This is a genomic window from Mycobacterium numidiamassiliense, assembly GCF_900157365.1.
Lineage (GTDB): Bacteria > Actinomycetota > Actinomycetes > Mycobacteriales > Mycobacteriaceae > Mycobacterium > Mycobacterium numidiamassiliense.
This window is the reverse complement of record NZ_FUEZ01000004.1, coordinates 626,444-681,818: the sequence shown is the minus strand read 5'-3', so window position 1 is coordinate 681,818 and position 55,375 is coordinate 626,444. Positions and strand designations below refer to the sequence as shown.

The window sequence follows — 55,375 nt, the reverse complement described above, 5'->3', positions numbered from 1 at the left end:
GGCATAGACGACGGTTTCGTTGACGGCATTGCCGACGCCCTTCGGCCCACCCTTGACGGTCAGGCCGCGGTAACACCCGACCAGGCCGGCCATCACGCCGAACAGCAGCGCTTTGACTTCCGCGAGCACCAGCTCACGTAGTCCGGTCAATACGGTCAACCCGTTGATGAACGCGCCCGGGTTGACGCCCTGCAGAAAAACCGAAAAGACGTAGCCACCCGACAACCCGATGGCGCATACCAAACCGTTGAGCAGCAGCGCGACAACCGTGGATGCCAGCACGCGCGGCACCACCAGCCGATGGATCGGGTCGATGCCGAGCACGCGCATCGCGTCGATTTCTTCGCGGATGGTGCGCGCACCCAGGTCGGCGCAGATCGCGGTGGCGCCGGCACCGGCCACCACGAGCACCGTCACCACCGGGCCGAGCTGAGTGATGGTGCCGAATGCTGTTCCGGCGCCGGATAAATCGGCCGCGCCGATTTCCCGCAACAAGATGTTGAGCGTGAATGCGACCAAGACCGTGAACGGGATGGACACCAACAATGTTGGGACCAAAGAGACGCGCGCGATCATCCACGTCTGATCCAGGAACTCGCGGAATTGAAACGGCCGTCGCAAAGAGGCGCGGCCCGTGTCGATCATCATTTCGAAAAATCCGCCGACAGCGCGGGCCGGGACCGCAAGTTGTTCGATCAACGCGGCACCCCCCCTTTGCTGCTCACGGCGAAGTCTGTGCGTCGCCTTTGTTCCGTCCTCGGTCGCACTCGGCTCGCTGTGAGCCGGCTCATATTAACTCAGAAGAAGTACACGGTGTCAATGAACGGTATTTCTTGTCTAAACCGTTAATTTGTCCAGGTCAACGCCATTGCCGTATTACCAATCTGACACACGTTCTACTAGCTCATTCCCCCCGGAAAGTAACTATTTGCCGCTATTGTTCCATCAAACCAACCGCGGAAAAACCCACCTCCGGGTCGCGGCCAGCAAAGTAGTCCTGCAACGCGCTGCTGAGTTGTGCGGGCTCCCACGCGGGGCCGTCCGCGTCGAACTTGTGCTCGGCGACGGGCGCCGAAACCAGCGTCACCCGGGGCCCGTAGACGATGAATACCTGTCCGTTGACCCGTTCGGCGGCGGGGGACGACAGAAACTGGACCAGGCTCACCACATGCTCGGGCGAGAGCGGGTCGACGTCGTCTTCGGGTGCCGCACCGAACACGTCGGCCGTCATCGCGGTGCGGGCCCGCGGGCAGATCGCGTTGGCACACACGCCGTAGCGGCCCAGTGCCCGGGCGGCGGTCGAGGTGAGCGCGATGATGCCCGCTTTCGCCGCGCCGTAGTTGGCCTGGCCCACGGGCCCCACCAGGCCGGCCTCCGACGACGTGTTGACGATCCGGCCGAAGATCGGCCCTCCGGCGTCCTTGGCCTTACTGCGCCAGTAGGTGGCGGCATTGCGGGTGAGCAGGAAATGCCCGCGCAGATGCACGGCGATGACCTGGTCCCAGTCCTCATCGGACATGTTGAACAACATCCGGTCGCGGGTGATCCCGGCGTTGTTCACCACGATGCTGAGTCCGCCCAGTCCGTCCGCGCAGGCAACCAGTTCGTCGGCCGTCGCGCGCTCGCTAATGTCGCCGGACACCGCGACGGCCTTGGAGCCCAGCGTGGCGATCTCGTCGATGACGTCAGAGGCGTCCAGTGCGGCGGCGATGTCGTTGACGACGACGGTGGCGCCGAGGCGGGCCAGGCCGAGCGCTTCGGCGCGTCCCAGCCCCGCAGCCGCGCCGGTTACCACCGCGACCTTTCCGGAAAGATCGGTCGCGTTCGTGCTGCTAGTCAATTTATGAATACCTCTAGTTTCGGGTCACTCGCCGCTAGCCCTCGCGCAGTAGCGCCGCGCGCGGGCACTCCGCGATGGCCTGATCGGCCAATTCTTCTTGGTCGGACGGTATCGGATCGGTTTTCACGACGGCATAGTCCTCATCGTCCAGGTCGAAGATGTCCGGCGCGATTCCCAAGCACACGGCGTTCCCTTCACACCGGTCACGATCCACGATCACCCGCACGGCACCCTCCTTGAAGCTGGCCTATATCCGTTGATGAGGTAGCTACACCATAGGACCCCGGTACGTCTGAGGAAACGGTCGCTGGATTCCCAGACTAGAACGTGTTACAACCGGGAAGACGAATCGGGTAGCCGTTGGTCGAGTTACAGCGTGTCACGTTAACCAAAGGACAGCCGGAATGCGCATCAGTTACACCCCTGAACAAGAGGAACTGCGTCGCGAGCTGCGGTCGTACTTCACCACACTGATGACGCCTGAGCGCGCCGAAGCGCTGCACTCCACACAGGGCGAAGTCGGGACCGGCAGCGCTTATCGCGACACCGTTGCGCAGATGGGTAAGGACGGGTGGCTCACCCTGAACTGGCCCAAGGAGTACGGCGGCCAGGACCGCTCCCCGATGGACTCGCTGATCTTCACCGACGAGGCGGCGATTGCGGGCGTACCGGTGCCATTCCTGACGATCAACAGCGTGGCACCGACCATCATGGCCTTCGGCACCGACGAGCAGAAGAAGTTCTTCCTGCCCAAGATCGCGGCCGGCGAGCTGCACTTCTCCATCGGCTACTCCGAGCCGGGCGCCGGCACCGACCTGGCCAACCTGCGCACCACCGCGGTGCACGATGGCGACGACTACGTGATCAACGGCCAGAAGATGTGGACCAGCCTGATCGCCTACGCCGACTGGGTCTGGCTGGCGGTGCGCACGAACCCCGAAGCAAAGAAACACCGCGGCATCTCCATGCTGGTCGTGCCGACCACCGCCGAGGGGTTCTCGTGGACCCCGGTGCACACCATGGCCGGCGTAGACACCAGCGCGACCTATTACTCCGACGTGCGCGTCCCGGTGACGAACCTGGTCGGTGAGGAGAACGGCGGCTGGAAACTGGTGACCAACCAGCTCAACCACGAGCGGGTCGCCCTGGTGTCAGCGCAACCGATCTTTCTGGCCCTCCGCGAGGTCCGCGAATGGGCGCAACACACCAAGGACGCCAGCGGGGCCCGGCTCATCGATTCGGAGTGGGTGCAGATCAACCTGGCCCGGGTGCACGCCAAGGTCGAGGTGCTCAAGCTCATCAACTGGGAACTGGCGTCGGCCGAAGACCACACCCTGGGGCCGGCGGACGCGTCGGCGGCCAAGGTCTATGGGACCGAGCTGGCCACCGAGGCCTACCGGCTGCTGATGGAGGTGCTGGGTACCGCGGCGACGGTGCGGCAGGATTCGCCGGGCGCGTTGCTGCGTGGCCGGGTCGAGCGGATGCACCGGGCGTGCCTGATCCTGACCTTCGGCGGCGGCACCAACGAAGTGCAGCGCGACATCATCGGCATGGTCGCGCTCGGACTGCCCCGAAGCCGCTAAGCAACAAAGGACATACATTCATGGACTTCACGACAACCGAAGCCGCAGTTGACCTCGGCGGCCTGGTCGACACCATCGTCGACTCGGTGTGCACGCCGGAGCATCAGCGGGAACTGGATGCGCTCGAGCAACGCTTCGACCGCAAGCTGTGGGGCAAGCTGGTCGGCGCCGATATCCTGACCAGCGCGTCGGCCTCGGTGCTGGGCGGTGACAATTTCGGCGCGCTCGAGCAGGTGGCCATTTTGGTCGCGCTGGGTCGCCAGCTGGCCGCCGTGCCGTACCTGGAATCGGTGATGCTGGGTGCCGGTGCACTGGCGCGGTTCGGCTCCGAGGAACTGCAGCAGGCCTGGGGTGTACCCGCGGTGAAGGGCGACAAGATCCTGGCCGTCGCGCTCGACGGCGAGATGGGCGAGGGGCCGGTGCGGGCGACCCGGGATGGTGAGGGATACCGGCTGACCGGCACCCGCACCCAGGTTGGCTTCGGCCCGGTGGCCGACGCATTCCTGGTGCCCGCCGAAACAGATTCCGGCACAGCCGTTTTCCTCGTCGCCACCGACGACCCCGGTGTCACGGTGACCCCGCTGCAAACAACCGGCTTGAGAAGCGTCGCACAGCTGGCTCTGGACGGCACCCAGCTGGACGCTGGTCGGCAGGTCGGCGGAGGCGACGTCGTCGCGTGGCTGGGCACGCTGTCGACCCTGGGCCGCAGCGCGTATCAGCTCGGGGTGCTGGACCGTGGATTGCAAATGACCGCCGAATATGCCCGTGAGCGTGAGCAATTCGATCGTCCGATCGGCAGCTTCCAGGCGGTTGCACAGCGGCTGGCGGATGGCTACATCGACGTCAAGGGTTTGCGGCTGACGCTCACCCAGGCGGCGTGGCGCGTCTCTGAGGACATCCCCGCCGAGATCGACGTGGCCAGTGCGGCGTTCTGGGCCGCCGATGCCGGCCACCGGGTCGCGCACACCATCGTGCATGTGCACGGCGGGGTCGGCGTCGACACAGATCACCCGGTGCATCGCTACTTCCTGGCCGCCAAGGAAACCGAGTTCGCACTCGGCGGCGCCACCGGACAGCTGCGCCGGATCGGCCGCGAGCTGGCGGACACCCCAGCCTGACGGCCCGACGACGATGCGGTTCGTATGGGCGACCGAGGTGGGGGCACCCCCAGCCGCGAGGCGGTGAGGGCGAGTGGGCGAATTGCACGCGTCGACCGACCCGACCGTCACCGACCTGCTGGTACCACTGGCCGAGATCGACGACCAGGGCGTCTATTTCGAAGACTCATTCGTCAGCTGGCGTGATCATGTCCAGCACGCCGCGGCCATCGCGGCGACACTGCGTGCCCGTCTGGACCCGAACAGGCCACCGCACGTCGGCGTGCTGCTGGAAAACACGCCGTTTTTCTCGGCCATGCTGGTGGCCGCCGGGATGTCCGGGATTGTGCCGGCGGGCCTGAACCCGGTGCGGCGCGGCGAGGCACTCGCCCGCGATATCCGCCGGGCCGACTGCCAGGTGGTGTTGACGGACTCGAATTCGGCTGCGGCGCTGGACGGTACCGAGTATGTGAACGTCGACTCCGCCGAGTGGGCCGAGGAGGTGGCCGCGCATCGCGACGTCGAGCTGGTCTTCCAGTCCGCCTCGCCCGCGGACCTGTTCATGCTGCTTTTCACCTCGGGCACCAGCGGCGATCCCAAGGCGGTGATGGTCAGCCACGGCAAGGTCGGGAGGGCCGGCCAGGGCATGACCCAGCGGTTCGGCCTGGGCCGCGACGATGTCTGCTACGTGTCGATGCCCCTGTTTCATTCCAACGCCGTACTGGTCGGGTGGGCGGTCGCCGCGGCGTGCCGCGGGTCATTGGCGTTGCGACGCAAGTTCTCCGCGTCGGGATTTTTGCCGGACGTGCGCCGCTACGGCGCCACCTACGCCAACTACGTGGGCAAGCCGTTGTCCTACGTGCTCGCCACCCCCGAGCAGCCCGACGACACGGACAACCCGCTGCGAGCGGTCTACGGAAATGAGGGCGTACCGCGCGACGTCGAGCGCTTCGGCCGCAGGTTCGGCTGTGCCGTTCAAGATGGGTTTGGTTCTACCGAACTCGGCGTGGCCATCGCCCGCACCCCGGACACTCCTGCCGGCGCACTGGGGCCGCTACCCGACGGGGTCGCCATCGTCGACCCCGATACCGGCGCGCCTTGCCCGCCGGGGGTTGTCGGCGAACTGGTGAACACGACCGGCGCCGGTAGCTTTGAGGGCTACTACAACGACGAGGCCGCCATGGCCGAGCGGATGGCCGGCGGCATCTATCACAGCGGCGACCTTGCTTATCTCGACGAAGCTGGATACGCGTATTTCGCAGGGCGGCTTGGTGATTGGATGCGGGTGGACGGTGAAAACCTCGGCGCGGCCCCAATCGAGCGGGTGTTGCTACGCTATTCGGATATGACCGAAGTTGCGGTGTATCCGGTGCCGGACCCAGCCGTCGGGGACCAGGTGATGGCCGCGGTGGTGCTGGCGCCGGGTGCCGAATTCGACGCCGAGAAATTCCGGGCGTTCCTGGCCGAGCAGCCCGACCTGGGGCCCAAACAGTGGCCGTCGTACGTCCGGGTCAGCACCGAGTTGCCGCGCACCGTGACGTTCAAGGTGTTGAAACGTCAGTTGTCGGCCGAGGGCGTCGACTGCGGCGAACCGGTGTGGCCGATTCAGCGTTAGTCACATGACATCTCGGCCTCTCGAGCTCGCGCTCGAAGCGAGCTTTGAACGGCTTTCCGCGTCGGTGCCGGCCGACGTCGGTATCGCGATCGCCCGACCGGACCGTACCTATGCGCTGGGCACTTGGTCCTCAGGTGTGGCCTGGTCGACGATCAAAGTGCCCTTGGCGATCGCGGCACTGCGCTGCAACTGGTTACGCGCACGCGACCTGGCCGTCAAAGCCATCACCGAATCCGACAATCGCGCGTCCGAGGAGTTGTGGTCGGGGCTGGGCGATCCGGCGGACGCGGCCCGCCAGGTGCAGGGCATCATCGCCGAGGGCGGTGATACCAAAACCGAGGTCGAATCACGGCGCCTGCGAAGGGGTTACACTGCGTTCGGCCAGACACAGTGGACCCTGCAGCGACAAGCACGGTTCGCGGCGCAGCTGCCGTCCATCGAGGGGGCGGCCGACGTCATCGATTTGATGGGCAACCTGACCGCTGGCCACCGCTGGGGACTCGCCGCCAAAGGCATTGCGGCAAAGGGTGGTTGGGGGCCGGGGGCCGAAGGCGAATACCTGGTCCGGCAATTCGGCGTCATGCCGACTCCATCCGGGCAATGGGGTGTCGCGCTGGCCGCCGAGGCTGCAGTGTTCGAAGCAGGAGTCGAGGTGCTCAATACCTTGGCCAACTGGCTTGTCAGCCGTCTGCCCGTGCTAGCCCGCTATTGACGGGACGACCGCGTCGATCAGGTGCGGCCCGGGTTCGGCAAAGGCGTCGCGCAAGGCTGCGACGAACTCCTCGGCCGTGCTTACCCGGCGGGCCGGAACTCCCATGCCTTCGCTGATTTTTACGAAGTCCATTGTCGGGCTTGACAGATCGAGCAAGGCCAGAGCCTTGGGGCCGGGAGCGGACCCGGCGCCTACCCGCGCCAATTCGATGCGCAGGATGTCATAGGCGCTGTTGTCGTACACGACCGTAGTCACGTTGAGGTTCTCGCGCGCCTGAGTCCAGAGTCCAGAAATCGTGTACATCGCCGACCCGTCGGATTCCAGGCACAGCACCGGACGATCGGGGGCGGCGATCGCAGCGCCGACGGCGGTTGGGATGCCGTAGCCGATCGCCCCGCCGGTTAGTGTCAGCCAATCATGGGCGGGTGCGCCGGCGGTGGCCTGCGGCAGCAGCAGACCGGAGGTGTTCGACTCGTCGACGACGATCGCCCGGTCGGGCAGCAGTGCCCCGATCACGTCGGCCGCCGACGCCGACGTCAGGGCGCCGATGGGCAGCTGCGGGCGCGACGGGGCGGCCACCGCGGCAACGGTGCCCGGCGCCAGCTCGTCGGCCGCCGCCGCGAGGGCGTCGGCGGCACCGCTGTGCCCGGCGAGCACGTGCACCTCACAGCCGGCGGGAACCAGGTCGCTCGGCATGTTCGGGTAGGCGAAGAAGGAGACCGGCGATTTGGCCCCGGCCAGCACCAGGTGCTTGGCACCGTCCAATTGACCCGCGGCGGCCTCGGCGAAGTACGCCAGCCGCTCGACGGCGGGGATGCCGGCACCACGCTCCAGCCGCGTCGGGAATGTCTCGCACAGCAGCCTTGCGCCCGTCGCCGCGGCGATCCGCGCGGCCGCGGAAAGCCCGGCGCCCCGGGTGGCGTCGCCACCCACCATGAGCACCGTCGGCTCTCCGGATCGCAGCACCGCCAGCACCTCGGGGGCCAGCAGCGGGTCGGCCGCCGCCGGTTGGGCGGGTATTGGTGTGGCGGGCTGGGCACCCTCCGACCAGGAGGCGTCGGCGGGCAGGATAAGCGTCGAGATGTACGAGCCCGCCCGGCAGGCGGAGATCGCCTCGGCCGCGTCGGTCGCGACGGCGGCGGCCTCCGTCGTGCGGCGCACCCAGCCGGAGACGGTGCCGGCAAGCGCGTCGATATCGGATTCCAGTGGGGCGTCGTACTTCTTGTGGTATGTGGCGTGGTCGCCGACCACGACCACCATGGGCACCTGGGCCCGACGTGCGTTGTGCAGGTTGGCCAGGCCGTTGCCCAGCCCGGGGCCAAGGTGCAACAGCACCGCCGCGGGCCGGTCGGCCATGCGGGCATATCCGTCGGCCGCACCGGTGGCGACGCCCTCGAAAAGCGCTAGGACGCCGCGCATTTGCGCCACGTCGTCCAGTGCGGCCACAAAATGCATCTCCGAGGTGCCCGGGTTGGCGAAGCACACGTCGACGCCGCCGTCGACCAGGGTGTTGATCAAGGCCTGAGCGCCGTTCACTTCGTTGCCTCCAGTCTGAACACGCGAGTGGCATTGTCGTGCAGAAAGTCTCGGCGGGCCTCATCCGTCAGCCCGAGATCGTCGAGTCCCGCCAGGGCATGTCCGTGGGCGATCATCGGATAGTTGGTGCCGTACAGGACTTTGCGTTGTCCGGTACCGGTTTTCATGAACCGGACGAGTTCCTCGGGCAGCCGTCTGATCGTGTAGGCCGAGGTGTCGATGTAGACGTTCTCGTGTTTGCGCGCCACGGCGACCATCTCTTCGGTCCACGGGTAGCCAACGTGTCCGCACACGATCACCAACTCGGGAAAGTCGAGAGCGATCTGGTCGATGTAGGGAATCGGGCGTCCAGTCTCCGATGGCCGCAGCGGACCGGTGTGGCCGACCTGGGTGCAGAACGGAACCGCGGCCTCGACGCATTCGGCGAAAAGCGGATAGTAGCGGCGATCGGTGGGCGGCGCGTTCCACAACCACGGCACGACCCGCAGGCCCACGAACCCTGCACTGACCCGGCGCCTCAGCTCGCGGACGGCGTCCATGGGTCGGTCCAAGTCGACGGTCGCCAACCCGGCAAACCTATTGGGATGCAGACGAATCCATTCCGCGACCTCGTCGTTGGAGATCAGGTCCTGGCCACCCGGGCCGCGCCACGCGCTGAGCAGGCCGAGGTCGACGTCGGCGGCGTCCATCGCCGCGATGGTCGCCGAAATCGGGATGTCGTCGTCCGGGATGGCTTCGCCGGTCCAGCGCCGCAGCGATGCCAACATGTCGCTGCGCAGGAACCGCGCAGTCGGATGCTGCATCCACACATCGATCGTCATCGCGTTTCGACTCTAGACCTCGGCCCTCAGGCGGCCAGCGCGGCGCGGGCCGCGGCGTGCGTCTGCCCCGCATACCCGCCGCCGAACAGCACCACGTGTGCCAGCAGTGGAAACAGCTGATGCAGCCCGACGCGGTTGCGCCAGCCCGGTTTCAGCGGCCGCACGCGTTGATAACCATCGATGACGGCTTCGTAGTGCGGGCAGCCGAACAGCGCGAGCATCGCCAGGTCGGTTTCGCGGTGACCGGCGTGCGCGGCCGGATCGATCAGCACCACGCCGTCGGGCGTCCACATCACGTTGCCGCTCCACAAATCACCGTGCAGCCGGGACGGTCCGTCGTCGTCGTCGAAGTCCCCCGCGCGGCACCGTGCCGCGACGGCGACGATCGCTGCCCGGGTCGACGCGTCGAGCCGCGGCGCCGCGAGCTCGGTCATCGGAACCAGTCGTTCGTCGGCATAGAAGTCGCCCCAGCGCGGGTGTGCACGAAGCGACATCGGCAACGGCTGGGACAGCGGCCCGAAGAACCCTGGTCCATCCCAGCCGTCGGGTCCGGCACCGTATGCCGCGGCGCCCGCGCCGTGCGTGACCGCCAGCCGGCCGCCGAACACGTCGGCCGCTTCGCGGCTCGGAGCCACCGAATCGAGTCGTTGCAGCGTCAGGCTGGAGGCGTCGAAGGAACGAACCTGCGCGCACGGCACGCCCTCGCCGACGCTCGAAAGCCATCCCAGCCCCGCGGCTTCCCAGGCAAAGAAGCCATCCGGGGCGCCTTGGCGGCGTTTGACGAAGTCGGTCACACAGCCTGAAGGATCAGGCGGTGACGTGCGCGGAGTGAACGTCGTCGGCGGGCCGCGCCTCGGTCTGTTCCTTGGCCCAGCGGTAGTCGGGCTTGCCCGCTGGCGACCGCTTGATCTCGTTGACCAGCCAAAGGCTGCGCGGCACTTTGTATCCCGCGATCTCGCTACGTACGAAGGCATCGAGTTCGGCCAGCGCCGGCCGGGTCCCCTCGCGTGCGTGCACCACCGCAGCGACGTGCTGCCCGAAGCGCGGGTCGGGTACTCCGACGACCAAGGCGTCGAACACGTCGGGGTGCCCCTTGAGCGCGGCCTCCACCTCTTCGGGGTAGATCTTCTCGCCACCGCTGTTGATGGACACCGAACCGCGGCCCAGCATGGTGACGCTGCCGTCCTCCTCCACCGTTGCGAAGTCGCCGGGGATGGCGTAGCGCACGCCGTGGAACGTCCTAAAGGTCTCGGCAGTCTTCTTCTCGTCCTTGAAATACCCGACGGGGATGTTGCCGCGTTTGGCGATGAAGCCCCGCACACCCGATCCCGGCTCGACCTCGTTGCCCTCCTCGTCGAGCACTACCGTGGTCTTGTCGATCTGCACCCGCGGTCCGCCCGTGTGCGACTGACCCTTCGTGACGACGCTGATGCCGCCAAAACCGGTCTCCGAAGATCCGATCGAATCGGTGATCACGCGGTTGGGCAGCAGCTCGAGGAACTTCTCCTTGATGCTGGTGGAGAACAGTGCCGCGGTGCTGGTGAGCACGAACAGCGACGACAGGTCGTACTCGTTGCCCTTGTCTTGCTGGGCCAGCAGGGCATCCAGCAGCGGGCGGGCCATCGCGTCGCCGGTGAAGAAGAGCATGTTGACCTTGTGCTCGTGAATTGTGCGCCAGACCGTGTCGGCGTCGAATTCCGGTGCAAGCAAAGTAGTTTGACCCGCGAACAGCGCCATCCAGGTAGCCGACTGGGTGGCCCCGTGAATCATCGGCGGGATCGGGTAGCGGATCATCGGCGGGTTGGCGACGGCCGACTTCGCCAGGTCGTACTCGTCCTTGACGAACTCGCCCGTGGTGAAGTCCGTGCCCCCGAACAACACTCGGTAGATGTCCTCGTGGCGCCACATCACGCCCTTAGGGAAGCCCGTCGTGCCACCCGTATACAGCAGGTAGATGTCGTCGGCGCTGCGTGGGCCGAAGTCCCGCTCGGGCGAGCCCTGCGCGATCGCCGAGTAGAACTCGACGCCGCCGTAGCGCTGGAAATCGTTGTCGCTGCCGTCCTCGACGACGAGGATCGTCTTGATGTTCGGAGTCTCGGGCAGCACGTTGGCGACCCGGTCGGAGTACTGGCGCTCGTGCACCAGCGCGACCATGTCCGAGTTGTCGAACAGGTAGCGCAGCTCACCCTCGACGTAGCGGAAGTTGACGTTCACCAGGATGGCGCCGGCCTTGATGATGCCGAGCATCGCGATAACGATCTCGATGCGGTTGCGGCAGTACAGCCCGACCTTGTCGTCCTTTTTGACGCCCCGATCGATGAGGTAGTGCGCCAGGCGGTTGGCCTTCTCCTCCAGTTGTGCGTAGGTCAGCTTCTCATCACCGCAGATGAGGGCGACACGGTCAGGCACAGCGTCAATGGCGTGCTCGGCGAGATCGGCAATATTCAGGGCCACGGCCACCAAATTAGAACGTGTTACATTTCTTGACAAGCTGATGCTCACAGACGAGGGAAAGGCGATAGTGATGGCCGAGGCTCCAGCAAACGAACAATCGGGTCCCGACGCGATCGTTGAACAGCGCGGCCACACCCTGATCGTCACGTTGAACCGGCCGCACGCCCGCAACGCGCTGAGCACCGAAATGATGGAAATCATGGTGCAGGCCTGGGACCGCGTCGACAACGACGACGACATCCGATGCTGCATCCTGACCGGGGCCGGTGGCTACTTCTGCGCGGGGATGGACCTCAAGGCAGCAACCAAGAAGCCGCCGGGCGAGTCTTTCAAAGACGGCAGCTACGACCCGTCACGCATCGACGCCCTGCTGAAGGGTCGCCGGCTGACCAAGCCGCTGATCGCCGCCGTCGAAGGGCCCGCGATCGCCGGGGGCACCGAGATCCTGCAGGGCACCGACATCCGGGTTGCCGGCGAAAGCGCCAAGTTCGGCATTTCCGAGGCCAAGTGGAGCCTGTACCCGATGGGCGGCTCGGCCGTGCGCCTGGTGCGGCAGATCCCCTACACGGTCGCCTGCGACCTGCTGCTGACCGGGCGGCACATCACCGCCGCCGAGGCCAAGGAGATCGGCCTGATCGGGCACCTGGTCCCCGACGGCCAGGCCCTGACCAAGGCGCTCGAGATCGCCGAGCTCATCGAGAACAACGGGCCTCTGGCGGTCCAGGCGATTTTGCGGGCGATCCGCGAGACCGAGGGCCTGCACGAGAACGACGCGTTCAAGATCGACACCCAGATCGGCATCAAGGTGTTTCTATCCGACGACGCCAAGGAAGGGCCGCGGGCCTTCGCCGAGAAGCGCAAGCCCAATTTCCAGAACCGCTAGCGCTTCGTCACATCTGCGCGCGGAGGGCTCCACGCGAGACGCCTGATGTTTTGCCCGCCTCCGAGCGACAATCGCGCGTAGCTGGGCTGCGCGTCGTCGTCACCGCTGCGTTGTCGCTCGGAGGCGGGCAAAACGTGGGTGAAGACGACAGCGCCCAATGTTGCTGACGTGACCGCCCGTTCGCGAGCAGCAGTGCCTTACCCCAGCGGGGCGCTCGGGGTGAATGCCACCGGCATCTTCTCCAGGCCGGACACGAAGTTCGCCGGCCGCAACGGCAGTGCAGCGTCTGGAGAGGCCAGTCGCAGATCCGGAAGGCGCTGCAGCAGGCGCGTCTGCATGATCGACAACTCCAGCCGGGCGAGCTGGTTGCCCAGGCAGAAGTGCGTCCCGAAGCCGAACGCGAGGTGGTTGTTCGGGTAGCGCTCGATATCGAAGCTCTCCGGGTCCTCGAAGACCTTCTCGTCGAAGTTCGCCGACTCGAACAGCAGGATGATCTTCTCGCCCTGGTGCAGCTGCGTGCCGTGGAACTCGGTGTCGGCGGTGATCGTGCGCGCCATGTTCTTCACCGGTGCCGTCCAGCGCAGCATCTCTTCGATCGCGTTGGGCAGCAACGACAGGTCGCCCACCAACCGCCGGTGCTGCTCGGGGTGCAGCAGTAGCTGCCTGGTCCCGCCGGACAGCGTGTGGCGGGTGGTCTCGTCGCCGCCGATCAGCAGCAGCAGGACCTCGGTGACAATCTGATGGTCCTCCAGCTGCGCCCCTTCGACCTCCGCATGCACCAGGACGCTGACCAGATCATCGGTCGGTTCTGCCTTGCGGGCCTCGATCATCCCCATCATGTATCCGCTGTAGGCGGCGAAGGCATCCATGGTGACCTGGATGTCCGCTTCGGCCGCAGTACTACTCAAGGAGCTGACCAGATCGTCGGACCACTTGAGGAACATCTCGCGTTCCTCCGGACGGACCCCGAGCATGTCGCCGATGACCGCCATCGGCAGGGGCGCGGCGATGTCCCAGACGAAGTCGCACTCGCCCCGTTCACACACCGCGTCGATCAGCGTGTCGCACAGCGAAGTGATCTTGGATTCCAGATCTTTCACGCGCTTGCGGGTGAAGCCGTAGTTGACGAGCTTGCGCCGCAACAGGTGTTGCGGGTCGTCCATCTCGATCATCATCTCGACGCCGGGTTGGTCGGGCCGGATGCCGCCGGCGTTGGAAAACAGCTCCGGCTTGCGCTCGGCCTCGATGACGGCCTGATAGGTCGCCGCGGCGGCCAAACCGTTGCGGTCCCGGAAGACCGGCTCGTTCTCCCGCATCCAGCGATAGATCGACCGCGAGTCGCCCGCGTAGAACGCGCCGTCGGTCAGATCCACAGAGGGTCTGGTCGCTGAAGTCACTGTCATGAGATCTCCTGGGCATCGCCGAATGTCATCTGTACCTGGTCAGCAGAGCTTGAGACTATCGCGCGCTTCGGAAGGCCCAGCGACGCCAGCTCTTTCGCGTAGGGGTGATCGCCGAGCCGGACGCGCACGCCCCCGATCCGCGTGCGGACACCGTCGAGCGTGTGCTCGAAGCCGGTCTCGCGGGTGACCCCGTCGCGGTGCGAGTAGCTGCGCTGCGCCTGCTGCCGCGGGGTCAGCCGAATCGGCAGGCCGCGGCGGAAGTCCATGCCGATCACCAGTTGCCCGTCGACGACGCAGTCGAAGCCGAACTGAGCGCCTTCACGAATCGTGAAGTCCGCCATGACTTTTGGGTAGCCCCAGATCGTTGTTCCCGCTTCTAGCGTGAACGCCTGGTCGACGGGCAGGTGGTGGATGAAGGCGCCGGCGGACCCTAGGGCACGCGGCCCACTCGCATCGGATCCAGGCGGGTTCACCATGATGCTGGTGCCGAATTCGTAGTACTGCCCCAGGTCGCCGTCGATGTAATGCATCAGCATCAGGACCGCGATCGCGCGCCCCGGCAGGTAACGGCAGACCTGAAGACCGCTGTAGTCGATCAGCCGCTGGGCGGCGTCGGCGTCGATAGAGAACATGGCCATGTGCTGATTCGCCTTGCGGATCTGCACCGGCATCGTCAGAACGGTGCCCGCGATGGTGTGCTGGGACGCAGTCATCCGGTAAATCTAGAACGCGTTCTAATCCCTGGCAAGAACCGGCTAAACCAGCGCGGCCAAGTCCCGGACCTGCTCCGGTGTGCGACCGGACACGACCATCATGGTCACGCCCGCGGCTTCCCAGGCCGCGATCTGCTTACGGACGTAGTCGATGTCGCCGACGATCATGGCGTCGTCGACGAGCTCATCCGGGATGATCTCGGCCGCCTTGTCCTTCTGGTTGGTGCGGAACAGCTTGGTGACCTCCTCGACCACCTCCGCATAGCCCATCCGTCGGTACACGTCGGCGTGGAAGTTGGTGTCCTCGGCGCCCATTCCGCCCATGTACAGCGCGAGATGCGGCTTGATCGCGGCGTGCGCCGCCGCCCGGTCCTCGGTGACGACGACCTGAGCCGTCGCGCAGATCTCGAAGTCCTCGCGGCTGCGCCGGGCACCGGGCCGGGCGAAGCCCTCGTCGAGCCATTCGTTGTACATGTCCGCCATGCGCGGCGTGTAGAAGATCGGCAGCCAGCCGTCGCAGATCTCGGCGGCCAGCGCCACGTTCTTCGGCCCCTCGGCGCCCAGCATGATCGGGATATCGGCGCGCAGCGGGTGGGTGATGGGCTTGAGCGGCTTGCCCAGGCCGGTGGTGCCCTCCCCAATCCGCGGCAGCGGATAGTGCGGACCGGCGCTGGTCACCGGCGCTTTACGGGCCCACACCTGCCGGATGATGTCGATGTATTCACGGGTGCGGGCCAGGGGCTTGGGAAACGTCTGGCCGTACCAGCCCTCCACGACCTGCGGGCCGGACACTCCGAGCCCGAGGATGTGGCGGCCGCCGCTGAGGTGGTCGAGCGTCAAGGCGGCCATCGCACACGCCGTCGGGGTGCGCGCGGACAGCTGCACGACAGACGTGCCCAGCCGCACCCGCTCGGTTGACGATCCCCACCAGGCCAGCGGTGTGTAGGCGTCGGATCCCCATGCCTCAGCGGTGAACACGGCGTCGAACCCGGCGGCCTCGGCCTCGGCGACGAGTTCGCCGGCGTTGTCCGGCGGGTGAGCGCCCCAATAACCCAGCTGCAACCCCAGCTTCATCTCTCCGCCTTTCCCTGCCAGAACGGACCCGACCACAACCCAATGTTGAAACGGTTCTTAGAACCTGTTCTACTCGATGGCGTGACAGCCACTTCGAGCGGCCCGACCACTATCGATCACTCCGAGCCGCCTCTCTCCGCGCCGTTAACCCTCTCCTTCGACTACACCCGTTCAGTCGGTCCCACGCTGGGAAAGTTCTTCACCGCGCTGCGTGAGCGCCGCGTCCTAGGGGTGCGCGGATCAGACGGCCGGGTGCATGTACCACCTGCCGAATACGACCCGGTTACCTACGAACCGCTGGGCGAGATGGTACCGGTGTCGGCCGTCGGCACCGTGGTGTCGTGGACGTGGCAGCCCGAACCCCTGGGCGGCGAGCCGCTCGACCGGCCGTTCGCCTGGGCCCTGATCAAGCTGGACGGCGCCGACACACCGCTGATCCATGCGGTCGACGCCGGCACGCCCGACGCGATCCACAGCGGTGCGCGCGTGCATGTGCACTGGGCGGACGAGACGGTGGGCGCCATCACCGACATCGCGTACTTCGCACTCGGCGAGGACGCTGAACCCGAAGGGCCTGCCACCGAGCAGGACCCGGTCACGATGATCGTCACGCCGGTCTCGCTGACCATTCAGCACACCGCCTCGCACGAGGAAAGCGCGTACTTGCGTGCCATCGCCGAGGGCAAGCTGCTGGGTGCGCGCACCGGCGAGAACGGCAAGGTCTACTTCCCACCGCACGGCGCGGACCCGGCAACCGGCCAGCCCACCACCGAATTCGTCGAACTGCCGGACAAGGGCACCGTGACGACGTTCGCGATCATCAACATCCCGTTCCAGGGTCAGCGCATCAAGCCGCCCTACGTGGCGGCCTACGTGCTGCTCGACGGGGCAGACATCGCCTTCTTGCACCTCGTCGCCGACATCGACGCGGACGACGTTCGGATGGGCATGCGGGTCGAGGCGGTGTGGAGGCCTCGCGAGGAGTGGGGTTTCGGCATCGACAACATCGAATACTTCCGGCCGACCGGCGAGCCGGACGCCGAATACGACACCTACAAGCACCACCTGTAAAGGGCCTACCCACACATGAGTGATCGCAACGTTGCGGTGGTCGGCTTTGCCCACGCCCCGCATGTCCGCCGCACCGACGGCACCACCAACGGCGTCGAAATGTTGATACCGTGCTTCGCCCAGCTCTACGAGGAGCTCGGCATTGCCAGGACCGACATCGGCTTCTGGTGCTCGGGATCCTCGGATTACCTTGCCGGACGGGCGTTCTCGTTCATCTCGGCGATCGACTCGATCGGGGCCGTGCCGCCGATCAACGAGTCACACGTCGAGATGGACGCGGCCTGGGCCCTCTACGAGGCTTACATCAAGATCCTGACCGGCGAGGTCGACACGGCGCTGGTGTACGGGTTCGGAAAGTCCTCGGCCGGCATCCTGCGCCAGATCCTGTCTCGACAGACCGACCCCTACACCGTCGCGCCGCTGTGGCCGGACTCGGTGTCGCTGGCGGGATTACAGGCCCGCCTGGGTCTCGACTCCGGCAAGTGGACGCACGAGCAGATGGCCCAGGTTGCCCTCGACTCGTTCGCTCATGCCGAGCGCAACGACCGCGAAAAGTCCGCCAAGAGCATCGACGAACTGCTGGCCCGGCCGTTCTTCAATGACCCGCTGCGACGCCACGACATCGCACCGATCACCGACGGGGCCGCAGCGATTGTGCTCGCGGCCGGCGACCGTGCCCGTGAGTTGCGGGAAAACCCTGCCTGGATAACGGGAATCGAGCATCGCATCGAAACCCCGGTCCTGGGTGCGCGCGACCTCACCGAGTCGCCGTCGACCGCGGCCTCGGCCTCGGCGGCCACCGGTGGCGACGCCGGTGTTGACGTCGCCGAGCTGCATGCGCCGTTCACCCACCAGCATCTGATCCTGGCCGAGGCCATCGGAATCAACGGCAAGACCAAAGTCAACTTGTCCGGCGGCGCGCTGTCGGCCAACCCCATGTTCGTCGCCGGTCTCGAGCGTATCGGCTTTGCCGCACAACATATCTGGAACGGATCGGCCGAACGAGTGCTCGCGCACGCTACCAGCGGGCCCGCGTTACAACAGAACCTGGTTGCGGTCATGGAAGGAAAGAACTGATGGCCGGCGCAGGCGCGCATCTCGCAGCGGTACTGGGTACCGGGCAGACCAAGTATGTGGCCAAGCGCAAAGACGTCTCGATGAACGGCCTGGTGCGCGAGGCGATCGATCGGGCACTCGCCGACTCTGGCAGTACCTTTGCCGACATCGACGCGGTCGTGGTCGGCAAGGCGCCCGACTTCTTCGAGGGCGTCATGATGCCGGAGCTGTTCATGGCCGATGCCGTTGGCGCCACCGGCAAGCCGCTGATCCGGGTACACACCGCCGGCTCGGTTGGCGGGTCGACCGCGATAGTCGCGGCCAGCCTGGTGCAGTCCGGGAAGTACAAGCGCGTGCTCGCGATGGCCTGGGAAAAGCAGTCGGAGTCGAATGCCATGTGGGCGTTGTCGATTCCCATCCCGTTCATCAAACCGGTGGGCGCGGGCGCAGGCGGGTATTTTGCCCCGCACGTTCGCTCGTACATCCGCCGCTCCGGCGCACCGCTCAACATCGGCGCCATCGTCGCGACCAAGGACCGGCTCAACGGGGCCCGCAACCCGCTGGCCCATCTGCACCAGCCCGACATCACCGTCGAGAAGGTGATGGAGTCCCCGATGCTGTGGGACCCCATCCGCTACGACGAGACCTGCCCATCCTCCGACGGTGCCGCCGCCGTGGTGATCGGCGATGAGGAGAGCGCCGAAGCTCATCTGGCGCAGGGAAATCCGGTGGCCTGGATTCACGCCACTGCGCTGCGCACCGAGCCGCTGCAGTTCTCCGGGCGCGACCAGGTCAGCCCGCAGGCCAGCCGCGACGCGGCCGCCGCGCTATGGCAGGGCGCCGGCATCACCAGCCCGATCGACGAGATCGACGTCGCAGAAATCTATGTACCGTTCTCCTGGTTCGAGCCGATGTGGTTGGAGAGCCTGGGTTTTGCCGCCGAGGGCGAGGGCTGGAAGCTCACCGAGTCCGGCGAGACCGCCATAGGCGGAAAGCTCCCGGTGAACCCCTCCGGCGGCGTGTTGTCGTCAAACCCGATCGGCGCTTCGGGCCTGATCCGGTTCGCCGAGTCGGCAATCCAGGTGATGGGCAAGGGCGGCGATCACCAGGTTCCGGGTGCCCGGAAAGCACTGGGACACGCCTACGGCGGCGGCTCGCAGTACTACTCCATGTGGGTGGTCGGTGCCAACAAACCCGCAAAGGTAGACGCGTGACGGAGCACCCGGCCCACGAGGCCGGCCGGCGCTCGCGCGAGGCGGTCATCGCCAGAAACAAGGACGCATGGCTCGCGGTGTTCACCGACGACGCCATCGTCGAGGATCCCATCGGCCCTTCGGCTTTCGACCCGGAAGGCAAAGGGCACCGCGGCCGCGACGCGATCTCGGCCTTCTGGGACAAGGCCATTGCGCCCACCACCAAAATCGAGTTCGTCTTCCGCGACACCTACCAGTGCGGCAACGAGGAAGCCAACGTCGGGCACATCCTCATCACCACGGGCGACTACCTCACCACGGCCGAGGGCGTGTTCACCTACAAGGCCAACGACGAGGGCAAGCTGGTCGCGCTCCGCGCGTACTGGGAGATGGAAGCCGCCGCGGCAGGCACCCGAAAGGTTTAGCGGCTCTACTCAACTCGTGGTGCGCGGGTACTGCCTGCGCGGTAGTGTCCAGGTGTCGCGTTCACCACGACGGTGAGGGAGTCGGCTCATGGACACAGGGAAGTTCGAGGCCCGCGCACAGCCCAAGTCGTCACGGAACCGGCTCATCCTGGCCATCGCGGGTGCTGTGCTCGTCATCGTCGCGATCATCGCAGTCACCGGCTACCTGGTATTCGGACGAACATCCTCTGGGCAGACCGCGTCCAAGCAGGCCGCGTCGCCAAGCGCTGCGGCCGCTCGCAGCGAGGCCGTACTGCCGTTCTCCCTCAAAGATCCCGAAGGGGTGGGGGTGGACAGAGCGGGCAATGTTTACGTTGTCGACTCGGGCGACCAGCGGGTGCTCCAGCTGCCCGCCGGCTCCAGCACGCCGACCGAGATGCCGTTTACCGGCCTGAACAATCCAGCCGGTTTGGCGGTGGACAACAATGGCAGCCTCTACGTCGCCGACCAGGACAACAAGCGGGTCTTGAAACTCCCCGCCGGGGCCAAGACTCAGATAGAACTCCCGTTCACCGGTCTGACTGAGCCGCATGGCGTGACGGTGGACAGCACCGGCAATGTCTACGTCTCCGATCTCAAAAACAACCAGGTGCTTGAGCTGCCCGCCGCCTCGAATACCCAGGTCGTAGTGCCGTTCACCCCACTGAACCAGCCGTATGGTCTAGCAGCGGACAGCGCCGATGGTGTCTACGTCGCCGACGCCGGCAACAACCGGGTGCAGAAACTGCCTGCAGGAACAACCACTCCGGTGATCCTGCCGTTCACCGGCCTCAACTTTCCGAACACCGTGGCAGTCGATCGCGGCAATAACGTCTATGTCACCGACTTGAACAACGATCGGGTTCTCAAATTGACGGCGGGCTCGAACACCGTGTCCCAGCTGCCGTTCACCGGCCTCTTCGCTCCGTACGGAATAGCGGTGACCGATCAGGGCGACGTCTATGTGGTCGACTTTCGCAACCAGGTGTTGAAAATGCCGGCGGGATATCAGGCGACACCACTTGGGAGATGACGCGGCAACGAGGAAGCGGATCCTTAGGCTGGCGTCGCCGGGTACTCGGGGATCCAGCGCACCTGCGTGATGCGTTGCGCGAGTTCGTCATTGGTGCGTTTGGGAGCGACCCCGTCCGCTACGGCCTGGGCAGCTACGGCATGGGCGATGCGCACCGCGACGTCTGGCACGTCCGTCCACGCAGGCAGCAGCGGCTGGTCGGGGTCGGCGAGCGCGGGCGATGCGTCACCCAAGGTCGCCGCCGCGACCCGCATCATTTCGTCGGTCACCCGGGTCGCCTGCGCGGCGGTCACGGCCAGGCCCATGGCTGGGAAGATGTAGACGTTGTTGCATTGTGCGACAGGCTGTTCCACGCCTTTGCGCAGCAGCGGCCCAAAAGGTGATCCCGTGGCGATCAGCGCGCGTCCCTGCGTCCACTGGTCCAATTCGGCCGGACGCGCCTCGGCGCGGCTAGTCGGATTGGACAGCGGGAAAATGATCGGCCGCGCGGTTTTGCCGGCCATCTCGCGCACGATGTCCTCAGTGAAAGCCCCCGCAGCAGTGGACAGTCCGAGCAGCACACCGACGTCGACCTGGTGCACGACGTCGGCAAGTTGGGCCGCGCCGGACAGGCCCCAGCCGGCAACGCGCCCAGCAGGCTGGGCGAATGCGCGTTGTGCCGCAGACAAATCCGTACGATCGTCGGTGAGCAGGCCTACCACGTCGACAACCCAGATCCGTTCCAGCGCCGCCTTTTCGGACAGCCCCTCGGTCACCATCTGCTGGCGAATCATGTCCAACACACCGATGCCCGCCGAGCCCGCGCCCAGCATCACCACCTGCTGCTGCGACAGCGGACGACCGGCCGCTGTCGCAGCACCGTGCAGCGCCCCCAGGGCGACCGCGGCGGTGCCCTGGATGTCGTCGTTGAAAGTCAGCAGTTTGTCACGGTAGCGAGCCAGAATCGGCAGCGCGTGCGCGGTGGCGAAGTCCTCCCACTGCAGCAGCACGTTGGGCAATTGCTCGTGCACCGCCGCGACGAACTTGTCAATGAACGCGTAGTAATCCTCGTCATCGATGCGTCGGTGGCGCCAGCCCAAATAATGTGGATCGTCCAGCAATTCGACGTTGTCGGTACCCACATCCAGAACAATCGGAAGAGTGCGAGCGGGGTCGATGCCGCCGATGAGACTGTAGAGCGACAGCTTGCCGATCGGAATGCCCATACCCCCGATGCCCTGGTCGCCCAAGCCCAGGATGCGCTGGCCGTCAGTCACCACGATCACGTCGACATCGCGCTGCGGACGGTTGCCAATCACCTCGCCAAGGCAGTCGCGGTCGGCATAGGAAACGAACAACCCCCGCGGCCGCCGATAGATTTCGCCGAAGCGCTGGCAGGCCTCACCGACGGTCGGCGTGTAGATGATCGGCAACGTTTCGGGGATGTGCTCGCGCAGCACCCGGTAGAACAGCGTCTCGTTGCGGTCTTGCAATGCGCGCAGATAGATGTGCTTGTCCAGATCATCATGGCGAGAAGAGAATTCGTGCCAAATATGTTCGGCTTGCTCGCCGAGAGTCTTCACCACGGTAGGCAACAGACCCAGCAGGCCCAACTTGCGCCGCTCCTCAATCGTGAAAGCGGTGCCCTTGGTCGTCAAAGCGTCGAACAGCCTGGCCTGTCCTCGCAATTCATCAGACATCGACAAACTCCTCAGTCGACGAACGGAGTCCCGGGCTTCATCTCATAGGAGCGCGGACGCCGCCGCAACCGTGATCCGAGCCGAATTGATGTTTTCACAAGAATCGCGCGGTGTCGTTCCCTGCGGAAAACCGATGATCCAGCGGCTAGATTGGCTCGAGCCCGGCCAGATGGCGCTGCGCCAGGTCGCGGTACGCCTGTGGGTTCAGGTTGACCCACATTTCCGCGCCGGTGCCGGCAATCGGACCCTTGATCTGCGCCGGTGCCCCGACGACGAGCACCCCGGCCGGAATCTGGCTTCCGGCGGTCACCAAAGAGTGCGCCGCGACCAGGCTGCGTGCGCCGATCACCGCGCCGTCGAGCACCGTGGCGTGGTTGGCGATCAGCGCCTCGGACCCGACATGCACTCCGTGAATGACGCACATGTGGGCCACCGTCGCGCCCGGACCGATGTCGACCGGGATGCCCGGCGGTGCGTGCAGCACCGAGCCATCCTGCACATTGGCGCCTTCTCGCACGACGATCGGCCCATAATCGCCGCGCAGCACGGCGTTGAACCACACCGACGCGCCAGCCTCGACGGTAACGTCGCCGATCAGGGTCGCGGTCGGCGCCACAAAGGCGGTCGGATCGATGCGCGGCGCCCGACCCTCGAAAGCGAACAGCGGCATCGTCTAGATATACCCCAGCATGAATATCCCGTGGCCAGGGCCGCTGTCATTGCGCTTGCGGGGCGAAAAACTGTAACGTGTTCTAGTTAGAGGGCTAGCACGTTGGAGGTAACAGGTGACTACCGACACCAAAGCGGTCGGCATCCGGGAAATCGATCCCGGCGCCTTGCCGACCAGGTACGCCCGGGGCTGGCACTGCCTGGGTGTCGCACAAGACTTCCTGGACGGCAAACCGCATTCGATTCAGGCGTTCGGCACCAAGTTGGTGGTCTTCGCCGATTCGGCGGGTGACATCAAGGTCCTGGACGGCTACTGCCGGCACATGGGCGGCGATTTGTCCGAGGGCACCATCAAGGGCGACGAGGTCGCCTGCCCGTTCCACGACTGGCGCTGGGGCGGCGACGGACGCTGCAAGCTGGTGCCCTACGCCAAGCGCACGCCCAAGACGGCACGCACGCGTGCGTGGACCACGGACGTCCGCAGCGGCCTGCTGTTCGTCTGGCACGACCACGAGGGCAATCCGCCGGACCCGGCCGTCCAGATCCCCGAGATCCCCGAATACACCAGCGGCGAGTGGACCGAGTGGCGGTGGAACAGCATCCTCATCGAGGGATCCAACTGCCGCGACATCATCGACAACGTCACCGATATGGCGCACTTCTTCTACATCCATTTCGGTTTGCCGACGTACTTCAAGAACGTCTTCGAGGGCCACATCGCCTCGCAGTACCTGCACAACGTCGGCCGTCCTGACGTCAACGACCTCGGGACGTCCTACGGCGAAGCGCAACTGGACTCCGAGGCGTCCTACTTCGGGCCGTCGTTCATGATCAACTGGCTGCACAACAGCTACGGCGGCTTTAAGGCCGAGTCGATCCTGATCAACTGCCACTACCCGGTGACGCAGAACTCGTTTGTGCTGCAATGGGGTGTCATCGTCGAAAAGCCCAAGGGCATGGACGAAAAGATGACCAACAAGCTGTCGAGGGTGTTCACCGAGGGCGTCAGCAAGGGCTTCCTGCAGGACGTCGAAATCTGGAAGCACAAGACCCGCATCGACAACCCGCTGCTGGTCGAGGAGGACGGCGCTGTCTATCAGCTGCGTCGTTGGTACCAGCAGTTCTACGTCGACGTGGCCGACATCGAACCGGAGATGGTGGAACGCTTCGAGATCGAGGTGGACACCACCCGGGCCAACGAGTACTGGAACACCGAGGTCGAAGAGAACCTCAAGGCTTCGGATGCCGAAGCCCCTGCGGCCGAAGAAGTTCCAGCCGAACAACGCTGACGACATGCCCGACGATCAGCCGGCGGTTCCCGACGTCGATCGGCTCGCCCGGTCGATGCTACTGCTGCATGGTGATCACCACGATCACGATGAAGCACCCGCGCGCAACGGTGGCTCCGGATCTTGGTCGAAGTCAAGGGATTTCAGTAACGACCCGCAGCGCGCCGCCGCGGTTGCCGAGGCCAGCCGCGCCGACCGCGAGCGCTATCTCACGGCGGGGCTGCTCCCAGTGGACTGCCGGTTCTGTCATGTCTCGGTGACGGTCAAGCGACTCGGGCCCGGTCACACTGCGGTGCAATGGAATACCGAAGCGTGGCAACGGTGCGCACACTTCACTGCGGTGCGAGAAGCCGGTGGAGATACCGCACGCGTGAAGTCCTGTCCCCGGCTGTCCGACAGCATCGAGCACGCGGTCGCGGAGGGGTATCTGAACGAGCAGCCCGACGAGTGGGACCGTTGATCACAGCCCGGCGAAGCGCTCCTTGACCTCTTCGGCGGTGAGCCCGTAGTCGGCCAGGGAGTACTTGTGCTTCGGGGCCCGGGCGCCCGTCTGACTCTCAGCGTGGCTGTCTTCCATGGCCTTTCGGGCCTCGTCGGTCAGCGTCAGACCGAAGTGTTGATACACGCTGGCAACCGTCCCGAGCGGATCAGCGATCAAATCGTGGTAGTCGACGTCGTAGAACTGGGCCGGATCGTTTTTGGCGCGCACGGTGTTGAACCGCTCCAACCCGCGCGACCAGGTTTCCATCGCGTCGGCACCGATCTGCGCGCCGACAAAGCTCGTCGACCACCCCTCGGCGGTGTGCTGAGCCAACGAGCACATCGAGGCCAGGATCGTCTCCACCGGCCGGTGAGTCTGAATCACCAGCGCGTCGGGATAGGTCTCCAGCAGGGCGTCCAGCGCGAAGAGATGACTGGGATTCTTGAGTACCCAACGCTTTTCGACGTCGTTGAGGCCGATCAACTGGAGATTCTTGCGGTGCCGCCGATACGACGGCGTCCAGTCCTGTCGCGACAGCCACTGCGAGTAGGTGGGCAGGTGTGACAGCGTCTCATAGGACACCGAATGCAGCGACTGGCGCAGCAGCTGCCAGCACTCCTCCAGCTCGTAGGCGGCCATGAAATGCAGCCCGGTGTACTCCGGGTTCTCCTCGTGATGCTGGTTGAACTGCGCGTTCAGCTGGCTGTACCACGGATTCGATTCCCAGGTGTCCCGAGGCGGACGCGGCTGCGGGAACTCGGCCAGCCACAAGTGCAGACCTTGATGCACCGGATCCGCGCCCAGCAGCCGGTGCAAGATCGTCGTGCCGGTGCGCGGCAGCCCGGTGACGAAGATCGGCTGCTCGATGCCGACGTCGACGTGCTGCGGATACTGCTTCCACGCGGACTCAGAAAACAGCCTCGCCACCAGCGCACCGCGCAGGAAGAACCGATTCATCTTGCTGCCCAACGCGGTTAGGCCGGCGTCACGCTGGTAAGACTCCAGCAGCACCCCCAGCGCTTCGCGGTAGTTGTCGTCGTCGACGCCGAAGTCGTCGAGCCCAACCAGCTTGGTCGCCGACGCGTGCATGTCCTCGACGGTGCCGACATCGGTGCGCTCTGCCATCAGGTGTGATACTCCCCGCAGTTGACGTCCAGGGTCTGCCCGGTGATGCCGCTGGACAGATCGCTGGCCATGAACAGAATCGCCGACGCCACCTCGTCCTCGGTGGGCAGCCGCTTGAGGTCGGAGTTGGCCGCAGTGGCCTGGTAGATCTCCTCGGCCGTGGTGCCGTACTTGCCGGCCTGATGATTGAAGTAGGCCTGCAACGTGTCACCCCAGATATAGCCCGGTGCAACGGAATTGACGCGGATACCCTGATCACCCAGCTCGGTGGCCAGCGACTGCGACATGGACAGCAACGCTGACTTGGCCATCTTGTAGGCGCCGTATTTCGCCTGGGAGTGCCGGATCACCATGGAGTTGACGTTCACAACCGAGCCCTTCGACGCGGCCAACGCGGGGGTGAAGCCCTGGATGAGCCGCAGCGCGCCGAGAGCGCTGAGCTCGATCGCGTCGCGGATGTGTTGAAATGTGGTGCCCGCCAACGGTTTCATCGACGGCACCCGAAACGCGTTGTTGATCAGCACGTCGACCTTGCCGTAGGCCTCCAGCGTGGCGTCGACGAGGTTGTTGACCTGGTCGTCTTCGGTGATGTCAGTGCGCACCGTCACCGCCCGGCCTCCGGCGTCGGCAACCTGCTTAGCGACGTCGTCGAGGCGATCCAGGCTGCGGGCCGCCAGCACCAGGTCGGCGCCCTCTCGGGTACACCGATGCGCCAGCGTGGTGCCGAGCCCGGGGCCGACGCCACTGACCACCACTACCTTGCCGTCGAGCAGCTTTGTCATCCCAGCATCCTTGCCTGAATCTGTTGGTGACGCAGCGAAATTCGCGCGCGCCATGCTTCCTCGGAAATCTTGTTGTGCTCAAAGTGAGGCAGTGCGCTGGGCACCGCGTCGAAGTCGACCAGCTCGACGGTGGGCCCGTCGGCATCGGTGAGCTGACGCGACACTCGTTGCCAACGGAACTGCAGATAACCACGGCGATGGCCGAGCGTCTCGACCCAGTTGGTCACTCCGGGGTTCTGGTCGGCCACCACAATGCGGACCTTGCCGTCCGGATCCGCTTGGGCCTGCGTGTTGTTCAGCGATGTCTGGTGATTGATGTAGTCCAGCGAGATGTACCACAGGCTGCCCAGCTGGAAGCCGAGGTAGGGGGCATCGGAGACCGGAATCGTGATCACCAGCGCCTGATCGGGCCGCAGATCCCAATGCCCGACCGACGAGTACTGGGTGGCCAGCCCGCCCGGGGTCAGCCGGGGCGCCGTCAGGGTGTTGACCGGGAGATTGTCGTAGAACCACTGCGGGAACTGCAGCCAGGTCTTGATTCGCTGCACAAGCTGCTTTCCCGCTGTGGCATAACGCCTTTCGATGGTCTCGCGGGTCAGCGGCGGCGGCGCGGTACCGGCAGTGTCCAGCCGGGAGATCGCCAGCGTGCCGCGCTGCGCCGACCAGTCGCCGTACACCTCGCGCATCACCAGCTGACCGTTGCTCGTCGGTCGCACCCGCCACTCGAAGCTGCCGTCCGCGGCGATTTCGAGTTCGCGGTCGTCGAACGCCGCCTGACTGACCGGCACGTTGTCGTCGGTGTACTCCCCACCCAGCAGCTGGAAGCTCAGGTCGGTGGTGGTGCCGCGCCTGCCGGTGACGACGTAGTCGTGATTAGCGTGCACCCGGGTGCCGAAGTACAGGGTGTCGGGGTTGTCCAGGCCCATCTTGGTGAACGGCCCGGTACCCGACTGCAGGAACGGATGGTCGCGGTCGTAGTCGACGGCCAGATGGATGCAGGCCGAGATACCGCCGGCCAGGTATTGCAATCCTTCGAGCAGATCGGCTTCGGTCTCGATGAAGGGAGCGGCGGCGACCAGTTTCTCGGCCTCGGCGATCGCGTCAGTAAGGGGATCAGAGAACACGTCTAGACGCTAGAACGTGTTCTACTTTTTAGTCAATGGCGAACATTCCCGCGTGTCGTCGACGCCGTTTAGGAACGAGGCCCGCTCACTACGGCGTGCACTGCTGGGACAGGTTGATCAGATGCTGCCGCACGTCCGGATGCCGATTCAGGTAGTCGATGACGTTGGGACCGCCACCCTCGGCCTGGGACTTCGAGGACAGCTGCTGCTTGATGTCGGGATGCCGGGTCAGGTACGAGTCGATGGACTGACCCACGGTCTGGTTGCACGGGTCTGCGTTGGCCAGGGGCAGCGCGAGCACGGTCGCGGCGGTTGCGGTGAGCAGCCCCCCGGCGAGCAGGCCGTAGAGTCCGCGCCTGGCGGCGAATGTCACGGTCATGCGGCCGAGGCTACCCACGGTAGCTATGCCCGAGCTGTGTCCGAGATCAGCGCGTGGCAGCAACCCCGCTGTCTCGCTCGCGCTTGATCTCCAGCGCGATGTCGATGAGCTGGTCTTCCTGACCGCCGATCAGCTTGCGCTGGCCGGCCCGGTGCAACAGCTCGTGGGCCGGGACGCCGTAGCGCTCACCCTGGCGGACGGCGTGCTTGAGGAAGCTGGAGTAGACCCCGGAATACCCCATGACCAGCGCGTTGCGGTCGAGTACGCATTCGGCGGGCATGGCCGGACGCACAACGTCTTCGGCGGCGTCGGCGATGTCGAAGAAGTCGATGCCGGTCTTGACGCCGATCTTGTCGAACACGCCGATGAGGGCCTCGACGGGCGCGTTGCCGGCCCCCGCGCCGAAGCGCCGCACGCTGCCGTCGATCTGCTTCGCGCCGGCGCGCACCGCCTCCACCGAGTTAGCCACCCCGAGGCCGAGGTTCTCATGGCCGTGGAAGCCCACCTGCGCGTCGTCGCCGAGTTCGGCGACCAGGGCCGAGACCCGGTCGGCCACGCCGTCGAGCACCAGGGCGCCGGCCGAGTCGACGACGTAGACGCACTGGCAGCCGGCGTCGGCCATGATGCGGGCCTGGGCGGCCAGCTTCTCCGGCGCAATGGTGTGGGCCATCATCAGGAACCCGACAGTTTCCAGGCCGAGCTCGCGGGCCAGCCCGAAATGCTGGATCGACACATCTGCCTCGGTGCAATGCGTGGCGATCCGGCAGATCGACCCGCCATTGTTCTGGGCTTCCTTGATGTCTTCCTTGGTTCCCACACCGGGCAGCATCAGGAAGGCGATCTTGGCCTCTTTGGCCGTGTCGGCGGCGAGCTTGATCAGTTCCTGCTCGGGGGTTTTGGAAAAGCCGTAGTTGAAACTCGAGCCGCCCAGCCCGTCGCCGTGCGTCACCTCGATGACCGGGACTCCGGCAGCATCGAGGGCCGACACGATCGACTGAACTTCGTCTTTGGTGAATTGGTGACGCTTGTGGTGGGACCCGTCGCGCAGGGACGTGTCCGTAATGCGGATATCCCAGACCGGGTTGAAGAAGATATCGGTGCTCATGCCTGTGCTCCTCCCGCCGGCTTGCCAGCAGCAGCCAGGGATTCCTTCGCGATCTCCTCGCCGACCTTGGTGGCCGCGGCGGTCATGATGTCGAGGTTGCCCGCGTAGGGCGGCAGGTAATCCCCGGCGCCCTCGACCTCGACGAACGTGGTGACGACGGCCTGCCCGCCCGAGTGCACCGACGGGTCGTCGAACTGCGGCTCGTTGAGCAGCCGATACCCCGGCACGTAGGTCTGAACCTCGGCGACGACGTCACGGATGGACTGGGCAATCGCGTCGCGGTCGGCGTCCTCGGGGATGGCGCAGAAGATAGTGTCGCGCATGATCATCGGCGGGTCGGCCGGGTTCAGGATGATGATCGCCTTGCCGCGCTTGGCGCCACCGATGGTCTCGACGCCCTTGCTGGTGGTCTTGGTGAACTCGTCGATGTTGGCCCGGGTACCCGGTCCCGCGGAACTCGAGGAGACCGACGCCACGATCTCGGCGTAGGGCACCTCCACGACGCGCGAGACCGCGTAGACGATCGGGATCGTCGCCTGTCCCCCGCAGGTGATCATGTTGACGTTGGGCGCATCCAGGTGCTGGCGCAGGTTGGCCGGTGGGATCACTGCCGGACCTACCGCCGCGGGCGTCAGGTCGATGGCCCGGATGCCCGCGGCCTCGTACTTCGGCGCCGCGTCGCGGTGCACGTAGGCGCTGGTCGCCTCGAAGACCAGGTCGGGTTTCTCGGACTGGGCCAGCAGCCAGTCGACGCCCTCGTGGGTGGTCTCCAGGCCCAGCTTGCGGGCCCGCGCCAGGCCCTCGCTCTGCGGGTCGATCCCCACCATCCAGCGCGGTTCCAGCCAGTCCGACCGCAGCAGCTTGTAGAGCAGGTCGGTGCTGATGTTTCCCGACCCAACAATGGCCACGCTTGCCTTCGACGGCATGATGCTCCTTTTTGCTGCCCTTTCCAGGCCTTAAATCAACTGACTCAAAACTAATCCGCGCCTATTCAAACGACAAATGAACCGAACCCAGCCCCGTGAAGTCGGCGACGAACTGGTCACCAGGGCGGGCATCGATCGCCTTCGTGCAGGACCCGGGAAGCACGACGTCGCCTTTCCGCAGCCGCACCCCGAAACTCTCGACCTTGCGCGCCAGCCAGGCCACCGCCGTGACCGGATTGCCCAGGACGGCGTCGCTGCGGCCCTCGGCGATGACTTCGCCGTTGCGGGTCAGCACCGCGTCGATCGCCTTGACGTCGATATCGCCCGGCGACACCCGGGCCTCACCCAGCACGAAACCCGCCGACGACGCGTTATCGGCGATGGTGTCGCACAGCGCGATCTTCCAGTCGGTGATGCGGGTGTCGATCAACTCGATGGACGGGACAAGGGCCTCGGTGGCCGCCAGCACGTCGTCCTCGGTGCAGCCGGCCCCCGGTAGGTCGGCGGCCAGGATGAAACCGACCTCGACCTCGACCCGTGGATAGAGATACCGGCCCGCCTTGACGGGGGTGTCCTCCAACACCTGCATCTCGTCAAGCAGATGGCCGTAGTCGGGCTCGTCGACGCCCATCATCTGCTGCATCGCCTTGCTGGACAGCCCGACCTTGTGCCCCAGTACCCGGGCCCCTTCGGCAACCCGCTGCCGGATGTTGATCAGCTGTATCTCATAGGCATCGACGACGTCGATGTCGGGGTGCGCGGACGTCAGCGGCGCGATCGGCTGTCGACTACGTTCGGCCTGCGCCAGGTCGGCAGCCAGCTCGTCGCGAATCGCAACACTGAGCATTTACCGAAGTCCCCTCGTCCGTTTGACCGGGCCAGTAGCGCCCAGCCCGGGCAATTCTATAACGTGTTCTACATGACAGCGCAGGAGTACGACGTCGTCGTGGTCGGCAGCGGCGGAGCCGGCATGGTGGCTGCCCTTGCCGCCGCGCACCGAGGCCTTTCGACACTAGTCATCGAAAAGGCAGCTCACTTCGGCGGCTCCACCGCACGCTCCGGCGGCGGCGTCTGGATCCCGAACAACCAGGTGCTCACCCGCGACGGAGTGAAGGACACCCCCGAGGCCGCCCGCACCTATCTGCACGGCATCATCGGCGACGTCGTCGAGCCGGAGCGTATTGACACCTACCTCGAACGCGGTCCCGAGATGCTCTCGTTCGTGCTGCAAAACACGCCGCTGAAGATGTGCTGGGTGCCGCGCTACTCCGACTACTACCCGGAGGCACCGGGCGGCCGCGTGGGTGGCCGCTCGATCGAACCCAGGCCGTTCAACGCCCGCAAGCTCGGCCCCGACGAAGCCGGACTCGAACCGGCTTACGGCAAAGTGCCACTCAATGTTGTTGTGATGCAGCAGGATTACGTGCGGCTGAACCAACTGAAGCGACACCCGCGTGGTGTGCTGCGCAGCCTGAAGGTCGGGGCGCGCACCATGTGGGCGAAGGCAACCGGACAGAACCTCGTCGGCATGGGCCGGGCGCTGATCGGGCCGTTGCGCATCGGGCTGCAGCGGGCGGGTGTCCCGGTGCAGCTGAACACCGCGCTCACCGACCTCTATGTCGAGGACGGCGCGGTTCGGGGTGTCTACGTGCGCGACACCGGCGCATCGGAATCTGCCGAGCCGCAACTGATCCGCGCCCGCCGCGGTGTGATTCTCGCCTCGGGTGGCTTCGAGCACAACGAACAGATGCGGGTGAAGTATCAGCGTGCGCCGATCACCACCGAATGGACGGTGGGCGCCAAGGCCAACACCGGTGACGGCATCATCGCCGGAGAAAAGCTGGGCGCCGCACTGGATTTGATGGAAGACGCCTGGTGGGGCCCAACGGTGCCGCTGGTGGGGGCGCCGTGGTTCGCGTTGTCGGAGCGCAACTCCCCCGGCTCGATCATCGTCAACATGTCGGGCAAGCGGTTCATGAACGAGTCGATGCCCTATGTCGAAGCCTGCCATCACATGTACGGCGGCGAGCACGGCCAGGGTCCCGGCCCGGGCGAGAACATTCCCGCGTGGCTGGTGTTCGACCAGCAGTACCGCGACCGCTATATCTTCGCGGGACTGCAGCCCGGACAACGCATTCCGCGTAAGTGGCTGGAGTCCGGCGTCATCGTCGTGGCCGATACCCTCGAGGAGCTGGCTTCGAAAGCCGGCCTGCCCGTCGCCGAGTTCACCGCGACCGTGGCACGGTTCAACGGCTTCGCCCGCTCCGGCGTCGACGAGGACTACCAGCGCGGCGAGAGCGCGTACGACAAGTACTACGGGGACCCCACCAACAAGCCCAACCCGAACCTGGGTGAACTCACCCATGCGCCGTATTACGCGGCCAAAATGGTGCCCGGCGACCTGGGCACCAAGGGCGGTATTCGCACCGACGTGCACGGGCGCGCGCTACGAGATGACGGCAGCATCATCGAAGGTCTTTACGCCGCAGGCAATGTCAGCGCTCCGGTGATGGGGCACACCTACCCCGGGCCGGGCGGCACCATCGGGCCGGCAATGACCTTCGGATACCTGGCCGGATTGCACATCGCAGGAGAACGCTGACATGCCAATCGATGTAGACATAGCGCTGGCCGCTGAGCTCGAACCCCTCGAATTCTCTTGGGAGAGCAGCGATATCCAGCTCTACCACCTGGGGCTGGGCGCCGGGAAGGATCCGATGGATCCTCGCGAATTGCGCTACCTGGTTGACGACACACCGCAGGTGCTGCCGACGTTCGGAAACGTCGCCGCGACCTTCCACATGACCAAGCCGCCGACCGTGCAGTTTCCCGGGATCGACATCGAGCTGGCCAGGGTGCTGCACGCCAGCGAGCGGGTCGAGGTGCCGGGGCCGCTGCCGCCGTCGGGTTCCGCCAAAGCCGTCACCCGGTTCACCGATATCTGGGACAAGGGCAAGGCCGCGGTGATCTGGAGCGAAACGACCGTCAGCGCGCCCGACGGCACCCTGCTGTGGACGCAGCGCCGGTCCATCTTCGCCCGCGGTGAAGGCGGATTCGGCGGCGAGCGCGGGCCTTCAGGGGGTGGGTCGTCGGACGCAGCGCCCGACCGGGCTCCCGACCTGGAGGTCGACGTGCCTCTCTTACCGCAGCAGGCGTTGTTGTACCGACTCTGCGGCGACCGCAACCCGCTGCATTCCGATCCCGAATTCGCTGCCGCCGCAGGCTTTCCACAGCCGATTCTGCACGGACTGTGCACCTACGGCATGACGTGTAAGGCCATCACTGACGCGCTGCTGGACGGCGATGCGACCGCGGTGGCCGCTTACGGCGCACGCTTTGCCGGTGTCGCCTTCCCCGGCGAGACGCTGAGGGTTGGCATCTGGAAGGACGACAACCGCTTCCTGGCCAGCGTTGTCGCGCCCTCGCGCGACAACGCCGTGGTGCTCAGCGGCGTGGAGCTGGTCCCGGCCTAACCCGCCTCATTGCCACAGCAGCCACATCAGCACCGGCGGCGGGACCATGACCCAGACCCGGAAAGCGATGGCGCATGTGATATCACCATCGCGCTAATCGAAATCGAATAGGTCGCCCAGTCGCTGGTCAACCCTGCCCGAAAGTTTCTGCACCACCCACTGATTCATCGACACATTCTGCTCAGCGGCCTCGATCACAAGCCGCGCGTGCAGCGCCGGCGACGTCCTGACCACAAACTTGCCACTGTATTGCCGTTCGGGAATTGGCGCCGGCAGTTGTTCGCCGTCCGCTTGCCGCTCGGTGATGAGCTCGTCGACAGCTCGCTCGGCAGCTGCGGTGGCCTCCTGAAGGGTCGGCGCCCATTGCGACAGCCACGGCAACTCGATACACCGAACGACGTATTCGCCTTGCTCAGGACACCATTCCGCGCGGTAGGTGTAGCGATTCATCGTCGCGTGATATCGCATGCGCCATCAAGTTGGAGAAGACATCGCCTTCCCCCCGAGCGATAGATGTGACGGCTGAGTCTCATGAGGTACAACCCCTAACCGGCCGCTGAATGGCCCCGTGACGGAGCGTTCCAGGCGGCGCGACGCGCGTCACTTCAGCGCCGCCGCCGCAGCACCGGGGCTTAGCGCAGGTTAACCCAGGATCAAACCGGACGTCGGCACACCGGTACCCGCGGTGACGAGCACGTGTTCGACGTTGGGCACCGGATTCACCGATGTGCCCCGCAGTTGGCGTACACCCTCGGCGATGCCATTCATGCCGTGGATGTAGGCCTCACCGAGTTGTCCGCCGTGGGTGTTGATGGGCAGCCTGCCACCCACCTCGACGGCACCGTTGGCGATGAAGTCTTTGGCCTCACCCTTGCCGCAGAATCCCAACTCCTCCAACTGAATCAGGGTGAACGGCGTGAAGTGGTCGTAGATCACCGCGGTCTGGATGTCCGCCGGCTTCAGACCGGACTGCTGCCAGAGCTGCTTACCCACCAGACCCATCTCGGGTAGGCCCAATTCGGGGCGGTAGTAGCTGACCATCGTGTACTGGTCGGGGCTGGAACCCTGCGACGCACCCTCGATGACAGCCGGCCGTTGCTTGAGATCCTTCGCCCGCTCGGCCGACGTCACCACGATCGCGACCGCGCCGTCGGTCTCCTGGCAGCAATCCAGCAGTCGCAGCGGCTCGGCAATCCACCGTGAATTCTGGTGTTCCTCAATGGTTATCGGCTTCTCGTAGAAGTATGCCTTGGGGTTCTTGGCGGCGTGCTTGCGGTCGGCCACCGAGATGGCGCCGAAGTCCCGGCTGGTCGCCCCCGACCAGTGCATGTACCGCTGGGCGATCATGGCCACCTGCGCAGCAGGCGTGGAAAGGCCGTGCGGGTACGAAAATGAATTGTCGGCCGCAGTCGAATCAGCCTGTACGCCAGCGCTTCCCGCCAATCGGGTCTGCACCTGGCCGAACCGCATACCTGACCGCTCGTTGAACGCCCGGTACGCCACCACGACGTCGGCCACGCCGGTGGCGACCGCCATCGCCGCGTGCAACACGGTCCCGCATGCGGCACCCCCGCCGTACCCTGTCTGGGCGAAGAACTTCAGGTCACCGATGCCGGCCGCACGCGCGACCGCGGTCTCGTTGTTGGTGTCCATCGTGAATGTGGTCAGGCCGTCGACGTCGGACGGGCTCAGCCCGGCATCGTCGAGCGCGTCAAGCACCGCCTCGGCCGCCAGGCGCAGCTCGCTTCGACCCGAATTCTTCGAGAAGTCGGTGGCGCCGATGCCGACGATTGCCGCCTTACCCGACAGCATTAGGCGTCTCCGATCGTGAGCGTCGCATTCGCGATGACATGGTCGCCAAGGCTGTTGCGGCCAAACACTTTCACCGTGATCAGGCCATCGTCCACCGCGGTCACCTCACCCGAGAAGGTGATCGTGTCGTAGGCATACCACGGCACCCCCAGCCGCAGGCCGATCGACTTGATCAACGCCGTCGGCCCGGCCCAGTCGGTCAGGAAGCGTTGCACCAGACCGGTGTCGGTGAGGATGTTGACGAAGATGTCCTTGGAGCCCTTGGCCTGCGCCAGGTCCCGATCGTGGTGTACATCCTGGAAGTCGCGGGTGGCGATGGCCGTCGAGATGATGAAGGTGGGGTCGCCGTAGATCTTGAGTTCGGGCAGCGTCGTACCGACTCCGATGGCGGGAGCGCTCATGCTTGGGGCTCCCAGGCGTACAGGGTCCACTCCGGCCCGGAATCACCGGCCGGGAAGTCGATATACGTTGCGCGGACCGGCATTCCGATTTTCACCTCAGCGTGGTCGACGTTGCGCAGCTCGCCGAGCATGCGTACGCCTTCTTCGAGTTCGATCAAAGCGATGACGAAGGGCAGCGTGCGCCCCGGCACCTTCGGCGCATGGTGCACCACGAAGCTGTAAACCGTGCCCAAGCCAGCGGCGACGACGTAGTCGATCGGCTTTTCCTTGTCCTGCCACACCGCGGGCAGGGGCGGATGCTGCAACGCTCCGTCGGGCTTCCGCTGGATGCGCAGCTCGTGTGCCGCGACGCCTTCCCAGAAGAACGCGGTGTCGCGCGATACCGCGGGGCGCATCATCGCCTCGGGATCGAGATCCGCGGGAACGACGGAGGATCCGGCATCCTCGGATTCACGTGGCTTGAATTTTAATATGCGCCAAGCCATCTCGGCGACGTCCTCGTCGCCCACCCGCCACGTGATGTGCTGGTTGATGAAAAAGCCCTCACCGAGCGCGGTCTGCTTCGGGCCGACCACATCGCGCATTTCGGAGACGATGGTGACCTGCTCGCCGGGCTGCAGGTACCGGTGATAGGTCTGTTCGCAGTTGGTGGCGACGACACCGACATACCCCGCGCCGTCGAACAGCTCCATCATCGGGCCCATGGGGTCGTCGGTTGGACGCTCGCCACCCAGGCCGAACATGGTCCACACCTGAATCATCGCCGGAGGGGCTACGATTCCCGGATGGCCGGCGTCGCGGGCCGCGGCCTCGTCGGTGTAGATCGGGTTGCGGTCCCCGAGGGCTTCCACCCAGTTCTTGATGGTCGGCTCGTTCACCGGATCCCGGGCCACACGCGGCTTCGCGACAACGGATGCCGTGATCTTCTCGATGGCATCCCGGATTTCGGTCATCGAGGCACCCTCGGCACCTTGAGGCCAGCGGCCGCGATCATCTCACGCATGACTTCGTTCACACCTCCACCGAAGGTGATCACCAGATTGCGCTTGGTCTGTGAGTCCAGCCAGTCGAGCAGCTCGGCGGTCTCCGGCTCTGCCGGGTTGCCGTACTTGCCGACGATCTCCTCGGCAAGTCGCCCGATGTACTGAATGCTCTCGGTACCAAAGACTTTCGTCGACGCGGCGTCGGCCACGTTGATCTCCTCACCGGCGGCCGCGACCTGCCAGTTGAGCAGCTCGTTGATCCGCCACATCGAGTAGATCTCACCGAGCGAACGCTTGACGTCGGCGTGCTCGATCGGCGTGACCCCGTCACCGCCCGGCTTGGCTGCCCATGCCCGCACCCGATCGTAGATGCCGGCGGTGCGGCCGGCCGGACCGAGCATCACGCGCTCGTTGTTGAGCTGCGTGGTGATCAACCGCCAACCGCCGTTCTCCTCACCGACCAGCATGTCGGCCGGCACCCGCACGTCGTTGTAGTAGGTGGCGTTGGTGTGGTGAGCGCCGTCGGACAAGATGACCGGCGTCCAGGAGTAGCCGGGATCCTTGGTGTCGACGATGAGGATGGAAATGCCTTTGTGCTTAACGGCTTCCGGGTCGGTACGGCAGGCCAGCCAGACGTAGTCGGCATCGTGTCCACCGGTGGTCCACATCTTTTGACCGTTGACGATGTATTCGTCGCCCTGGCGCACGGCCGTGGTCCGCAACGACGCCAGGTCGGTGCCGGCCTCGGGTTCGCTGTAGCCGATCGCGAAGTGCACCTCACCGGCCAGGATCGCCGGCAGGAACTTCTTCTTCTGCAGCTCGCTGCCGTACTGCTGAAGGGTGGGCCCCACCGTCTGCAGCGTGACGGCCGGTAGCGGGACGTCGGCGCGATGGGCCTCGTTGACGAAGATCGACTGCTCGATCGGACCGAAGCCCAAGCCGCCGAACTCCTTTGGCCACCCGACGCCAAGCTTGCCGTCCTTGCCCATCCGGCGGATCACGGCGCGATAGGCCTCGTTGTGACGGTCGGACTCCATCGCCTTCGCCTCGTCGGGCGATATGAGGTTGGAAAAGTATTGCCGCAGTTCGGCTTGCAGCTGACGCTGCTCCGGAGTCAGATCGATGAACATTGCGCTCCCACCAGGTCGAGGCGATGAGACGGCCCGCCCAGCAGGCGGGTCAGGTCTTTGATCGTGGAGTAGTACCGGTGCATCGGATAGGTGATGTCCATCCCCATGCCGCCGTGCAGGTGATGGCAGGTCTGCATGACCGGCGGCGCCTGCGACGTAATCCAGTATCCCAGGACGTCCAGGTCGTCGTCGGCATCGCGGCCTTCGGACAGCCGCCACACCACCGACTTCGCCGCCAAACCGATAGTGCGCGAAGCGATGTAAACCTCGGCCAGCTGCGCCGCCACGGTCTGGAAGGTCGACAACGGCTTGCCGAACTGCTTGCGCGCGCCCACGTAGTCGGCGGTCAGCCGCAGCGCCCCGGCCACCAGCCCGTCGGTGAAAGCGCCGACCGCCGCCAGCACCAGCTCATTGACCCGTCGCGGGGTGGCACCGGCGAGCACATCGGTGCCGGGAACCGAAACACCGGTGAAGGTGACGGTGTACTCGTCGGAGCCATTCGACGTCGCCGTGCGGATCAGCTCCACGCCATCGGCCTTGGGCGACACCACGACGACCGCGCTGTCCGCGGTCACGATGAGCCAATCCGCCTGTTCGGCATAGGCGACACCGACTTTGGTGCCCGACAGCCGCCCATCGGCGAAGGTGGTAGCCGGCCGGTCCGGTAGCGCGGTGCCAGGTTCGTTGAGCGCGGCGCTCAGCACCCCACCCTTGGCGACGCCAGCCAGGAAACGGTCCTGCTGCTCATCGGAAGCCAGGTCGACCAACGGGACCACACCGAAGCCCAGCGTCGCCAGCGCGGGCGTGATGGCACCGTGGCGGCCCACTTCGGTCAGCACGGTCGCGACCTCGGACAGCCCCACGCCGTCACCGCCGAGGCGTTCGGGCACCGGCAGTGCGCTCACACCCCCACTGACGAGCGCGTCCCACGTCAACTCCCGTTCCAGGACAGACGTGACAACGTCGGCGACGGCCTGCTGCGTCGCAGTGAGATCGAAGTCCATCAGGAGGTCACCGAAGAATTTCCGGCGTAGTCGACCTGCCAGTGCTTGATGCCGTTGAGCCAGCCCGACCGCAGCCGCTCGGGCTCGCCGATCGGCTTGAGGTCCGGCATGTGATCGGCGACCGCGTTGAAGATCAGGTTAATCGTCATGCGGGCCAGGTTCGCACCGATGCAGTAGTGGGCGCCGGTGCCGCCGAAGCCGACGTGCGGGTTCGGGTCGCGCAGAATGTTGAAGGAGTGCGGGTGGTCGAAGACCTCTTCGTCGAAATTGGCCGACCGGTAGGACATCACCGCCCGCTGGCCCTTCTTGATCGTCACGCCACCCAACTCGACGTCCTCGTTGGCGGTGCGCTGGAACGCCGACACCGGTGTGGCCCACCGGATGATCTCGTCGGCCGTGGTCGATGGACGTTCCTTCTTGAATAGTTCCCACTGATCCGGGTTGTTCGCAAAAGCGATCATGCCGTGGGTGATCGAGTTGCGGGTGGTCTCGTTGCCCGCCACCGCCAGCATGATGACGAAGAAGCCGAACTCGTCGTCGGAGAGCTTCTCCCCGTCGATGTCGGCCTGGACGAGCGTCGTGACGATGTCGTCGGTCGGGTTCTTGCCCCGCTCGTCGGCCATCGCCATGGCATAGGTGATCAGTTCCATCGACGACTGCCCAGGATCGATGTCGGCGTATTCGGGATCCGTTCCACCGGTCATCTCGTTGGACCAGCGGAACAGTTTGTCGCGATCTTCCTGCGGCACGCCAAGTAGGCCGGCGATGGCCTGCAACGGAAGCTCGCACGCTACCTGCTCGACGAAGTCGCCGGAGCCCTCGGCCGCCGCAGCTTTGGCGATGTTCTGGGCGCGCTGGGCGAGTTCTTCCTCCAGACGCCCGATGGCCCGTGGCGTGAACCCGCGGGAGATGATCTTGCGCAGCCGGGTGTGGTGCGGGGCGTCCATGTTCAGCATGACGCTGCGCTGCAGTTCGACCTGCTCTCGCTTCATCTCCGGCGGCCAGGTCGGGATTGCGCCGTTCAGCCAGCTGGAGAAGACGTCGCTACGGCGCGATATCTCTTTGACGTCCGCATGCTTAGTGACGATCCAATACCCGTTGTCCTCGAAGCCGCCCGAACCGCCCGGGATGGCGACCCAGTGAATGGGCTCCGCCTTGCGCAGCTCGGCGAGCTCCGCGACCGGCAGCCCGGCGAGGTTGACGTCGGGGTCAAGAAAATCAAAGTCTGCGGAAATGCTGGGGGGTGCCATGCGTATGCGCTCCTCAATTGCAACGTGTTCTAGTGCCAGTAAAACACGGCTCCTGCGCAGATAAAAAGCAGGTCACCATCCTCGCTTGTCAGAGTAATGAAACGTGTTCTAGCCTGACGGAATGGGTAACCCTGTCATCGTTGAAGCCACTCGCAGCCCCATCGGTAAGCGAAATGGATGGCTGTCCGGTCTACACGCCACCGAGTTGTTGGGGGCCACGCAGAGGGCTCTCGTGGAGAAGGCCGGCATCGATGCCGGTGACGTCGAACAAGTCATCGGCGGCTGCGTGACCCAGTTCGGGGAGCAGTCTAACAACATCACCCGGGTCAGCTGGCTCGTCGCCGGCCTGCCCGATCACGTCGGCGCGGCGACGGTGGACTGCCAGTGCGGCAGCGGCCAGCAGGCCAACGGTCTGATCGCGGGCCTGATCGCGGTGGGTGCCATCGACATCGGCATCGCGTGTGGCATCGAGGCCATGAGCCGCGTCGGGCTGGGCGCCAATGCCGGCCCCGATCGCGGGATCCTGCGGCCCGCGTCGTGGGACATCGATCTTCCCGATCAGTTCACCGCTGCCGAGCGGATCGCCAAGCGCCGCGGCATCACCCGCGAGGACATCGACCAGCTCGGCTTCGACTCGCAGCGAAAGGCCAAGCAGGCGTGGGCCGAGGGCCGGTTCGACCGCGAGATCAGCGGCATCGAGGCGCCGGTGCTCGACGAGAACAAGCAACCGACCAGCGACCGTCACGTCGTGACGAAGGACCAGGGCCTGCGCGACACCACCCTGGAGGGCCTGAGCCAGCTCAAGCCGGTCATCGAAGGCGGCATCCATACCGCGGGCACGTCGTCGCAGATTTCCGACGGCGCGGCGGCGGTGTTGTGGATGGACGAAGACAAGGCCAAGGCGCTCGGCCTCAAGCCGCGGGCCCGCATCATCAGCCAGGCCCTCGTCGGCGCCGAGCCCTACTACCACCTGGACGGCCCGGTGCAGTCGACGGCGAAGGTGCTGGAGAAGGCCGGCATGAAGATGGGCGACATCGACATCACCGAGATCAACGAGGCTTTCGCGTCGGTGGTGCTGTCGTGGGCGCGGGTACACAACCCCGACATGGACAAAGTGAACGTGAACGGTGGCGCGATCGCGCTCGGCCACCCGGTGGGCAGCACCGGCAGCCGGCTGATCACCACCGCACTGCACGAACTGGAGCGCACCGACCAGACCACCGCGCTGATCACCATGTGCGCGGGCGGCGCGTTGTCCACCGGCACCATCATCGAACGCATCTGACGAGGGCCTCGCTGGGCGTGCTCGTCTCCGAAGAAAGCCGGATCGCGGCGGCGCAGGCCTACATCGACGCGCTCGTCAGCCACGCCGGCGATACGGTGCCGTTCGCGACCGAATGCACCCGCATCGAGCAGGGGATCAAGAACGGATTCTCTGGAAATCACTTGCGGCGCAGCCTTAAGCGCGGACCCCAATACCGCTTTCTTGCCGAGACGACGCCGCCGGACTATTCCATTGACGGCGACGTGGTGCACGCGGCCTACGACGTGCTCACCAAGGCCGCGTTCGGCGGACGCCGACTCGGCGCGCGAGTCGATGAGACTTTCGTGATCCCCGCTGAAAGTTCAAGCGGGCGAGCGGAAATCCATCACATCAAGGTGCGCTTCGCGCCGTTCATTCAACGCTGACAACAAGGGAACCGACATGCCGAAACCAAAACCCAAAAATCTGAATTCGCCTGTCGTCGGCTTCTTCATCAAGTGGATGGCCAAGGGCAACACGTGGATCTACAAGGTCAGCAACGGAAAGCTCGGCGGCGAGTTCCAGAACGCCCCGGTCGCACTGCTGACGACGACCGGCCGCAAGACCGGTGAGCCTCGGGTGAGCCCGCTGCTCTATCTGCGCGAGGGCGACCGGGTGATACTGGTCGCCTCCCGTGGCGGCAGCGACAAGCACCCGCTGTGGTACCTCAACCTCAAGGCCAATCCCCAAGTGTCCGTGCAGATCAAGGATGAGGTGTTGGCGCTGCAGGCACGTGACGCCACCGAGGACGAGCGCAAGCAGTACTGGCCGAAGCTGGACGCCATGTACCCATCGTTCGGCGACTACCGGTCGTGGACCGATCGGGTCATCCCGATCGTCATCTGCGACCCCTAAGGTCAGCTAGGCCCCGTACACCGGAACCGGCGGGCGCGCCTTGGCGAGCAGGTCGGCGACCACCGGACCCAGCTCGGCCGGGTCCCACCGCGCGCCCTTGTCGATCTGCGGGCCGTGCGCCCAGCCCTCGGCGATGCGGATCTTGCCGCCCTCGACTTCGAAGACCTTGCCGGTAATGTCGCGGGATTCCACGCTGCCCAGCCAAACAACCAGCGGCGAAACGTTTTCCGGTGCCATTGCGTCGAAATCCTGGTCCTGCGTCGACATCATCTCGGCGAAGACGGTCTCGGTCATGCGGGTGCGGGCCGAGGGTGCGATGGCGTTGACGGTGACACCGTAGCGGCCCATTTCGGCCGCGGCCACGAGCGTCATGGCCGCGATCCCGGCCTTGGCGGCGCTGTAGTTGCCCTGCCCGACGCTGCCCTGCAGACCCGCGCCGGAACTGGTGTTGATGATCCGGGCGTCAACCGTTTTGCCCTCTTTGGACAACCCGCGCCAGTACGACGCGGCGTGGCGCATCGTGGCGAAATGGCCCTTGAGATGTACGGCGATGACGGCGTCGAATTCTTCCTCGCTGGTGTTCGCCATCATCCTGTCCCGCACGATGCCGGCGTTGTTCACCAAAACGTCAAGGCCACCAAACGTTTCGACCGCGGTCGCAATCAGCGCGGCAGCTTGATCCCAGTCGGCGACGTTGGATCCGTTGGCCACGGCTTCCCCACCTGCCGCGGTGATTTCGTCAACCACGCCCTGCGCGGCGCTGCCGCCGCCCGCCGGCGAACCGTCGAGCCCCACGCCGATGTCGTTGACGACCACGCGCGCACCTTCGGCCGCGAAGGCCAGCGCATGCGCGCGACCGATACCGCCGCCCGCTCCGGTGACGATGACGACCCGCCCGTCGACCACGCCCATATTTCCTGTCTCCTCTACTTGATCGCGCTGGCGGTCGTTGTCGCCAGATAGTGCGGCGGCTCGCCGCCGCCGTGGACCTCTAACGAGGCTCCGCTGATGTAGGATGCCGCGTCCGAGGCCAAAAAGGCTACGGCCCAACCGATGTCCTGCGGCTGGGCCAGCCGGCCCAGCGGCACATTCTTGGAGATCGCGGCGATCGACTCGGCGTCGCCGTAGAAAAGCTCGGACTGTTCGGTTTCGACCATGCCGACCACAACGGCGTTCACCCGCACCTTCGGCCCCCATTCCACCGCCAGCGTCTGGGTGAGGCTCTCCAGGCCGGCCTTGGCCGCACCGTACGCGCCGGTGCCGGGGGACGGCCGCCGACCGCTCAGACTGCAGATGTTGACGATCGACCCGCCGCCCGGCTGGTCCTGCATCTTGTCGTTCGCAAACTGCGAAACCAGCAGTCCACCAATAAGATTGAGCTCGATGATCTTGCGGTTGAACTTCGGGCTGGATTCCGCGGTCAGCACGTAGGGCGAGCCCCCGGCGTTGTTGACCACGACGTCGAGCCGACCATGCCGCTCGACGATCGAGTCGATCAGCGACTTCACCGCTTCCTCGTCGCGGATATCGCAGGCATGGAACTCGTACGGCAGACCCTCGACGGGGCGGCGGGCACAGGTGATCACCGTCGCGCCCTGTTCGGCGAAGACCGAACTGATCCCGGCACCTACCCCACGCACGCCACCAGTGACCAAAACCACCCGCCCGGCCAATCCCAAATTGATGGTGCTGGCTGCTTCGGCGCGAGTCACTGTGCTAGCGTACCAAGCAAGTGCTTGCTTAGGTAGCCGCTCACAAGGAAGTGCCATGCCGATTACATCTACCAGCACAGAACCGGGAATCGTCGCCGTCACCGTCGACTACCCGCCGGTCAACGCCATCCCGTCGCAAGGCTGGTTCGAACTCGCCGACACCATCACGGCCGCCGGCAATGATCCGACAACACACGTGGTGATTCTGCGTGCCGAGGGCCGGGGCTTCAACGCCGGTGTGGACATCAAAGAGATGCAACGCACCGAGGGCTTCAGTGCACTCATCGATGCCAACCGCGGCTGCTTTGCCGCATTCCGCGCGGTGTACGAGTGCGCGGTGCCGGTGGTCGCCGCGGTCAACGGATTCTGCGTCGGCGGCGGCATCGGCCTGATCGGCAACTCCGACGTCATCGTGGCCTCCGATGACGCCACCTTCGGGCTGCCCGAAGTCGAACGCGGTGCGCTCGGTGCGGCGACGCACCTGTCGCGGCTGGTCCCGCAGCACCTGATGCGGCGGCTGTTCTTCACCGCGGCCACCGTGGACGCGGCGACCTTGCACCACTTCGGTTCGGTGCATGAGGTCGTCCCCCGTGACCAGCTCGACGAGGCCGCGCTGCGGGTGGCTCGCGACATCGCCGTCAAGGACACCCGGGTCATCCGTGCCGCCAAGGAGGCGCTCAACCTCATCGACGTACAACGGGTCAACTCGAGTTACCGCATGGAGCAAGGCTTTACGTTCGAGCTCAACCTCGCCGGGGTCGCCGACGAGCACCGCGATGCGTTCGCCGGCACGGCGAAGGGCAAGAAGGCGTGAGCGACAAGCGCACCACCCTCGACGACGCCGTCGCACAGCTGCGCAGCGGCATGACCATCGGCATCGGCGGCTGGGGATCGCGGCGCAAGCCGATGGCTTTCGTGCGCGCCATGCTGCGCACCGATGTGAAGGACCTGACCGTCGTCACCTATGGCGGACCGGACCTGGGCCTGCTTTGTTCGGCAGGCAAGGTCAAGCGCGTCTACTACGGTTTCGTGTCCCTGGACTCGCCGCCCTTCTACGACCCGTGGTTCGCCAAGGCCCGCACCACCGGCGCTATCGAGGCCAGGGAGATGGACGAGGGCATGCTGCGCTGCGGATTACAGGCTGCCGCACAACGCCTGCCGTTCCTGCCGATCCGAGCCGGGCTGGGTAGCTCGGTGCTGGACTTCTGGGAGGGCGAGCTGGCCACCGTCACCAGCCCCTACCCGGCGCCCGGCGGGGGTCACGAGACGCTCGTCGCCATGCCCGCGCTGAACCTGGACGCCGCCTTCGTGCACCTCAATCTCGGTGACAGCCAAGGCAATGCCGCTTACACCGGCATCGACCCCTACTTCGACGACCTGTTCTTGATGGCCGCCCAGAAGCGCTACCTTTCGGTCGAACGAGTCGTCGGAACTCAGGAACTGGTCAAGGCGGTGCCACCACAGGCGCTGCTGATAAACCGGATGATGGTCGACGGGGTGGTGGAGGCACCAAACGGCGCCCACTTCACCACCGCCGCACCGGATTACGGTCGCGACGAGAAATTCCAGCGACACTACGCCGAGGCGGCCTCGACGGAGGAGGGCTGGCAGCAGTTCGTCGCGACCTACCTGTCCGGCGGCGAAGCCGAATACCAGGCGGCCGTCCGCAAGTTCGCAGAGGAGGCGGCGAAGTGAGCCCCGAAGCCAGCACCCGGGCCGAGGTGTGCGCGGTCGCCTGCGCCGAATTGTTCAGGGACGCAGGCGAGATCATGGTCAGCCCGATGGCGAACATGGTCTCGGTCGGCGCGCGACTGGCCCGGCTGACGTTCTCCCCGGACATCCTGCTGACCGATGGCGAGGCACAAATCCTCGCGGACACTCCGGCGCTTGGCGCGACGGGAGCCGTCGAAGGCTGGATGCCGTTCGGCCGCGTGTTCGAGACGCTGGCCTGGGGGCGGCGGCACGTGGTGATGGGGGCCAATCAGGTTGACCGCTTTGGCAATCAGAATCTCTCGGCGTTCGGCCCGCTACAGCATCCCACCCGGCAGATGTTCGGCGTCCGGGGTGCGCCCGGCAACGCCATCAACCACGCGACCAGTTACTGGGTCGGCAACCACTCCAAGCGGGTGTTCTGCGACAAGGTCGACATCGTCTGCGGCATCGGCACCGACAAGATCGACCCCGACAACCCCGCCTTCCGCTTCGCCAACCCGTATCGGGTGGTGTCGAACCTCGGGGTGTTCGACTTCGGCGGCCCGGGCGCGACCATGCGGGCGCTCAGCCTGCACCCCGGCGTCTCGGCCGCAGACGTCCGCGAGGCGACGTCGTTCGAGGTGCACGGCCTCGACGACGCCGACGAGTCGAGGTTGCCTACCGACGACGAACTGCGGCTGATCCGCGAGGTGATCGACCCGAAAGCACTGCGCGACAAAGAGATACGGTCGTGAAGTTACGCACGCCGCTGACCGAGCTGGTCGGTGTCGAGCACCCGGTCGTGCAAACCGGGATGGGCTGGGTGGCCGGCGCCCGGCTGGTATCGGCCACGGCTAATGCCGGCGGACTCGGCATCTTGGCTTCGGCCACCATGACGCTGGACGAATTGGCGACGGCCATCGGCAAGGTCAAGGCCACCACCGACAAGCCGTTCGGCGTCAACATCCGCGCCGACGCCGCCGACGCAGGCGACCGGGTCGACCTGATGATCCGCGAGGGCGTGAAGGTGGCGTCGTTCGCGCTGGCGCCCAAGCAGGAATTGATCGCTAAGCTGAAAGATGCCGGGGCGGTGGTTATTCCGTCGATCGGCGCCGCCAAGCACGCGCGCAAGGTCGCGAGCTGGGGTGCCGACGCGATGATCGTGCAGGGCGGCGAGGGTGGTGGGCACACCGGGCCCGTCGCCACGACGCTGCTGTTGCCGTCGGTTCTGGATGCGGTCAAGGACACCGGTATCCCGGTCATTGCGGCGGGCGGCTTCTTCGACGGTCGTGGGCTTGCTGCGGCATTGTCCTACGGTGCCGCCGGTGTGGCGATGGGCACCCGCTTTTTGCTTTCCTCGGACTCCACCGTGCCCGATTCGGTCAAGCAGCGTTATCTGCAGGCAGCGCTCGACGGCACCGTGGTCACCAAGCGAGTCGACGGCATGCCGCATCGCGTACTCCGCACCGAGCTGGTCGAAAAACTGGAAGGCGGTTCGCCGGTGCGGGGTCTCACGGCGGCGGTGCGCAACGCGGCGAAGTTCAAGCAGATGTCGCAGATGACCTGGCGGTCGATGATCAAAGACGGCCTGGCAATGCGGCACGGCAAGGAATACACCTGGTCGCAGGTGGTGATGGCCGCCAACACTCCGATGTTGCTGAAAGCCGGTCTGGTCGAGGGCAATACGGAAGCCGGGGTGCTGGCCTCGGGTCAGGTGGCGGGCATCCTGGAGGATCTGCCGTCCTGCGCGGAGCTGATCGAGTCCATCGTCCGCGAGGCGATCGAGCACCTGCGGGCCGCGTCGGCGCTGGTGCAGTAGCGCCTTATCCCGACCGTCGTTGGGCAGCCGATTCCTGCTCTGCAACCAGGAATCTCGCAACATCGAGCAATTTGGTGTTCGTCTCTTGCGACACCCGGGCCAGCAGCGCGAAGGCCTGCAGCCCGGTCAGGTTGTCACGGTGCATGAGGATGCCCTTCGCCTGGCCGATGACATCCCGCCCGGCTAGAGCGGTCTGAAATCGCGTCTCGGCCGAAGAACCGCTCATCGCGACCGCGGCATGCCGGGCGACGGCCCCCTCGATGGCCACCGACTCGTCGGTGAATGCGTTCACATGGTCACCGTAAAGGTTGAGCGAGCGTAATACTCGGCGTTCCGTGAACAACCGGAATGACAGCTTGCTGCGCACACCGCGTTCGGCGGCGGCACGCACATAATTCGGCCAGCATGCGTCACGGACGATCGCCCGTCTGCGAGACCTGTAGGTGTTCGGCGGCGGTGTCGGGAAGACGCTGTGGTCTCAACGAGTGGGTTGTTTTCCCCACAACGCCTACGACCGACGTTTAGATGCAACCCCACCGCCGACGGCCGATTATATCGAAGCTACCCGTGAACGCGGCGGATCAAACGGGCCTCGGCCGCTAGAGGCGCTCGATGATGGTCACGTTGGCGGTGCCGCCACCCTCGCACATCGTCTGCAGACCGTAGCGGCCGCCGATGCGTTCGAGCTCGTTGAGCATGGTGGTGAAAAGCTTTGCGCCAGTGGCACCCAGCGGGTGACCGAGCGCGATCGCCCCGCCGTTGGGGTTCACCTTTTCGGGGTCGGCCTTGATTTCCTTGAGCCACGCCATCACAACGGGTGCGAACGCCTCGTTGATCTCGACGGTGTCGATGTCCGCGATGGACAGCCCGGTCTTCTCCAGCGCGTAGCGGGTGGCCGGAATGGGCCCGGTCAGCATGAACACCGGGTCGGCCGCGCGAGCGCTGATGTGGTGAATGCGGGCCCGCGGTGTCAGCTTGTGGTCCTTGACCGCCTGCTCGGAAGCCAGCAGCACGGCGCTGGCACCGTCGGAGATCTGACTGGCCATCGCCGCAGTCAGCCGGCCCCCTTCGACCAGCGTCTTCAACCCGGCCAACTTCTCCGGCGACGACTCGCGCGGACCCTCATCGACCCGGAACGGCCCGGATTCGGTTTCCACAGTGATGATTTCGTTGTCGAAGTGACCGCTGCGAATCGCGGCGAACGCACGCTCGTGGCTGGTCAGCGCGTACTGCTCCATTTCTTGGCGCGACAGGTTCCACTTCTCGGCGATCAGCTCCGACCCGCGGAACTGAGAAATCTCCTGATCGCCGTACCGGTGCAGCCACTGCTTGGACTCGTTCGTGGGCGAGGTGAATCCGAACTGCTCACCGACGGTCATCGCCGAGGAGATCGGGATCTGGCTCATGTTCTGCACACCACCGGCCACGATGAGGTCGGCGGTGCCCGCCATGATCGCCTGCGCGCCAAAGGAAATTGCCTGCTGGCTGGAACCGCACTGCCGGTCCACCGTGACACCGGGAACCTCTTCGGGATAGCCGGCGGCCAGCCAGGAGAGCCGGGCGATGTTACCCGCCTGCCCGCCAATGGCATCCACACAACCGGCGATCACATCCTCGACCGCAGCGGGGTCGACGTCGACCCGATCGAGCAGTCCGCGCCAACCCAGTGCACCCAGGTCGACGGGATGGATCCCGGCCAATGCGCCATTGCGCTTGCCGACCGCGGTACGCACAGCGTCGATGACGTACGCCTCTGCCATTAGTGTCGCTCCTCCTCATCGATTCGCTCTGCATCGTCGCCGACACGGGGCATTTTCAGACTCCTTCTTTGGCAATCCCACCCAGCACGATGGCAAGGTATTGACGGCCCACCTGCTCCGCGGTGAGCGGTCCGCCGGGTTGATACCAGCGCACCGACACCCAGGTGGTGTCACGGATGAAACGGTAGACGAGGTCGACGTCGAGGTCGGGCCGGAAGTAGCCCTGGTCGACGCCCTGATTCAGCAACTCGACCCACATTTTGCGTTGTTGCCGATTCATGTCCTCGATGTAGGCGAACCGGGGCTGCGCCAGCAGCCGTTGCGCTTCGTCCTGATAGATGACGACCTGCGCATGCCGGTGCTCGATCGCCTCGAACGACACCATGAACAGCCCCTTGAGCCGCTCCAGCGGGTTGGCCTCGCTGTCCGCGATCTCGCGGTAGCGAGTGAACAGCCAGTCGAGGAAACCGCGCAGCAGGTCGTCGACCATCTCCTCTTTGGAGGCGAAATGGTGATACAGGCTGCCCGACAGGATCCCGGCGCCGTCGGCGATGTCGCGGACCGTGGTGGCGCGCAGCCCGCGCTCGGCGAACATCGACGCGGCGAGCTCTAACAACTCGTCTCGTCGGCTATTGGCCTGACCGGTCGCGCGGTCCACCCGATCAGAGTATCAACCAAGCGCTTGCTTGGCCAGTTGGAATCACGGGTGCTGGCTAGAGACCGAGATGACCTCACCGGTGAGATAGCTCGAGTAGTCACTGGCCAAGAACGCGATAGTGGCCGCGACTTCCCACGGTTCGGCGGCCCGGCCGAACGCCTCGCCTTCCGAAAGCCGGTCCAGCAGTTCGGTCGACGATGTCTTCTCCAGGAACTTGTGCCGGGCAATACTCGGCGACACGGCGTTGATCCGCACCCCGTATTCGGCGGCTTCGATTGCGCTGCAACGGGTTAACGCCATCACCCCGGCTTTGGCGGCCGCATAGTGGGACTGCGAATGCTGTGCCCGCCAGCCCAGCACGCTGGCGTTGTTGACGATGACCCCGCCGTGCTGCGCATCGCGGAAGTAGCGCAGCGCCGCCCGGGTGGCCCGCAGCACCGACGTCAGGGTGACGTTCAGGACGCGGTCCCATTCGTCGTCGAGCATGTCGACCACCGGCGTCTGGCCGCCCAATCCCGCGTTGTTGACCAACACATCGATGCGGCCAAGCCGGGCGGTGGTCGAGGAGATCAGCGCGTCCACCTGAGCCGTGGACGTCACGTCGCAGACCACGCTCTCGACCCGTCCCTGACCCAGCGCCGACAGCACGTCGGCGGTCTCCCCCAGCCGTCGTTCGTGGTGGTCGGAGATCACCACGTCGGCGCCTTCGACCAGGGCCCGTCGCGCGGTCGCCGAGCCGATGCCGGTGCCCGCGGCAGCGGTAACCACGACTACCTTGCCTTGCAGAAGTCCGTGTCCGGCAATCTCTTTCGGCGCTTCGGAGAGCGTCATCCCTTAGCCTCCCGGGGTAGGCCGAGCACCCGCTCGGCGATGATGTTGCGCTGGATCTCGTTGGACCCGCCGTAGATGGTGTCGGAGCGCGTGAACAGAAAGAGTCGCTGCCATTCGTCGAAGTCGCCGTCCGCCAAGGTCATTCCCGGCTTACCGATCACGTCCATCGCGAGCTCGCCCAGATCCCGATGCCAATTGGCCCACAACAACTTCGACACGTTGTCCTGGCCCGGCTGCTCGACGTCCATGGTGGCCAGGGCATAGCTGCGCATGGCACGCAGTCCGGTCCAGGCCCGGGTGAGCCGCTCGCGGATGAACGGGTCGTCGGCGGCGCCGTTGCGGTGGGCCAGCTCGGCAAGATTGGAAAGCTCACGGGCATAGACGATTTGCTGCCCCAGCGTCGATACGCCCCGCTCGAAGGTCAGCGTTCCCATCGCGACCCGCCAGCCGTCGCCCGGCTGTCCGACGACTAGCGACGCGTCGGTGCGGGCGTCGTCGAAGAAGACCTCGTTGAACTCCGAGGTGCCGGTGATCTGGACGATCGGCCGAACCTCGACGCCGGGCTGATCGAGCGGAACCAGCAGGTAGGACAAGCCGGCGTGCCGCTTGGAGCCCTTCTCGGTGCGCGCGACCACGAAGCACCACTGCGACAGGTGCGCCAGCGACGTCCACACCTTCTGGCCGTTGATCACCCACTGGTCGCCGTCGAGTTCGGCGGTGGTCGAGACATTGGCCAGGTCGCTGCCTGCGCCGGGCTCGGAGTATCCCTGGCACCACAGCTCGGTGACGTCGAGGATGCGGGGCAGGAAGCGCTGCTGCTGTTCGGGTGTCCCGAAGGCGATCAGCGTCGGGCCGAGCAGCTCCTCGCCGAGGTGGTTGACCTTGTCGGGTGCGTCGGCGCGGGCGTACTCCTCGTAGAAGGCAACCCGGTGCGCGGTGGAAAGCCCGCGGCCGCCGTGCTCGACCGGCCAGCCGAGGCAGGTGAGTCCGGCCGCTGCGAGATGCTGGTTCCATGCCCGGCGCTCTTCGAATGCCTCATGCTCACTGCCGGGACCGCCGAGGCCCTTCAGAGCTGCGAATTCACCGACCAGATTGTCGGCGAGCCAAGTGCGGACCTCCGCCCGGAACTCCTCGACGTCCTGCATGCCCTGTAGGCTAACCTACCAAGCACTTGCTTTGTTAGGAGCATCTCGAGGAGCGTCGCCGATGACCTGGGGGCACCGCCCGCTTGCGGGTGACTATCCGCGCACCGTGCCCGCGGCGCTGGATCGTTTCGCGGACCAACTGCCCGATCATGACGCCCTGATCACCGACGACCGCTCGTTCACTGCGGCCGAGCTGCGCGAGGAAGTGCACCACGCGGCGGCCGCGCTCATCGCTCTCGGCGTCAAGGCCGGAGACCGGGTGGCCGTGTGGTCGCCGAACACCTGGCACTGGGTCGTGGCCTGCCTCGCGATCACCCACGCGGGCGCCGCGATGGTGCCGCTGAACACCCGCTACACCGCATCGGAGGCCAGCGACATCCTGGCCCGCACCGAAGCGCCGGTGTTGTTCGGCATGGGCCAATTCCTCGGCAACGACCGTGTCGCCGACCTCGACCGCTCGGCGCTGCCCGCGCTGCGGCACATCGTGCGGATACCGATCGACGCCGCCGACGGCACCTGGGACGAGTTCATCGAGCGAGGTTCCGACATCGACGCCGTGGCCCCCCGCGCCGCGGCGGTCACGCCCGACGACGTCAGCGACATTCTGTTCACCTCCGGCACCACCGGCCGCAGCAAGGGCGTGCTCTGCGCGCACCGCCAGTCGCTGTCGGCCTCGGCATCCTGGGCCGCCAACGGCAAGATCTCCAGCGACGACCGCTACCTCTGCATCAATCCGTTCTTCCACAACTTCGGTTACAAGGCAGGCATTTTGGCCTGCCTGCAAACCGGCGCGACGCTGATCCCGCATCTGACGTTCGACCCGGCGCAGGCGTTGCAGGCGATCGAGCAACACCGCATCACCGTGTTGCCCGGGCCGCCCACGATTTACCAGACCCTGCTTGATCATCCGGCCCGCAATGACTACGACCTGAGTTCGCTGCGGTTCGCGGTGACCGGGGCGGCCACGGTGCCCGTCGTGTTGGTGGAACGCATGCAGTCCGAACTCGACATCGACATCGTGCTCACGGCCTACGGCCTGACCGAGGCCAACGGCATGGGCACCTCGTGTCGCGCCGAGGACGACGCGGTGACGGTCGCGACCACGTGCGGGCGTCCGTTCGCGGATTTCGAATTGCGCATTGACGCTACGTCGCCCGACGAATCGGGCGAGGTGCTCCTTCGCGGGCCGAACGTGATGCTGGGCTACCTCGACGACCCGGAAGCCACTGCCGCGGCCATCGACTCCGATGGCTGGCTGCACACCGGCGACATCGGCGTCCTCGACAAGGCCGGCAATCTGCGCATCACCGACCGGCTCAAGGACATGTACATCTGCGGCGGATTCAACGTCTACCCCGCCGAAATCGAGCAGGTGCTCGCCCGGCTCGACGGCGTCGCCGACGCCGCCGTGATCGGGGTGCCCGACGAGCGCCTCGGCGAAGTGGGCCGGGCGTTCCTGGTCACCCGGCCTGGCGCGAATCTCGATGAGAAATCGGTAATCGCTTACACCCGTGAACATTTGGCGAACTTCAAGGCACCACGATCGGTGCGGTTCGTCGACGCGTTGCCGCGCAATGCGGGCGGCAAGGTGGTCAAACCACAACTGCGAGAGTTGGCCTGAATTGGATCTGGAACTGGACGAAGATACCCGGGCGTTCCAAGCCGAGGTGCGGGAATTCCTGTCTACCAACACCGAGTCGATCCCGACGAAGTCCTATGACAACGCGGACGGCTTTGCACAGCACAGGCATTGGGACAAAGTGCTGTTCGACGCGGGCCTGTCGGTGATCAACTGGCCGAAGAAGTACGGCGGCCGCGACGCGCCGCTGCTGCATTGGGTGGTGTTCGAGGAGGAGTATTTCCGCGCCGGGGCCCCTGGCCGGGCCAGCGCCAACGGCACCTCGATGCTGGCGCCCACCCTGTTTGCCCATGGCACCGAGGAGCAGCTCGACCGAATACTGCCGAAAATGGCCAGCGGCGAGCAGATCTGGGCGCAGGCCTGGTCGGAACCCGAGTCCGGCAGCGACCTGGCCTCGCTGCGGTCCACGGCCACCAGAACCGATGGCGGCTGGTTGCTGAACGGGCAGAAGATCTGGAGCTCGCGGGCGCCGTTCGCCGAGATGGGCTTCGGACTGTTCCGGTCCGACCCGACGGCCGAACGGCATAACGGCCTGACCTACTTCATGTTCGACCTGTTGGCCAGCGGCGTCACGGTGCGGCCCATCGTCCAGTTGGGCGGCGACACCGGCTTCGGCGAGATCTTCCTCGATGACGTCTTCGTGCCGGACGAGGACGTCATCGGCGCCCCGAACGACGGTTGGCGGGCGGCCATGAGTACGACCAGCAACGAGCGTGGCATGTCGCTGCGCAGCCCGGCCCGCTTCGTGGCGGCCGCCGCGCGGCTGGTCCAGTTATGGAAGGACAGCGGCTCCCCCGTCGAATTCACCGACCGGGTCGCCGATGCGTGGATCAAGGCGCAGGCCTACCGGCTGCAGACGTTCGGCACGGTGACCAGGCTGGCCGCCGGCGGTGAGCTCGGGGCGGAATCGTCGGTGACGAAGGTGTTTTGGTCCGACCTCGATGTGGCGATCCATCAGACCGCGCTAGACCTGCGCGCCGCCGACGGCGAGATCGCCGGCCCGTGGACCGAGGGCTTGCTGTTCGCGCTGGGCGGTCCAATCTACGCCGGCACCAACGAGATTCAGCGCAACATCATCTCCGAGCGGCTGCTGGGGCTGCCGCGTGAAAAGTCCGGGAGCAAGAAGTGAAATTTGCGCTCGACGAACAGCAGCGCGACTTCGCCGCCAGTATCGACGCGGCGCTGGGCGCGGCCGACCTGCCCGGTGCGATCCGCGCCTGGGCCGACGGCGACGTCGCGCCCGGCCGCAAGGTGTGGGAGCAGTTGGCCAACCTCGGCGTCACCGCGCTGGTGGTGCCGGAGAAATTCGACGGCCTCGGTGCCGATCCAGTGGACCTGGTGGTTGCCCTGGAACGACTCGGCCGCTGGTGCGTACCCGGACCCGTCACCGAATCCATCGCCGTCGCACCGATTTTGCTCGCCGATGATGAGCGCAGCGGGCAGCTGGCGTCTGGTGAGCTGATCGCCACGGTCGCCCTGCCTCCGGACACGCCGCGTGCGGTCGACGCCGAGGCGGCCGGCCTGGTGCTGCTCGCCGACGAGAACGGTGTCAGCGAAGCCTCGACCGGCGAATGCCGGCGATCCGTCGACCCAAGCCGGCGCCTATACGACGTGACGGCCACCGGGCAGTCCTGGCAGGCAGATGTCAAGCGTGCCTACGAATTCGGGGCATTGGCCACCGCCGCGCATGTAGTGGGAGCGGCCGAGGCGCTGCTTACCGACACCGTCGACTACGCCAAGCAACGCAGCCAGTTCGGCCGGCTGATCGGCTCGTACCAGGCCATCAAACACAAGCTGGCCGACGTGCACATCGCGATCGAGC

The 55,375-nt window shown here is 65.7% G+C and carries 57 protein-coding genes (2 of these 57 cut by a window edge); 24 read left to right on the top strand and 33 right to left on the bottom strand.

Features of this window, described 5'->3' with window-relative positions; genetic code table 11:
• The 3 genes from MNAB215_RS11700 to MNAB215_RS11690 all read right to left on the bottom strand — a co-directional run.
• A protein-coding gene (locus MNAB215_RS11700) for an MlaE family ABC transporter permease (RefSeq protein WP_077079010.1) crosses the window boundary here: on the bottom strand, nt 1-699 show its 5' portion. It extends 66 nt beyond the left edge of the window; 699 of the gene's 765 nt are visible here — the first part of the coding sequence; it begins with the start codon at nt 697-699; its stop codon lies beyond the left edge, outside the window.
• A 235-nt stretch (nt 700-934) separates the two neighbouring features.
• Complete coding sequence (locus MNAB215_RS11695) at nt 935-1,840, bottom strand: 3-oxoacyl-ACP reductase (RefSeq protein ID WP_077079009.1); 906 nt, start codon at nt 1,838-1,840, stop codon at nt 935-937.
• A gap of 34 nt (nt 1,841-1,874) precedes the next feature.
• A complete protein-coding gene (locus MNAB215_RS11690) occupies nt 1,875-2,066 on the bottom strand; it encodes a ferredoxin (protein ID WP_077079008.1) in 192 nt (63 codons plus the stop codon).
• 178 nt (nt 2,067-2,244) lie between these two features.
• On the opposite strand from MNAB215_RS11690, the gene MNAB215_RS11685 reads away from it, so the two are divergent.
• The 4 genes from MNAB215_RS11685 to MNAB215_RS11670 all read left to right on the top strand — a co-directional run bounded on the left by MNAB215_RS11685 (nt 2,245) and on the right by MNAB215_RS11670 (nt 6,847).
• Entirely contained in the window at nt 2,245-3,423 is a 1,179-nt protein-coding gene (locus MNAB215_RS11685; protein WP_077079007.1) for an acyl-CoA dehydrogenase, read from the top strand.
• Nucleotides 3,424-3,443: 20 nt separating this feature from the next.
• Complete coding sequence (locus tag MNAB215_RS11680; RefSeq protein ID WP_077079006.1) at nt 3,444-4,541, top strand: acyl-CoA dehydrogenase family protein; 1,098 nt, start codon at nt 3,444-3,446, stop codon at nt 4,539-4,541.
• An 82-nt stretch (nt 4,542-4,623) separates the two neighbouring features.
• Nucleotides 4,624-6,135, top strand: coding sequence for a long-chain-fatty-acid--CoA ligase FadD17 (gene fadD17, locus MNAB215_RS11675; RefSeq protein ID WP_077081941.1), 1,512 nt, complete (start codon nt 4,624-4,626; stop codon nt 6,133-6,135).
• 4 nt (nt 6,136-6,139) lie between these two features.
• A complete protein-coding gene (locus MNAB215_RS11670; protein WP_077079005.1) occupies nt 6,140-6,847 on the top strand; it encodes a serine hydrolase in 708 nt (235 codons plus the stop codon).
• Here MNAB215_RS11670 and MNAB215_RS11665 read toward each other — a convergent pair.
• From MNAB215_RS11665 to MNAB215_RS11650, 4 genes are read right to left on the bottom strand one after another with little or no spacing between them, the layout of a single operon-like run.
• Nucleotides 6,833-8,383, bottom strand: a complete 1,551-nt coding sequence (locus MNAB215_RS11665) for an acetolactate synthase large subunit (protein ID WP_077079004.1) — start codon at nt 8,381-8,383, stop codon at nt 6,833-6,835. The two genes, MNAB215_RS11670 and MNAB215_RS11665, sit on opposite strands and share 15 nt — an antisense overlap.
• Nucleotides 8,380-9,204, bottom strand: coding sequence for an amidohydrolase family protein (locus tag MNAB215_RS11660; RefSeq protein ID WP_077079003.1), 825 nt, complete (start codon nt 9,202-9,204; stop codon nt 8,380-8,382). The genes MNAB215_RS11665 and MNAB215_RS11660 overlap by 4 nt, the downstream gene beginning before the upstream one ends.
• 26 nt (nt 9,205-9,230) lie before the next feature.
• Complete coding sequence (locus tag MNAB215_RS11655) at nt 9,231-9,998, bottom strand: fructosamine kinase family protein (RefSeq protein ID WP_077079002.1); 768 nt, start codon at nt 9,996-9,998, stop codon at nt 9,231-9,233.
• Between the two features lie 13 nt (nt 9,999-10,011).
• Complete coding sequence (locus MNAB215_RS11650; protein ID WP_108637613.1) at nt 10,012-11,664, bottom strand: acyl-CoA synthetase; 1,653 nt, start codon at nt 11,662-11,664, stop codon at nt 10,012-10,014.
• Between the two features lie 64 nt (nt 11,665-11,728).
• Between MNAB215_RS11650 and MNAB215_RS11645 the strand changes: the two genes are divergently transcribed.
• On the top strand, nt 11,729-12,541 hold the full coding sequence (locus tag MNAB215_RS11645; RefSeq protein WP_077081940.1) for a crotonase/enoyl-CoA hydratase family protein: 813 nt from the start codon (nt 11,729-11,731) through the stop codon (nt 12,539-12,541).
• A 197-nt stretch (nt 12,542-12,738) separates the two neighbouring features.
• Here MNAB215_RS11645 and MNAB215_RS11640 read toward each other — a convergent pair whose 3' ends face one another.
• Genes MNAB215_RS11640 through MNAB215_RS11630 form a run of 3 tightly spaced genes read right to left on the bottom strand, consistent with a single transcriptional unit; the run spans nt 12,739 to nt 15,731 of the window.
• Nucleotides 12,739-13,944, bottom strand: a complete 1,206-nt coding sequence (locus tag MNAB215_RS11640) for a cytochrome P450 (RefSeq protein ID WP_077079000.1) — start codon at nt 13,942-13,944, stop codon at nt 12,739-12,741.
• Entirely contained in the window at nt 13,941-14,657 is a 717-nt protein-coding gene (locus tag MNAB215_RS11635) for an acetoacetate decarboxylase family protein (RefSeq protein WP_077078999.1), read from the bottom strand. The genes MNAB215_RS11640 and MNAB215_RS11635 overlap by 4 nt, the downstream gene beginning before the upstream one ends.
• A gap of 42 nt (nt 14,658-14,699) precedes the next feature.
• On the bottom strand, nt 14,700-15,731 hold the full coding sequence (locus MNAB215_RS11630; RefSeq protein ID WP_077078998.1) for an LLM class F420-dependent oxidoreductase: 1,032 nt from the start codon (nt 15,729-15,731) through the stop codon (nt 14,700-14,702).
• A gap of 81 nt (nt 15,732-15,812) precedes the next feature.
• On the opposite strand from MNAB215_RS11630, the gene MNAB215_RS11625 reads away from it, so the two are divergent.
• The 5 genes from MNAB215_RS11625 (at nt 15,813) to MNAB215_RS11605 (ending at nt 20,527) form a co-directional block, all read left to right on the top strand.
• Nucleotides 15,813-16,802 carry a Zn-ribbon domain-containing OB-fold protein gene (locus MNAB215_RS11625; RefSeq protein WP_077078997.1) on the top strand — a complete coding sequence of 330 codons (990 nt, stop codon included), beginning with the start codon at nt 15,813-15,815 and terminating at the stop codon, nt 16,800-16,802.
• Nucleotides 16,803-16,817: 15 nt separating this feature from the next.
• Nucleotides 16,818-17,879, top strand: coding sequence for a thiolase domain-containing protein (locus MNAB215_RS11620; protein ID WP_077078996.1), 1,062 nt, complete (start codon nt 16,818-16,820; stop codon nt 17,877-17,879).
• Nucleotides 17,879-19,072 (top strand): thiolase domain-containing protein, encoded by a 1,194-nt coding sequence (locus tag MNAB215_RS11615; protein WP_077078995.1) that lies wholly within the window; start codon nt 17,879-17,881, stop codon nt 19,070-19,072. Before MNAB215_RS11620 ends, MNAB215_RS11615 begins: the two co-directional genes overlap by 1 nt.
• Nucleotides 19,069-19,476, top strand: a complete 408-nt coding sequence (locus tag MNAB215_RS11610; protein ID WP_077078994.1) for a nuclear transport factor 2 family protein — start codon at nt 19,069-19,071, stop codon at nt 19,474-19,476. Before MNAB215_RS11615 ends, MNAB215_RS11610 begins: the two co-directional genes overlap by 4 nt.
• Nucleotides 19,477-19,564: 88 nt before the next feature.
• Nucleotides 19,565-20,527 (top strand): NHL repeat-containing protein, encoded by a 963-nt coding sequence (locus MNAB215_RS11605; RefSeq protein WP_077078993.1) that lies wholly within the window; start codon nt 19,565-19,567, stop codon nt 20,525-20,527.
• Nucleotides 20,528-20,550: 23 nt separating this feature from the next.
• Here the strand turns inward: MNAB215_RS11605 and MNAB215_RS11600 are convergent, their stop codons facing one another.
• Nucleotides 20,551-22,206, bottom strand: a complete 1,656-nt coding sequence (locus MNAB215_RS11600) for an NAD-dependent malic enzyme (protein WP_077078992.1) — start codon at nt 22,204-22,206, stop codon at nt 20,551-20,553.
• Nucleotides 22,207-22,351: 145 nt separating this feature from the next.
• Nucleotides 22,352-22,876: a gamma carbonic anhydrase family protein gene (locus tag MNAB215_RS11595; RefSeq protein ID WP_077078991.1), complete on the bottom strand. Its 525-nt coding sequence runs from the start codon at nt 22,874-22,876 to the stop codon at nt 22,352-22,354.
• A gap of 115 nt (nt 22,877-22,991) precedes the next feature.
• On the opposite strand from MNAB215_RS11595, the gene MNAB215_RS11590 reads away from it, so the two are divergent.
• Together MNAB215_RS11590 and MNAB215_RS11585 are read left to right on the top strand one after the other, a co-directional pair.
• Nucleotides 22,992-24,164 carry a 3-ketosteroid-9-alpha-monooxygenase, oxygenase component gene (locus tag MNAB215_RS11590; protein ID WP_077078990.1) on the top strand — a complete coding sequence of 391 codons (1,173 nt, stop codon included), beginning with the start codon at nt 22,992-22,994 and terminating at the stop codon, nt 24,162-24,164.
• Nucleotides 24,165-24,168: 4 nt separating this feature from the next.
• On the top strand, nt 24,169-24,624 hold the full coding sequence (locus tag MNAB215_RS11585; protein ID WP_077081939.1) for a hypothetical protein: 456 nt from the start codon (nt 24,169-24,171) through the stop codon (nt 24,622-24,624).
• Here MNAB215_RS11585 and MNAB215_RS11580 read toward each other — a convergent pair whose 3' ends face one another.
• From MNAB215_RS11580 to MNAB215_RS11550, 7 genes are all read right to left on the bottom strand, one after another.
• On the bottom strand, nt 24,625-25,770 hold the full coding sequence (locus MNAB215_RS11580) for a sulfotransferase family protein (RefSeq protein WP_077078989.1): 1,146 nt from the start codon (nt 25,768-25,770) through the stop codon (nt 24,625-24,627).
• Nucleotides 25,770-26,552, bottom strand: a complete 783-nt coding sequence (locus MNAB215_RS11575) for an SDR family oxidoreductase (RefSeq protein ID WP_077078988.1) — start codon at nt 26,550-26,552, stop codon at nt 25,770-25,772. The genes MNAB215_RS11580 and MNAB215_RS11575 overlap by 1 nt, the downstream gene beginning before the upstream one ends.
• A complete protein-coding gene (locus MNAB215_RS11570) occupies nt 26,549-27,676 on the bottom strand; it encodes a hypothetical protein (protein ID WP_077078987.1) in 1,128 nt (375 codons plus the stop codon). Before MNAB215_RS11570 ends, MNAB215_RS11575 begins: the two co-directional genes overlap by 4 nt.
• Before the next feature lie 88 nt (nt 27,677-27,764).
• Complete coding sequence (locus MNAB215_RS11565; RefSeq protein ID WP_077078986.1) at nt 27,765-28,055, bottom strand: hypothetical protein; 291 nt, start codon at nt 28,053-28,055, stop codon at nt 27,765-27,767.
• A gap of 46 nt (nt 28,056-28,101) precedes the next feature.
• The gene (dmpG, locus tag MNAB215_RS11560) at nt 28,102-29,160 is read right to left on the bottom strand and encodes a 4-hydroxy-2-oxovalerate aldolase (protein WP_077078985.1); all 1,059 of its coding nucleotides are present in this window, start codon (nt 29,158-29,160) and stop codon (nt 28,102-28,104) included.
• Complete coding sequence (locus MNAB215_RS11555) at nt 29,157-30,086, bottom strand: acetaldehyde dehydrogenase (acetylating) (protein WP_077078984.1); 930 nt, start codon at nt 30,084-30,086, stop codon at nt 29,157-29,159. Before MNAB215_RS11555 ends, dmpG begins: the two co-directional genes overlap by 4 nt.
• A gap of 61 nt (nt 30,087-30,147) precedes the next feature.
• Nucleotides 30,148-30,933 (bottom strand): 2-keto-4-pentenoate hydratase, encoded by a 786-nt coding sequence (locus MNAB215_RS11550; protein WP_077078983.1) that lies wholly within the window; start codon nt 30,931-30,933, stop codon nt 30,148-30,150.
• Nucleotides 30,934-31,005: 72 nt separating this feature from the next.
• Between MNAB215_RS11550 and kstD the strand changes: the two genes are divergently transcribed.
• Nucleotides 31,006-32,688: a 3-oxosteroid 1-dehydrogenase gene (gene kstD / locus MNAB215_RS11545; RefSeq protein WP_077081938.1), complete on the top strand. Its 1,683-nt coding sequence runs from the start codon at nt 31,006-31,008 to the stop codon at nt 32,686-32,688.
• Between the two features lies 1 nt (nt 32,689).
• A complete protein-coding gene (locus MNAB215_RS11540; protein WP_077078982.1) occupies nt 32,690-33,559 on the top strand; it encodes a MaoC family dehydratase in 870 nt (289 codons plus the stop codon).
• Between the two features lie 93 nt (nt 33,560-33,652).
• Here the strand turns inward: MNAB215_RS11540 and MNAB215_RS11535 are convergent, their stop codons facing one another.
• The 7 genes from MNAB215_RS11535 to MNAB215_RS11505 form a co-directional block, all read right to left on the bottom strand.
• Nucleotides 33,653-34,009, bottom strand: a complete 357-nt coding sequence (locus MNAB215_RS11535) for a type II toxin-antitoxin system HicB family antitoxin (RefSeq protein ID WP_077081937.1) — start codon at nt 34,007-34,009, stop codon at nt 33,653-33,655.
• A gap of 192 nt (nt 34,010-34,201) precedes the next feature.
• Nucleotides 34,202-35,371, bottom strand: coding sequence for a lipid-transfer protein (locus tag MNAB215_RS11530; RefSeq protein ID WP_077078981.1), 1,170 nt, complete (start codon nt 35,369-35,371; stop codon nt 34,202-34,204).
• Nucleotides 35,371-35,772, bottom strand: a complete 402-nt coding sequence (locus MNAB215_RS11525) for a MaoC family dehydratase (RefSeq protein WP_077078980.1) — start codon at nt 35,770-35,772, stop codon at nt 35,371-35,373. The genes MNAB215_RS11530 and MNAB215_RS11525 overlap by 1 nt, the downstream gene beginning before the upstream one ends.
• Nucleotides 35,769-36,725 carry a bifunctional MaoC family dehydratase N-terminal/OB-fold nucleic acid binding domain-containing protein gene (locus MNAB215_RS11520; RefSeq protein WP_077078979.1) on the bottom strand — a complete coding sequence of 319 codons (957 nt, stop codon included), beginning with the start codon at nt 36,723-36,725 and terminating at the stop codon, nt 35,769-35,771. Before MNAB215_RS11520 ends, MNAB215_RS11525 begins: the two co-directional genes overlap by 4 nt.
• Entirely contained in the window at nt 36,722-37,885 is a 1,164-nt protein-coding gene (gene fadE29, locus MNAB215_RS11515; protein WP_077078978.1) for an acyl-CoA dehydrogenase FadE29, read from the bottom strand. Before fadE29 ends, MNAB215_RS11520 begins: the two co-directional genes overlap by 4 nt.
• The gene (locus MNAB215_RS11510) at nt 37,870-38,889 is read right to left on the bottom strand and encodes an acyl-CoA dehydrogenase family protein (protein WP_077078977.1); all 1,020 of its coding nucleotides are present in this window, start codon (nt 38,887-38,889) and stop codon (nt 37,870-37,872) included. Before MNAB215_RS11510 ends, fadE29 begins: the two co-directional genes overlap by 16 nt.
• Nucleotides 38,889-40,139: a cytochrome P450 gene (locus tag MNAB215_RS11505; RefSeq protein WP_077078976.1), complete on the bottom strand. Its 1,251-nt coding sequence runs from the start codon at nt 40,137-40,139 to the stop codon at nt 38,889-38,891. Before MNAB215_RS11505 ends, MNAB215_RS11510 begins: the two co-directional genes overlap by 1 nt.
• Before the next feature lie 121 nt (nt 40,140-40,260).
• Here MNAB215_RS11505 and MNAB215_RS11500 point away from each other — a divergent pair, with 121 nt between their 5' ends.
• Genes MNAB215_RS11500 through MNAB215_RS11490 form a run of 3 tightly spaced genes read left to right on the top strand, consistent with a single transcriptional unit; the run spans nt 40,261 to nt 42,297 of the window.
• Nucleotides 40,261-41,424 (top strand): steroid 3-ketoacyl-CoA thiolase, encoded by a 1,164-nt coding sequence (locus MNAB215_RS11500; RefSeq protein WP_077078975.1) that lies wholly within the window; start codon nt 40,261-40,263, stop codon nt 41,422-41,424.
• A gap of 17 nt (nt 41,425-41,441) precedes the next feature.
• On the top strand, nt 41,442-41,828 hold the full coding sequence (locus MNAB215_RS11495) for a DUF8021 domain-containing protein (RefSeq protein ID WP_077078974.1): 387 nt from the start codon (nt 41,442-41,444) through the stop codon (nt 41,826-41,828).
• Between the two features lie 16 nt (nt 41,829-41,844).
• Entirely contained in the window at nt 41,845-42,297 is a 453-nt protein-coding gene (locus tag MNAB215_RS11490; RefSeq protein WP_077078973.1) for a nitroreductase family deazaflavin-dependent oxidoreductase, read from the top strand.
• 6 nt (nt 42,298-42,303) lie between these two features.
• Here MNAB215_RS11490 and MNAB215_RS11485 read toward each other — a convergent pair whose 3' ends face one another.
• On the bottom strand, nt 42,304-43,209 hold the full coding sequence (locus MNAB215_RS11485) for an SDR family oxidoreductase (RefSeq protein WP_077078972.1): 906 nt from the start codon (nt 43,207-43,209) through the stop codon (nt 42,304-42,306).
• Nucleotides 43,210-43,223: 14 nt separating this feature from the next.
• Entirely contained in the window at nt 43,224-44,009 is a 786-nt protein-coding gene (locus tag MNAB215_RS11480; RefSeq protein WP_165691566.1) for an SDR family oxidoreductase, read from the bottom strand.
• A 55-nt stretch (nt 44,010-44,064) separates the two neighbouring features.
• Between MNAB215_RS11480 and echA20 the strand changes: the two genes are divergently transcribed.
• From echA20 to ipdC, 4 genes are read left to right on the top strand one after another with little or no spacing between them, the layout of a single operon-like run.
• A complete protein-coding gene (echA20, locus tag MNAB215_RS11475; RefSeq protein WP_077078971.1) occupies nt 44,065-44,823 on the top strand; it encodes a (7aS)-7a-methyl-1,5-dioxo-2,3,5,6,7,7a-hexahydro-1H-indene-carboxyl-CoA hydrolase in 759 nt (252 codons plus the stop codon).
• Nucleotides 44,820-45,704, top strand: coding sequence for a cholesterol ring-cleaving hydrolase subunit IpdA (ipdA, locus tag MNAB215_RS11470; RefSeq protein WP_077078970.1), 885 nt, complete (start codon nt 44,820-44,822; stop codon nt 45,702-45,704). Before echA20 ends, ipdA begins: the two co-directional genes overlap by 4 nt.
• Nucleotides 45,701-46,456, top strand: a complete 756-nt coding sequence (gene ipdB / locus MNAB215_RS11465) for a cholesterol ring-cleaving hydrolase subunit IpdB (protein WP_077078969.1) — start codon at nt 45,701-45,703, stop codon at nt 46,454-46,456. The genes ipdA and ipdB overlap by 4 nt, the downstream gene beginning before the upstream one ends.
• A complete protein-coding gene (ipdC, locus tag MNAB215_RS11460; RefSeq protein ID WP_077078968.1) occupies nt 46,453-47,520 on the top strand; it encodes a (3aS,4S,5R,7aS)-5-hydroxy-7a-methyl-1-oxo-octahydro-1H-indene-4-carboxyl-CoA dehydrogenase in 1,068 nt (355 codons plus the stop codon). The genes ipdB and ipdC overlap by 4 nt, the downstream gene beginning before the upstream one ends.
• A 4-nt stretch (nt 47,521-47,524) precedes the next feature.
• On the opposite strand, the gene MNAB215_RS11455 is transcribed toward ipdC, so the two are convergent.
• From MNAB215_RS11455 to ipdE1, 5 genes are all read right to left on the bottom strand, one after another.
• Nucleotides 47,525-47,812, bottom strand: a complete 288-nt coding sequence (locus MNAB215_RS11455; RefSeq protein WP_245830265.1) for an ANTAR domain-containing protein — start codon at nt 47,810-47,812, stop codon at nt 47,525-47,527.
• Between the two features lie 307 nt (nt 47,813-48,119).
• Nucleotides 48,120-49,280: a steroid 3-ketoacyl-CoA thiolase FadA6 gene (gene fadA6 / locus MNAB215_RS11450; RefSeq protein ID WP_077078966.1), complete on the bottom strand. Its 1,161-nt coding sequence runs from the start codon at nt 49,278-49,280 to the stop codon at nt 48,120-48,122.
• 55 nt (nt 49,281-49,335) lie between these two features.
• Complete coding sequence (kstR2, locus tag MNAB215_RS11445) at nt 49,336-49,938, bottom strand: TetR family transcriptional regulator KstR2 (RefSeq protein ID WP_077078965.1); 603 nt, start codon at nt 49,936-49,938, stop codon at nt 49,336-49,338.
• Between the two features lie 42 nt (nt 49,939-49,980).
• Nucleotides 49,981-50,769, bottom strand: coding sequence for a (5R,7aS)-5-hydroxy-7a-methyl-1-oxo-2,3,5,6,7,7a-hexahydro-1H-indene-carboxyl-CoA reductase (ipdF, locus tag MNAB215_RS11440; RefSeq protein WP_077078964.1), 789 nt, complete (start codon nt 50,767-50,769; stop codon nt 49,981-49,983).
• Entirely contained in the window at nt 50,766-51,914 is a 1,149-nt protein-coding gene (ipdE1, locus tag MNAB215_RS11435) for an acyl-CoA dehydrogenase IpdE1 (RefSeq protein ID WP_077078963.1), read from the bottom strand. The genes ipdF and ipdE1 overlap by 4 nt, the downstream gene beginning before the upstream one ends.
• 61 nt (nt 51,915-51,975) lie before the next feature.
• Here ipdE1 and fadD3 point away from each other — a divergent pair, with 61 nt between their 5' ends.
• The 3 genes in view from fadD3 to MNAB215_RS11420 are tightly spaced (at most 1 nt apart) and all read left to right on the top strand, a layout consistent with a single transcriptional unit that may run on beyond the window.
• Nucleotides 51,976-53,535 (top strand): 3-((3aS,4S,7aS)-7a-methyl-1,5-dioxo-octahydro-1H-inden-4-yl)propanoate--CoA ligase FadD3, encoded by a 1,560-nt coding sequence (fadD3, locus tag MNAB215_RS11430; protein WP_077078962.1) that lies wholly within the window; start codon nt 51,976-51,978, stop codon nt 53,533-53,535.
• Between the two features lies 1 nt (nt 53,536).
• Nucleotides 53,537-54,682, top strand: coding sequence for an acyl-CoA dehydrogenase family protein (locus MNAB215_RS11425; RefSeq protein WP_077078961.1), 1,146 nt, complete (start codon nt 53,537-53,539; stop codon nt 54,680-54,682).
• Nucleotides 54,679-55,375: the 5' portion of an acyl-CoA dehydrogenase family protein gene (locus MNAB215_RS11420; protein ID WP_077078960.1), read on the top strand. Its footprint extends 257 nt past the window's final position; the window shows 697 of its 954 coding nt (coding positions 1-697); the start codon lies at nt 54,679-54,681; its stop codon lies beyond the right edge, outside the window. The genes MNAB215_RS11425 and MNAB215_RS11420 overlap by 4 nt, the downstream gene beginning before the upstream one ends.

Bases quoted from the DNA above. Each gene is read 5' to 3' on its own strand.
- MNAB215_RS11685 (WP_077079007.1), top strand. From the start codon at position 2,245: ATGCGCATCAGTTACACCCCTGAACAAGAGGAACTGCGTCGCGAGCTG.
- MNAB215_RS11680 (WP_077079006.1), top strand. From the start codon at position 3,444: ATGGACTTCACGACAACCGAAGCCGCAGTTGACCTCGGCGGCCTGGTC.
- MNAB215_RS11670 (WP_077079005.1), top strand. From the start codon at position 6,140: ATGACATCTCGGCCTCTCGAGCTCGCGCTCGAAGCGAGCTTTGAACGG.
- MNAB215_RS11660 (WP_077079003.1), bottom strand. From the start codon at position 9,204: ATGACGATCGATGTGTGGATGCAGCATCCGACTGCGCGGTTCCTGCGC.
- MNAB215_RS11645 (WP_077081940.1), top strand. From the start codon at position 11,729: ATGGCCGAGGCTCCAGCAAACGAACAATCGGGTCCCGACGCGATCGTT.
- MNAB215_RS11640 (WP_077079000.1), bottom strand. From the start codon at position 13,944: ATGACAGTGACTTCAGCGACCAGACCCTCTGTGGATCTGACCGACGGC.
- MNAB215_RS11635 (WP_077078999.1), bottom strand. From the start codon at position 14,657: ATGACTGCGTCCCAGCACACCATCGCGGGCACCGTTCTGACGATGCCG.
- MNAB215_RS11630 (WP_077078998.1), bottom strand. From the start codon at position 15,731: ATGAAGCTGGGGTTGCAGCTGGGTTATTGGGGCGCTCACCCGCCGGAC.
- MNAB215_RS11620 (WP_077078996.1), top strand. From the start codon at position 16,818: ATGAGTGATCGCAACGTTGCGGTGGTCGGCTTTGCCCACGCCCCGCAT.
- MNAB215_RS11615 (WP_077078995.1), top strand. From the start codon at position 17,879: ATGGCCGGCGCAGGCGCGCATCTCGCAGCGGTACTGGGTACCGGGCAG.
- MNAB215_RS11605 (WP_077078993.1), top strand. From the start codon at position 19,565: ATGGACACAGGGAAGTTCGAGGCCCGCGCACAGCCCAAGTCGTCACGG.
- MNAB215_RS11600 (WP_077078992.1), bottom strand. From the start codon at position 22,206: ATGTCTGATGAATTGCGAGGACAGGCCAGGCTGTTCGACGCTTTGACG.
- MNAB215_RS11595 (WP_077078991.1), bottom strand. From the start codon at position 22,876: ATGCCGCTGTTCGCTTTCGAGGGTCGGGCGCCGCGCATCGATCCGACC.
- MNAB215_RS11585 (WP_077081939.1), top strand. From the start codon at position 24,169: ATGCCCGACGATCAGCCGGCGGTTCCCGACGTCGATCGGCTCGCCCGG.
- MNAB215_RS11580 (WP_077078989.1), bottom strand. From the start codon at position 25,770: ATGGCAGAGCGCACCGATGTCGGCACCGTCGAGGACATGCACGCGTCG.
- MNAB215_RS11575 (WP_077078988.1), bottom strand. From the start codon at position 26,552: ATGACAAAGCTGCTCGACGGCAAGGTAGTGGTGGTCAGTGGCGTCGGC.
- MNAB215_RS11565 (WP_077078986.1), bottom strand. From the start codon at position 28,055: ATGACCGTGACATTCGCCGCCAGGCGCGGACTCTACGGCCTGCTCGCC.
- dmpG (WP_077078985.1), bottom strand. From the start codon at position 29,160: ATGAGCACCGATATCTTCTTCAACCCGGTCTGGGATATCCGCATTACG.
- MNAB215_RS11555 (WP_077078984.1), bottom strand. From the start codon at position 30,086: ATGCCGTCGAAGGCAAGCGTGGCCATTGTTGGGTCGGGAAACATCAGC.
- MNAB215_RS11550 (WP_077078983.1), bottom strand. From the start codon at position 30,933: ATGCTCAGTGTTGCGATTCGCGACGAGCTGGCTGCCGACCTGGCGCAG.
- kstD (WP_077081938.1), top strand. From the start codon at position 31,006: ATGACAGCGCAGGAGTACGACGTCGTCGTGGTCGGCAGCGGCGGAGCC.
- MNAB215_RS11540 (WP_077078982.1), top strand. From the start codon at position 32,690: ATGCCAATCGATGTAGACATAGCGCTGGCCGCTGAGCTCGAACCCCTC.
- MNAB215_RS11535 (WP_077081937.1), bottom strand. From the start codon at position 34,009: ATGAATCGCTACACCTACCGCGCGGAATGGTGTCCTGAGCAAGGCGAA.
- MNAB215_RS11530 (WP_077078981.1), bottom strand. From the start codon at position 35,371: ATGCTGTCGGGTAAGGCGGCAATCGTCGGCATCGGCGCCACCGACTTC.
- MNAB215_RS11525 (WP_077078980.1), bottom strand. From the start codon at position 35,772: ATGAGCGCTCCCGCCATCGGAGTCGGTACGACGCTGCCCGAACTCAAG.
- MNAB215_RS11520 (WP_077078979.1), bottom strand. From the start codon at position 36,725: ATGACCGAAATCCGGGATGCCATCGAGAAGATCACGGCATCCGTTGTC.
- fadE29 (WP_077078978.1), bottom strand. From the start codon at position 37,885: ATGTTCATCGATCTGACTCCGGAGCAGCGTCAGCTGCAAGCCGAACTG.
- MNAB215_RS11510 (WP_077078977.1), bottom strand. From the start codon at position 38,889: ATGGACTTCGATCTCACTGCGACGCAGCAGGCCGTCGCCGACGTTGTC.
- MNAB215_RS11505 (WP_077078976.1), bottom strand. From the start codon at position 40,139: ATGGCACCCCCCAGCATTTCCGCAGACTTTGATTTTCTTGACCCCGAC.
- MNAB215_RS11500 (WP_077078975.1), top strand. From the start codon at position 40,261: ATGGGTAACCCTGTCATCGTTGAAGCCACTCGCAGCCCCATCGGTAAG.
- MNAB215_RS11490 (WP_077078973.1), top strand. From the start codon at position 41,845: ATGCCGAAACCAAAACCCAAAAATCTGAATTCGCCTGTCGTCGGCTTC.
- MNAB215_RS11485 (WP_077078972.1), bottom strand. From the start codon at position 43,209: ATGGGCGTGGTCGACGGGCGGGTCGTCATCGTCACCGGAGCGGGCGGC.
- echA20 (WP_077078971.1), top strand. From the start codon at position 44,065: ATGCCGATTACATCTACCAGCACAGAACCGGGAATCGTCGCCGTCACC.
- fadA6 (WP_077078966.1), bottom strand. From the start codon at position 49,280: ATGGCAGAGGCGTACGTCATCGACGCTGTGCGTACCGCGGTCGGCAAG.
- ipdF (WP_077078964.1), bottom strand. From the start codon at position 50,769: ATGACGCTCTCCGAAGCGCCGAAAGAGATTGCCGGACACGGACTTCTG.
- ipdE1 (WP_077078963.1), bottom strand. From the start codon at position 51,914: ATGCAGGACGTCGAGGAGTTCCGGGCGGAGGTCCGCACTTGGCTCGCC.
- fadD3 (WP_077078962.1), top strand. From the start codon at position 51,976: ATGACCTGGGGGCACCGCCCGCTTGCGGGTGACTATCCGCGCACCGTG.